Genomic DNA, 55,557 nt, shown 5'->3' on the forward strand with positions numbered 1-55,557 from the left:
AGCCCACCTCGAGCACCCGCATGCCCGGTCGCAGCGGCAGCGCGTCGAGCACCGCCGCGAGTCGCGGGGAGAGATCTGCCATGACGCCTCCTCAGCTCGGTGCATGAGCGCCTTGGCCACTGAGCATGGCGGGGCGGTCGGGACCGCACAAGAGCGAACCCCCGACGATCGGCCGTCGGGGGTTCGCTGCGGCGCCGCTACATCGCGACCGTCGGCTGCTCGTCGACCGCCGTGACCCGCAGCTGGGCGTCGTCGACGTCGACCCGCACGGTGCCGGTCTCGAGCCCGCCGACGATGAGATCGGCGACCCGATCCTCGACCTCGCGCTGGATGAGCCTGCGCAGCGGCCGCGCGCCGTACTCGGGCTCGTAGCCGTGCTCCGCGAGCCACGCGAGCGCCGCATCCGTCACGTCGAGCTTCACGTCCTGCGCCGCGAGCCGGTCGCCCACGCGGTCGAGCAGCAGCGTGACGATCTGCCGCAGCTGCTCGGGCTCGAGCTTCTGGAACAGCACGATCTCGTCGATGCGGTTGATCAGCTCGGGGCGCATCTGCTCGCGCAGCCTGCCCATCACCTTCGCGCGCAGCTCCTCCTGGGAGCCCGCGCCGTCGCCGGCCTGGAAGCCGATGGGGCCCGACTTCGACGCGAGGAACTCGCCGCCGACGTTCGAGGTCATGATCACGACCGTGTTGCGGAAGTCGACCGTGCGGCCCTGGCCGTCGGTGAGGCGGCCGTCCTCGAGCACCTGCAGCAGCAGGTTGAAGACGTCGGGGTGCGCCTTCTCGATCTCGTCCAGCAGCACCACCGAGTAGGGCTGGCGGCGCACCTTCTCGGTGAGCTGACCGGCCTCGTCGTAGCCGACGTAGCCGGGAGGGGCGCCGATCAGGCGTGCGACCGTGTGGCGCTCGCCGAACTCCGACATGTCGAAGCGCACCAGCGCCGACTCCGAGCCGAACAGGCTCGACGCGAGCGTCTTCGCCAGCTCGGTCTTGCCGACGCCGGTCGGGCCGAGGAACAGGAACGAGCCGATCGGGCGGCCGGCGTCGCCGAGCCCCGACCGCGAGCGCCGCACGGCCTTCGCGACTGCCGTGACCGCATCCTCCTGACCGACGACGCGCTCGTGCAGCTCCTCCTCGAGGCGGCCCAGCCGCTGCCGGTCGCCCTCGGTGAGGCGCGACGCGGGGATGCCGGTCGCCCGCGCGACCACCTCGGCGATCTCCTCCTCGCCGACCTCGCCGTCATCGCCGGAGCCCGACTCGATCGACGCGTCGATGGCGGCGATCCGGTCGCGCAGGCGCGTCGCCTCCTCGAACTCCTCGGCCTCGACGGCCTGCCGCTTCTCGTCCAGGAGGTGCTCGCGCTCCTTCGCCAGCGCATCCACATCGACCTTCGCGCCGAGCCGCAGGCGCAGGCGCGCACCGGCCTGGTCGATCAGGTCGATCGCCTTGTCGGGCAGGAAGCGGTCGCTGATGTACCGGTGCGACAGCTCGACGGCGGCGCGGATCGCCTGGGGCGAGTACGAGACGCGGTGGTGCTCCTCGTAGGCGCTCTTCAGCCCCTCGAGGATCAGCACGGCGTCCTCCTCGCTCGGCTCCGACACCAGCACCGGCTGGAAGCGGCGGGTGAGCGCGGCATCCTTCTCGATGCGGCGGAACTCGGCGAGCGTGGTCGCGCCGATCATGTGCAGCTCGCCGCGGGCGAGGCGGGGCTTGAGGATGTTCGCTGCGTCCATGCCGCTGTCGCCGCCACCGCCGGCGCCGAGGATCGAGTGCAGCTCGTCGATGAAGACGATCAGCTCGTCCTTGTGCTCGGTGATCTCGTCCATCGCCTTGGTGATGCGCTCCTCGAAGTCGCCGCGGAAGCGCGTGCCGGCGACCATGGCCGTGAGGTCGAGCGCCACGACGCGCTTGCCGTGCAGCGACTTCGGCACGCCGCCCTCGACGATCGCGCGGGCGAGCCCCTCGACGATGGCGGTCTTGCCGACGCCGGCCTCGCCGATCAGCACCGGGTTGTTCTTGGTGCGGCGGGAGAGGATCTCGATGGTCTGCTCGATCTCGTCGGCGCGGCCGATCACGGGATCGAGCTTGCCGTCGCGGGCGCGCTGCGTGAGGTCGGAGCCGAACTCGTCGAGCGTCGGCGTGGTCGAGTCGGGGTCGACCTTGCTGCTGGGCTTGCCGGCCGCGATCGCGCGCTGCTCGGCAGCCTCGCGCTGCGCCTCGACCTGGGCGCGCTGCAGCGACTCCTGCGTGATGCCCGCCTCGGTGAGCACGCGGTTGACGGCGCTGTCGCCGGCGAGCAGGAAGGCGAAGAACAGGTGCTCGGGGTCGATGTAGCTCGAGCCGTTGGCGCGCGCCAGCTGGTAGGCGTCGCGCAGAGCGCGCTGGGCGGATGCGGTGAGTGACGGCGGTCCTTCGACCTCGCGTTCGCCGTCGGCCGGGAGGTGATCCTCGACCGTCGAGCGGAGCGCCTCGAGGTCGGCGCCGGCGCCGTGGACGGCGCCGACGACCTGCGGCAGCTCGAGCAGCGCGTGCAGCAGGTGCATCGCGTCGACCTCGGCGTGCTTGTGCTCGCGCGCGTACTCCACAGCGGTCGCGATGACCGATCCCATGCGGCGCGAGACGAGGCGCGAGAGATCGATGGAGCGGTGCGCGGGCGCGCGCTGCCCCTGCAGGATCCGGGCGATGAAGTCCTCGTACGATCCATCGCCGACCGGTCCGTAGATGGCTGCCATGTGCATCCCTTCAAGAACTTGAGTGTGCTCGACTCAAGTTAGAACATCGAAGGCGTGCGCGCATTCCCGTTCGCCCAGGGCGAGCGGACGACGAGCGCCCGTGCTCCGCAACGTACTGCGGCAGCGCGGGCGCGTCGACGGGTGGGTTCGCGGCTCAGCCGACCGCCTTCTTGACGAGCTCGCCCACCTGCTTGCGCACCGCATCCGTCACCTCGACGATCGCGAACGACGCCGGCCACATCGGGCCGTCGTCGAGCGACGCGTTGTCCTGGAACCCGAGGGTGCCGTAGCGCGCGTCGAACTTCGAGGCCTGCTGGTAGAAGACGAGCACCTTGCCGTCGCGGGCGTAGGCGGGGAAGCCGTACCACGTCTTCGGGTCGAGGCTCGGGGCGACCTCGGTGACCACCTCGTGGATCATCTGCGCGATCTGCTTGTCGGGCTCGGGCAGGGCGGCGATCGTGTCGACCACGTCCTGCAGATCCTTCTCCTTCTTGTTGCCGCCCTTGCGGCTCGCCTGCTTGCGCAGCTCTGCGGTGCGCTCCTTGAGCGCCTTGCGCTCCTCGGCGGAGAGGGTGCCGTCGTCTTCGGTGGCCATGCGGGGTTCCCTTCGGTCTTCGTCGTCGCGCGCATCGGCGCTGCCCCGATCATGGCGCGATCGGCCGCTCGCGCGCTTCTCCGATCCTGCTCGGGTGGCTCGGCGGCTCGCGCGGCGCGGACGCGCGGACCGGACGCGCGGACCGGACGCGCGGACCGGAGGCGCGGACCGGACGCGCGACGCGGACCCCGTTCACCGAATCCGACCTGGTGCACCAGGTCGGATTCGGTGTAAGGGGTCCGCGTTCTATTGGGGGGCGGATGCTGAGGGTTGCGACAGGCGGGCGCCTCAGGCACGCGGGCGCCTCAGGCACGCGGGCGTGTCAGGCGCGCGGGCGCTCAGGCACGCGGGCGCCTCAGGCGCGCGGGCGCTCAGGCACGCGGGCGCCTCAGGCACGCGGGCGCCTCAAGCACCCCAGGCAGGCGGGCGCCTCAGGCAGGCGGGCGCGTCAGGCGGTCGGCACGGGTGCGCGCCGCTCGTCGGAGGGCGCGCCCGAGGCGGGGTCCGCACCCGAGCCGGCGGACGCATCCGCCACCGCGTCGTCGGAGTCGTCGGCGAACGGCAGCCCCGAGCGCTCGGCGTTGTAGAGCTCGAGGTCGAGGATGCCCTCGCGCTTCGCGACGATCGTCGGCACGAGCGCCTGGCCGGCCACGTTCACGGCGGTGCGGCCCATGTCGAGGATCGGGTCGACGGCCAGGAGCAGGCCGACTCCCTCGAGCGGCAGGCCCAGGGTCGACAGCGTCAGCGTGAGCATGACCGTGGCGCCGGTGGTGCCCGCGGTCGCGGCCGAGCCGACGATCGAGACGAGCGCGATGAGCACGAAGTGCACGATCTGCAGCTCGATGCCGAAGAACTGGGCGACGAAGATGGCGGAGATCGCGGGGTAGATCGCCGCGCAGCCATCCATCTTGGTGGTGGTGCCGAAGGGCACGGCGAACGACGCGTACTCGCGCGGCACGCCGAGGTTGCGCTCGGTGACGCGCTGCGTGAGCGGCAGCGTGCCCATCGAGGAGCGGCTGACGAACCCGAGCTGCACGGCCGGCCAGACGCCCGAGAAGTACTGCCGGATCGAGAGCCCGTGCAGCTTCACCAGCGTCGGGTAGACGACGAACAGCACGAGCGCGAGGCCGATGTAGATCGCGACCACGAACCAGCCGAGGGTGCCGAGCTTCTCCCAGCCGTACTGCACGACCGCGTTGCCGAGCAGGCCGACGGTGCCGATCGGGGCGATGCGGATGATCCACCACAGCGCCTTCTGGATCACCTTGAGCGCCGACTCGGTGAACTCGAGGAACGGCGCGGCGCGCTTGCCGAGCTTGAGCGCGGCGACGCCGAGCGCGATCGCGACGACGATCACCTGCAGCACGTTGAAGCCCACGGTCGACGTGAGGTCGCCCTCGGCCGACGCCCGGGTCGAGACGGTCAGGCCGAGGAAGTTCTGCGGCACGAGGCCGATCAGGAAGTCCCACCAGGTGCCGACGCGGCTGGGCTCGGCGGTCTCGAGCGCGCCCGTGTCGACGCGCGAGCCGGGCTGCAGCGTGACGCCGAGCAGGATGCCGATCGTCACGGCGACGGCAGCGGTGATGGCGAACCACAGCAGCGTCTGGCCGGCGAGCCTGGCGGCGTTCTGCACGCGGCGGAGCTGCGCGATCGAGGCGATGATCGCGGTCAGGATGAGCGGCACCACGGCCGTCTTCAGCAGTGCCACGTAGCTCGAGCCGATCGTGGCGAGCGTCTCGGCGAGCGCGTTGTCGGCGCCGTCGGCGCTCGGGCCGAGCTGTCGGGCGATGAGGCCCAGCACGACGCCGAGCACGAGCGCTGCGGTGATCTGGAAACCGAACGATCCGAGGATCCGGCGGGCGCGCGAGAGCGGCGCCGGCGGGTGGGCTGTGGTCGACGTGGAGGACACGGTGCTCCTTGTGGATGCGTGGGACAGGGAAGGCGGGCGAGTACCGCCCGGGTGCGATTCATTTATATCGGGCATCAGGACTCGTTCTGACCAAACTGTCACGTGGCGTCACACGCGCGCGACCTGCGGATGCGTCGGCGTGGCCTCGGGAAGGCGGCGATGGATGAGAGGGCTCTCACCCATCGCTCCTGGTGGCCTCACGGGCGACGGCGAGAGTGATGGCAACAGGAAGCGGCCGGCAGGCTCGGCCACAGGAAGCAGGAGCACACCATGAACACGAAGTGGATCGCCATCGGCACCGTCGGAGCGCTCGGACTCGGTGCCCTCGCCGCCAGCGCCACCGGCATCGCCAACGCCGTCGAGCTGCGCAACGCCGACGGCAGCACCGTCGCCTCGGAGCAGGTGCGCGGCGACCTGCTGGAGCGCGGCACCGTCACGATCAACGCCACCGACGACCGCGCATCCGTCGTCTCGGCCACGTCGACGGCCACCGCCAACACCCCCGGCAGCTCGATGTCGCCCGACACCTCGATGTCGCCCGACACCTCGATGACCCCCGGCACCTCGATGACGCCCGACAGCCCCGCGACCCCGAGCCCCGCGACCCCGAGCCCTGCGACGCCGAGCCCGGCGACCCCGAGCCCGGCGACCCCGAGCCCGGTCTCCGTGGCATCGGTGCCGTCGGCGGTCAGCCCCATGACGGCCGGCTCGAACGACTGACCCGATCGCCTCGCACGGCAGCAGCGCCCCCGTCCTCCCCGGGGGCGCTGCTGCGTGCCGGGCGGAATGCCGCACTCGCGGCACCGGTTCGAGAGAGCATGCGCAAACGGATCGGGTTCCTCTCCTTCGGCCACTACCGCGACGTGCCCGGCTCGCGCGTGCCGACCCCCGGCGACTCGCTGCGCATGCACGTCGACCTCGCGGTCGCCGCCGAAGAAGCAGGCATGGACGGCGCTTGGGTGCGCGTGCACCACTTCGACCAGTCGCTCGCGACGCCCTACCCGCTGCTTGCGGCGATGGGCGCCCGCACCTCGACGCTCGAGCTCGGCACCGGCGTGATCGACCTGCGCTACGAGCAGCCGCTGGCGATGGCCGAGATCGCGAGCGCCACCGACCTGCTGGCCGGCGAGCGGCTGCAGCTGGGCATCTCGCGCGGCTCGCCCGAGCGAGCCGTCGACGGCCAGGAGAGGTTCGGGCTGCCGCAGCCCGAGGGCGTCAGCTGGTCTGATCTCGCCCGCGACCGCGCCGACCACGTGCGTCGGGCCCTGCGGGGCGAGCCGCAGGCCACCTCGGCGCTGGCCGCCGACCTCGGCAAGGCGCCCGACCTGCCCGTCGAGCCGCACTCCCCCGGCCTCGCCGACCGGCTCTGGTGGGGTGCCGGCAACCACGCCTCCGGGCTTTGGGCGGGTGAGCACGGCTACAACCTGCTCTCGTCGACGCTGCTGACGCAGGACGACGGGCGCCCCTTCCACGTGCAGCAGGCCGACCAGGTGCGCGGCTACCTCGAGGTGCACGCGCGGGCGGGCCACCGCATCCGCCCCCGCACCGCCGTGACGCGCAGCGCGTTCCCGTTCTTCAGCGACGACGACCGGCGCTACTTCGGGCTCGCCGACGAGCGCAACGACGGGCAGGGGCGCATCGAGGGCGACCTGGTGCGAGGCGGCCCCACGTACGCGGGCGAGCCCGAGCACGTCGCGAAGCGGTTGCTCGCCGACGACGCGGTGCAGGCGGCCGACACGGTGCTCTTCGCGCTGCCCAGCCAGCTCGGCTACGACTACAACGCCCACCTGCTCACGTCGCTCGTCGCGGTCGCGCGCGACCTGGGGTGGCAGGAGGGCTGACCGCGCCGCGCGCCACCCAGCGCGCTCGCGCACCGCGACGCTAGGTTCGCAGCTATGACGCGCGCCGATCCGACCCCCGTCGACCGGCGCGCCGGCTGCACCGCCCGAACGGCGGTGCCGATGGCAGCGCTCGTCTGCGCCGCGGCCGCGCTGCTGACCGCCTGCGGGCCCGCGCCCGACCCGAGGCCCGAGCCCACCGCGTCTGCCGCGATCGTCGAGGACAGCGCTCCCGCCGCGGCGCCCGTGCCGCACGAGAGCGAGCTGGCGCCGGGCTTCGACAGCCCGCCCGACACCGCGGCCGTGCCCGACGCGTCGCTGACCGCCGACGAGCTGACCGCGCTGCTGCGCGTGCCGGCGACTGCGGCGCTGCGGCCCGAGACCTGCGCGGCCGACGGCGTCGACATCGAGCTGTGGGGCTACGACGTCGCAGCCGGCAGCCGGTTCTCGACGCTGAGGGTCACGAACACGTCGGCCGAGCCGTGCAGCGTCGCGGGCTTCCCCGGCGTCGGCGCGCGCGGCGAGTGGGGCAGCGGCTTCCTCATCCTGGCCGAGCAGGATCCGATCGACTCGGGCGACGGCTCGCCCGTCACGCTCGCACCGGGTGCCGCGGCCAGCGCGCCGATCCGCTGGACGGGTGCGCTCGCCGGCGCGCACGACGAGCGCATCTCGCTGCTCGTCGTACAGCTGGCGCAGGGGCAGGAGCCGCTGCGCGTCGCGCCGACGATCAGCGCCGAGTCGATGATGGGCGGCGACAGCGGCGAGCCGCACGAGGCCACGATGGACGTGGGGATGCTGACCACCGTGCGCGTCGGATCGTTCAGCGCGGCGTGATCTCGGCAGTGCGCCGCGGACGGGCCACCAGCCGGCGCTCGGCGGGCTGCACGACCGTCGAGCGCGGCTGAGCACGCACGACAGAGCCCAGCACGTCCGACGTGCCGGGCTCTGTCGTGCAGCAAGCAAGTGCGCGTCAGCGCTGGTGCAGCCCCTCGGCGAACTCCTCGACGATCTTCGCGTTGAACGCCGGCAGGTCGTCGGGCGTGCGGCTCGACACCAGCCCGTTGTCGGTCGCGACCTCCTGGTCGACCCAGGTGGCGCCCGCGTTCTCGAGGTCGGTCTTCAGGCTCGGGTAGCTGGTGATCGTGCGGCCCGAGACGGCGCCGGCCTCGATCAGGATCCACGCGCCGTGGCAGATGACGCCGATCGGCTTGCCCTGCTCGACGAAGCCGCGCACGAGCGCGACCGCGTCCTCGTCCATGCGCAGGTGGTCGGCGTTCACGACGCCGCCCGGCAGCACCAGGGCGTCGAAGTCGGATGCCTTCACCTGCTTGGCCACCGCATCCACCGTCTGGGTGTGGCCCTTCTTGCCCTCGACCTGACCGTCCTTCGGGGCGATGAGGGTCGGCAGCGCGCCGGCGCCCTGCACGGCCTCCCAGGGGCTGGTGAGCTCGGAGTCCTCGAAGCCGTCCGTCAGCACGAACGCGACCTTCTTGCCTGTGATGTCAGCCATGTCTCCTCCTTGCGGTTGGGTGTCTGGGGTACAGATCGACCGCACGCGCGGAGTCTGGGCAGACCGTGAACGCGGCTACAGCCCGCCCTCGAGCAGGCGCCGCAACCACTCGCGGCGGGCGCGGTGCGCCTCGATCGACACCGTCGCCTCCTCGACCAGGCAGTCGGATGCGTGGAAGGCCCCCGACCACACGTGCAGCTCCGCCTGGTTGCCCGCCGCCAGCAGGCGGGCGGCGAAGGCCAGCACGTCGTCGCGGAAGAGCTCGGCCGCGCCGACGTCGAGGTAGGTGGGCGGCAGGCCGTGCAGGTCGTCTCGCTCGCCCGGGCGGGCCTGCTCGGCACCTGCGAGCACGGCCGACCATGCCGCCGCGTCGCTGCCGGCGCCCCACGACGGGTCGGCCGCGAACTGGGCGCGCGACGGCGTGCCGGCGCCGCCGACCATCGGGCACGACAGCAGCAGCCCGTCGAGCGGCACGTCGGCGTCACGGGCAGTGAGCGCCACCGCCGCCGCGAGCCCGCCGCCGCCGCTGTGCCCGGCGAGCACGAGCGGCAGCCCGGCCACGGCGCGCACGGCCGTCAGCACCGCATCCGTCATCGCATCGAGCGAGTGCTCGGGCGCGAGCGGGTAGTCGAGCGCGAGCACCTCGATGCCGAGCTCGGCGGCGTGCCGTGCGAGCAGGTCGGCCCCGGAGGAGCGGTCGCCGCCCACCATGCCGCCGCCGTGCAGGAAGAGCACCCGGCCGCGCAGCTCGCCCGCGGGGCGCAGCGCGGTGGCCGGCATGCCGCCGAGCCGCAGCTCGACCGCCTCGAGGCCGAGCTCGGCGGCCGTCTGCCCGATCGGCACGCGTCGGCCCTTCCCCGCGACGCGGTAGCGAGGGATGTCGTCGACACCGGTCAGCGGCGGGAGGGAGCGCGCGAGCTCGACCAGCGCAGGTCGCAGCGGCGGGGCGACGGCCGGCCGCGGCCCGCCGGCGGCGGCCTGGAGCACAGGGTCGGCGGTCACCGCACCGCATCCCGGTGCTCGGCCACCTCGCGGTAGTAGTCGGTCAGCTCGAGCCCCGACGCGGCCGCCTGGTCGACGAGCACCGTCACCTTCGGGTGCAGCTGCAGCGCCGTGCACGGCCACCGCGCCGAGATCGCGCCCTCGACCATCTCGCGCACCGCCACGGCCTTCGCGAAGCCGGTCGCGATGACGACCGCGTGCCGCGACTCGAGGATCGTGCCCAGCCCCTGGGTGAGGCAGTGGCGGGGCACCGCGTCGACGTCGCCGTCGAAGAAGCGGGCGTTGTCGCGCCGCGTCTGGGCGGTGAGCGTCTTCACGCGGGTGCGCGACGCGAGCGACGACGACGGCTCGTTGAAGGCGATGTGCCCGGTCGTGCCGACGCCCAGGATCTGCAGGTCGACGCCCCCGGCCGCGGCGACCTCGCGCTCGTAGGCCGCGCAGGCGGCGTCGAGGTCGGATGCGGTGCCGTCGGGCCCGAGCACGGCCCCGGGCGCGAAGTCCACGCGCGAGACGAGCTCGGCGTCGATCACCGAGCGGTAGGAGCGCGGGTCGTCGGCCGGCAGCCCGACGTACTCGTCGAGCATGAACCCGCGAGCGCCCGCGAACGAGACGGTGCCCGCGGCGACCCGCGCCGCGAGCACGTCGTAGGCGCGCAGCGGGCTCGAGCCGGTGGCGAGGCCCAGCACGGCGTCGGGCCGCCGCTCGAGCAGCGCCTGCACCTCGTCGGCGACGAGCGCGCCGATCCGCTCGGCCTCGGTGATGACGATCTCCATCAGTGCCTGCCCTCCTCGATGGCGGCGACGAACCATCCGGTGATGGTGGTCGGATGCGTGATGGCCGTGCCGACGCAGACGCTCGTCGCGCCGGCGGCGAGTGCCGCTGCCGCGTGCGCCGGGGTGTGGATGCGGCCCTCGGCCATGATCGGCAGCGCGCAGCGCGCCGCGATCTCGGCGATCAGCGCGAGGTCGGGGCCCTCGGTCTTCGGCCGCTCGCCGGTGTAGCCGGCCAGCGTCGTGCCGAGGATGTCGGCGCCGGCGGCCTCTGCGGCGATCGCGTCGTCGAGCGAGCCGCAGTCGGCCATGACGAGCACGTCGTGCTCGGCGCGCAGCGCTGCGATGGTGCCGGCGAGGCTCAGCCCGTCGGGCCGCTCGCGGCGGGTGCCGTCGATCGCCACCACGTCGGCGCCCGCCTCGGCGACCGCGAGCGCGTGCCGCAGCGTGGGCGTGATGAAGACGCCGTCGGCGCCGTCCTTCCAGAGCCCGATCACGGGCACCTCGAGGTCGGCGGCCGCGCGCAGGTCGGCGATGCCCTGCAGCCGGATCCCGGCTGCACCGCCCGCCACCGCTGCGCGGGCGATGCGCGCCATCGTCTCGGCGTCGCGCATGGGCTCGCCCGGGTAGGCCTGGCAGGAGACCACCATGCCGCCCCGCAGCTGCTCGAGGGTCTCGCTGCCCGTCGTCCGCATCCTCATGCCCCCACCATCTCCCACGCCGCTGCGGCCGCGCCGTGCAGCGGTGCGGCTCCGCCGAGGCTGCCGGCGACGACCGGCAGGTCGTGCAGCACCTCGATCAGCTCGGTCCGCAGCGCCGACTCCATCGGCGCCCACCAGACGGCGCCCGCGGCGACCACGCCGCCGCTCAGCACCACGAGCTCCGGGTCGAGCAGGGTCGCCGCGCCCGCGATCGCGCGGCCGACGGCGGCGGCCGAGTCGGCGACGGCGCGGCGCGCGATCGGGTCGTGCGGTGCGCGCCCTGCCACGCCCCGCGCATCCGCTACCGATCGATCGCCGCCGAGCGCGAGGTAGTGCCGGTGCAGGCCCAGGCCGCCGCCGATGGCCTCGAGATGGCCGACGCGGCCGCAGGTGCACCGCAGGCCCGCGGCGCCGACGGGCACGTGCGCGAACGCGCCCGCGACGTGGCGGTGTCCGCGCAGCACGCGGCCGTCGACGATGACGGAGGCGCCGATGCCGGTGCCGACGGCGACCATCAGGGCGCTGCGCGCGCCGGCGGCCGCGCCGCGGCGCAGCTCGCCGAGCGCGTGCGCGTCGACGTCGTTCTGCACCTGCACGGGTGCGTCGCCGACCAGGGGCGCGAGCCGCGAGCGCAGCGAGGCTGCGAGCGGCGTGCCTGCCCAGTCGGCGAGCGTCTCGGTGGCCCACACGATCGCGCCGCGATCGACGTCGACGGTGCCGGCGGTGCCGACGCCGGTCGCCACGACACGGGCGCCGGGCGCCCTCTCGACGACCTGCTGCGCCAGCGCCACGACCGTGCCGATGATCGCATCGGGTCCGTCGGCGCCGGGCGTCGGCGCCTGCGCCATGGCCAGCACGGCGTGCTCGCCGTCGAGCAGTGCGACCGCGGTCTTCGTGCCGCCGATGTCGACGGCGAGCACGGCGTCGCCGAGCGAGCCGTCGCCGTGGCGGCCGTCGCCGAGGCTGCGATCGCCCAGCGAACCGTCGCCGTGCCGGCCGTCGGTCATCACACCGGCTGCGCGGCGAGCCCGAGCTCGCGCACGATGCCGCGGATGCGCTCGGTCGTCTCGCCGTCGAGCGGCTGCACGGGGTGCGCCATGGTGGCGTGGTCGATGATGCCGCGCTCGACCATGGCGGTCTTGAACGCACCCACGCCGGCCGCGTCGCCCGAGCGGCCGAGCGGCTGGAAGACGATCTCGAACAGGCGGTTCAGCTGCTCCTGCTCGTCGCGGGCGGCAGCCCAGTCGCCGCGCCGCACGGCGGCCCAGAGCCGCACGTAGCCGGCAGCATCGACGTTGCCGAGCCCGGGCACGACGCCGTCGGCGCCGGCCAGGCCCATCGCGTCGACCACCATCTCGTGGCCGGTGAGCAGCACGAGCGGGCTGCCGGCGGCGGCGTTCGCGGCGAGCAGGCGGCGGAAGCCCACGTCGTCGCCCGAGGAGTCCTTCACGCCGGCGACGACGCCCTCGGCGCCGAGGCCGACCAGCAGCGCCGCCGACAGCTTCTTGTGCACCCGCACCGGGATGTCGTAGGCCCACAGCGGCACGTCGATCGCTGCCGCGATGGCACGGAAGTGGTCGGCGATCTCGGCCTCAGAGCTGATCGCGTAGATCGGCGCGGTCGTGACGATCGCGTCGGCGCCGGCGGCGGCGAGCCGGCGCGCGGTCTCGATGACGCGGCCCGCCGTCAGCTCGATGGCGCCGGCGATGATCGGCACCCGGCCGGCGTTCGCTCGCACGATCGTCTCGAGGATCGCGACGCGCTGGTCGTCGGTGAAGTAGGCGGTCTCGCCGGTCGAGCCGAGCGCGAAGAGCCCGTCGACGCCGTCGGCGACGAGCCGCTCGACGAGGCGCTCCAGCGAGGCGACGTCGAGCGAACCGTCCTCGAGCAGTGGGGTCGCGACGGGCGGCACCACGCCGGCGAAGGGGCGGGCGGGCAGCGAAGGGGTGGTCATGATGCGGGCTCCTGATGGGGGTTCAGCTGAGGTGCGGGGCGAGCAGCGACGGCGCGGCGCCCAGCAGCGTGCGCGTGTAGTCGTGCTCGGGCTCGTCGAAGACCTGCTGCGCGCTGCCCAGCTCGACGACGCGGCCGTGGCTCATCACCGCGATCTCGTCGGAGAGGTAGCGCACGGTCTGGATGTCGTGCGAGATGAAGACCATGCCGAGGCCGAGCTCGTTCTTGAGGTCGGTGAGCAGGTTGAGGATCTGCGCGCGCACCGACACGTCGAGCGCCGAGGTGGGCTCGTCGGCGATGATCACCTGCGGGTCGAGCGCGAGCGCCCGAGCGATCGCCACGCGCTGCCGCTGGCCGCCCGAGAGCTGGCCGGGCAGGGCGTCGAGCGTCGACGACGGCAGGCCCACGAGCGAGATCAGCTCGCGCACCCGCGCGCGCCGGCTGCGGGCGTCGCCGATGCCGTGCACCTCCATCGGGTCGGAGAGCGCATCGCTGACGGTCATGCGGGCGTTGAGCGCCGTCGCCGGATCCTGGAACACGACCGAGAGGATGCGTCCCAGTCGCCGGCGCACCGGTGCGGTGAACCCGCGCACGGTCTCGCCCGCGATGACGACCTCACCCGAGGTGGGCGTCTCGAGGCCCACGAGCACCTTCGCGGTGGTCGACTTGCCGGAGCCCGACTCGCCGACGATGCCGAGGGTCTGCCCCCGCCGCACGGTGAGCGAGACGCCGTCCATCGCATCCACGTACTGCCGTCGGAAGAGCGAGGAGGAGCGCGCCTTGTAGCGCACGTGCACGTCGCGCAGCTCGATGACCGCGTCGGTGCTGTGGGCGGCGGTCGCGGTTGCCTCGCTCATGCTCGGACCTCCAGGGGCTCGACCGGCGCATCGTCGGGATGCGCCGCGTAGACGTGGTCGGTGTCGCCGATACGTCGCATCACCGGGGTGACGCCGGCGCCGCGCGCCGGGTTCGACGAGCGCGGCGCGAACCGGTCGCCGGCGGGGAAGTCGCGCGGCGACGGCACCGTGCCCGGCACCTGGTGCAGGCGGTCGGAGCCCGACTCGATCGAGAGCACCGCGCCGAGCAGGCCGCGGGTGTACTCGTGCACGGGCTGCGTCAGCAGCGCCCGGTTCGAGCCCTGCTCGACGACCTGGCCGGCGTACATGACGGTGACGCGGTGCGCGAGCTCGGCGACGAGCGCCAGGTCGTGCGAGACGAACACCATCGCGAACCCGAGCTCCTCGCGCAGCCGGTTGAGCAGCTCGATCACCTGCGCCTGCACCGTCACGTCGAGCGCGGTGGTGGGCTCGTCGGCGATGATCAGGCGGGGGTCGCGGGTGAGCGCCATGGCGATCAGCACGCGCTGGCGCTGGCCGCCCGAGAGCTCATGCGGGTACGAGGCGAGCGTCCGCCGCGGGTCGAGGCCGACCAGCTCGAGCAGCTCCTCGGCCGTGCGGGTGCCGCCGCGGCGGGTGAGCTGCCGCATCTGGCTGCGCACCGTCATCGAGGGGTTCAGCGACGACAGCGCGTCCTGGTAGATCATCGCGATGTCGTGGCCGAGCAGCGCCTGGCGCTCCTTCACGGGCATCGTCAGCAGATCCTTGCCGTCGAAGAGGATGCGTCCGGTGATCTCGGCGCGCGGGTCGAGCAGCCCCATGATGGCGAGCGAGGTGATCGACTTGCCGCAGCCCGACTCGCCCACCAGCGCCATCGTCTCGGAGGGCCGCACGGTGAACGAGACGCGGTCGACGACCGCGACGTCGCCGTGGCGCGGGAAGCGGATCGAGAGGTCCTGCACCTCGAGCAGCGGCTCGTCGGGCCGGTCGTGCACGAGCCGGTCGGCGCGCTCGAGCTCGCGCTCACGCAGCTCGGCGAGGCGCTGCTCGAGCGGCACGACGCGGGTGGTGGCGTGCAGCGCGGGCGGCGCGTCGAGCGCGGCGCCGGCAGGTTCGCCGATCTCGAGCGCGGGCTCCGCCTCGCCCTCGGGGCTGACGACGGCGGCGTCGAGCCCTGCGGCAACCTCGGCCGGGCTGGCGCCCTCGGCCAACGGGGCCTGCGCGGCCTCGAGGTCGTGCGTGGCCTCCTCGGTCGCGGCCGCATCCTCGGTGAGCCTGCGCGCCCGGGGCGAGACCATCGCATCCGTCATGCCCTCTGCCAGCAGGTTGAGCGCCAGCACGGTCAGCATGATGAGGAGGCCGGGGAAGAAGGTGGCCCACCAGAAGCCGCCCATCACGAGGTTGCGGCCGGCGGCGATCACGTTGCCCCAGGAGGGCTCGGGGTCGGGCACGCCCGCCTGCAGGAACGACAGCGACGCCTCGAAGACGATGGCGTCGGCGACGAGCACGGTGGTGAAGACCAGCACGGGCGCCATGCAGTTGCGCGCGACGTGTTTGATGATGATGCGGGGCGTCGAGGCGCCCATCACGCGCACCGCGGCGACGTAGTCCTCGCCGTACTGGTCGAGCACGTTGGCGCGCACGATGCGGGTGAGCTGCGGCGTGTAGAGGAAAGCGATCGTGAGCACGAGCACCGGCAGCGACTGGCCGAAGACCGCCACGAACACGGCCGCGAGGGCGATGCCGGGGAACGACATGACGATGTCGAGCACGCGCATGAGCGTCTCGGCGATCGCGCGGGGCGCGGTGGCGGCGATCGTGCCGAGCACGGCGGCGATCGCCAGCGCCACGGCGGTCGCGCCGATGCCGATCACGAGCGAGTAGCGGGCGCCGTGCACGAGGCGGGCGAAGATGTCGCGGCCCTGCCTGTCGGTGCCCATCCAGTGCTCGGGGCTCGGCGGCAGCACGGGCGGGCCGGATGCGTAGGGGCTGCTCACGAAGACCGGCCCCAGTGCCGCGAAGAGGATGACGAGCACGAGGAAGGAGAGCGCGATCTTCGCGCCGAGCGAGAGGCCGCCGAGGCGGAGGCCGGGAGCGGAGAGCCGCTGGGTGAGTGCGCGTCGCATGTCAGACCGTCCTGATGCGGGGGTTGATGAGCACGTACAGGAGGTCGACGACGATGTTGATCACGACGAACGCGAGGGCGACGGCGAGCGTCACGCCCTGCACGAGGTTCGGCTCGTTGTTGGTGACGCCGTTGAGGATGAGCGTGCCCATGCCGGGCAGCGCGAAGATGATCTCGATCACCACGGCGCCGCCGAGCAGGTAGCCCACCCGCAGGCCGAGCACCGTGACGGGCGTGATGAGCGCGTTGCGCAGCACGTTGCGGCCGATCACGACGGCTCGCGGCACACCGGCGCCGAGCGCGGTGCGCACGTAGTCGCGGTCGAGCTCCTCGACCATGGCGGTGCGCACGACGCGCGAGAGCTGGCCGATCACCGGCACCGCGAGCGAGACCGCCGGCAGCGCCATGCGCGCCAGCCAGCCGCCGAAGTCTTCGGTGGGCGAGGGCAGGGCGCCCGAGGCGGGCAGCACCTGCAGCTGCAGGGTGAACAGCTGGATCAGCAGCACGGCGAGCCAGAACGACGGCGTCGAGAGCGACGCGATCGACAGCACGCGGATCGCCTGGTCGGGCCAGCGGTCGCGGTAGAGGGCGGCGATGACGCCGAGCAGGGTGGCGACGACGACGGCGATGATCAGGCCGAGGAACGTGAGCTGCAGCGTGATGGGGAAGGCCCGCAGCACGTCGTCGATGACGGGCAGCTGGCGCGCCGAGTAGGTGCCGAGGTCGCCCTGCAGCATGCCGCCGAGGAAGCCGAGGTAGCGCACCGGCAGCGGGTCGTCGAGGCCGAGGGAGGCGCGGTAGGCCTCGCGCGCCTCGATCGAGGAGCCTTCGCCGAGCGCCGTGATGGCGGGGTCGACGTCGGAGAACGACATGACGAAGAAGACCAGGAACGTGATGCCCAGGATCATGATGGGCAGCTGCAGCAGTCTGCGTCCGATGAGTCGGAGCGTGTTCGACACCGTTGTCCTTCCAGCTCGAGTGGGGTGCCGCGGGTGCGGCCGGAGGGGACTGGGGCGGGGCTGACCCGCCCCAGTCCCGGTGCGGGGCGCCGGCCTACTGGCCGGCGACGCCCACGTCAAGGAACGACAGGCCGGTGGTCGGCACCGGCTCGAAGCCGAGGAGCTGCTGCGAGTCCCAGGCGCTGGGCAGCTGGCGGTGCAGCAGAGGGTAGAGCGGCACCTGCTCGGCGACGAGGTCGATCGCATCGTTCCAGGCCTGCTGCTGCTCGTCGCCCGAGACGCGCACGCCCTGGTCGAGCAGCTCGGTCAGCTGGGCGAACTCGGGCGAGTCGGCCCACGCGTAGCGCGTGTTCGACCACACGTTGTCGCCGTACCACCAGCGCAGGAGCACGTCGGCGTCGTTGCCGAAGACCGAGGGGTCGCCGGGTGCGATCATCACCTGGAAGCCGCCGCTGTCGACCTTCGCGTACTGCGCGGGCGACTGGCCGATGTCGAGCGTCGTCGAGATGCCCACGGCGTCCAGCGACTCCTTGATCAGCGGTGCGAGCTCGCGCACCCAGCCGGTGTCGGTCATGAGCAGCGTGATCTCGAGGTCGCTGACGCCCGCCTCGGCGAGCAGCTCCTCGGCGCGCGCCGGGTCGTACGAGTACACGGTGGATGCCTCGTTGTAGTTCGGGTGCGTCGAGGGCAGGAACGAGGTGGCCGCCTCGGCGTTGCCGAGCAGGCCGGTCTCGATGATGCGGTCCATGTCGAGCGCGTAGTAGAACGCCTGGCGCACGCGCGGGTCGTCGAACGGCGCCTGCTGCGTGTTGAACATCATGAACAGCAGGCCGAACGACTGCACCGCCTCGACGTCGGTGGTGGCCGAGAGGCCCTCGGCGTCGATGTAGGGCACGTCCTCCATCGCCTGGATGGTGCCCGACTGCATCGCGGTGACGCGCGCGGCCGGGTCGGAGAGCAGGTTCCAGTTCATGCCGGCCGCGAGCGCGGGGCGCGGGCCGTTGTAGGCGTCGTTGCGCTCGAAGACCAGCTTGTCGTCGGGCACTGCCGAGACGAGCGAGTAGGGGCCGGTGCCGATCGGCGTGGTGCCGAAGGCCTCGGCGTCGGCCTCGACGACCGCCTTGGGCACGATCTTGACGATGCCGAGGCGCTCGTTGACGAGCGAGAACGGGTAGTCGGTGGTGATCCGCACGGTGTCCTCGTCGACGGCCTCGACGGTGTCGATGAAGTCGATCATGCTCGTGAAGAGCGAGCCCGACGCGGGGTCGAGCACGCGCTCGAAGCTGAACACGACGTCGTCGGTCGTGACCGGCGAGCCGTCGTGGAAGGTCGCACCCTCGCGGATGTCGAGCTCGTAGGTGGTCTCGTCGATCTCTGTCGGGAGGTCGACGGCGAGCGCCGGGTAGGCCTCGCGGGTGACGGGATCGAGGTCGACGAGCCCCTCGAAGATGTGCCAGTTCGCCGAGACCGTCACCGCGCCGGAGGCGAGCATGGGGTCGAAGCTGCCGCCGAGCGAGTACGAGATGCCGGCTTCGATGATGGCGTTGGGGTCGACCGCGGCAGCGCTGCCGGAGTCCTCGGGTGCGGGTGCTGCGCTGCCGCTGCAGGCCGCGAGGGCCAGCGCAGCGACGGTGGCGCCCGCGACGGCCATCGCCACGCGGCGACGGGAGTCGGTTCGGGTCATGTCTGCTCCATCCAAGGTGTGCAAGGGACGCTGTTCCAAAGATCAGACGTCTGACGTACTATAACCACATCGGCGAAGACAGCACAATGACCGAAGCGGTGCACGAGCCACGATCGTCACCGCGTCGAACTGGAGGACCCATGAACCGCAGCGGCAGGCGCGACGCCCGGATGCGCCGGAACACCACGGCGGATCAGATCAAGCAGCTGATCATCTCGCGCGAGCTCCAGCCCGGGGACGCGATGCCGACCGAGACCGAGCTGTGCGAGATCCTCGACGTCTCGCGCTCCTCGGTGCGCGAGGCGATGCGCACGCTCTCGACGCTCGACATCGTCGAGGTGCGCCACGGGCACGGCACCTTCGTCGGCCAGATGTCGCTCGACGCCATGGTCGAGGCGCTCGTCTTCCGCGGCGTGCTCTCCCCCGGCGGCTCGCTGCAGGCGCTGCGCGAGGTGGTCGAGGTGCGGCTCGCGCTCGACCTGGCGCTCACCGACCGCGTCGTGGGCACCGAGCTCGACGAGACCTGCGTCGAGGAGCTCGAGGAGCTCGTCGCCACCATGGTCGCGAAGGCGAAGGCCGGCGAGATGTTCCTCGACGAGGACCGGGCCTTCCACACCCGCCTGTTCGAGTCGACCTCGAACCGGCTCGCGGGCCAGCTGATCGGCGCGTTCTGGGATGTCCACACCGCCGTGCTGCCGCAGCTGCACATCGGGGTCCCCGAGGACATCCGCAGCACCGCGCAGGCGCACGGCGACATGCTCGCCGCCGCCGTCGCCGGCGACGCGGATGCCTACCGCCTCGCGGTGCTCGAGCACTACCAGCCGCTGCAGCGGGTGCTCGCCGAGCGCGGCTGAGGCCGCGGCGCCGCAGCGCCCCTCCGTGACCGACGGGAGGGCGCTGCTGGGTGCGCTCACGCATCCACCCCACCCCGTGATGCTCCTATTGCTGTCAAGCCGCGATGAGCCATTCGCGAGCTCCCGCTCCTCGGCCTCCAGCCGCGCCCGCTGCGCGTGCAGCGCCTTCACCCGGCCGGCGAACGCCGCCTCCGCCCGCAGCGCCGCGATGACCGGCGACTCGACCGGCGGCGCGAGCGGCGGCACCGCCATGCGGCCCGCAACCACCTCGTCGAGCTCCGCCTCCGTCAGCGCCGCCAGACGCGCCGACCAATCGGCATCGAACGCATCCAACTCATCCTGCAACTCCGACGCCGACCGGCCGTGCGGGTCGATCGCGCCATCGCGCACCGCGGCGACGTACTCCTCGCCATCGATGCCCCAACCGTCCATGCAGGCATCACACCACGGGCCACTGACACGCCCGAGAGCCTGTNGCATCACACCACGGGCCACTGACACGCCCGAGAGCCTGTGGAGAACGCCGATCGACGCCTGCGGCCGTTCCGCATCGCGACGACGATCGGGCCGTTCGAGGGCCGGCGCAGCGTCGCCGCGGATCCGCCGCCCATCGTGACCGGCGTCAGCCGCTCAGCCCCGCTGCGCCGCGATCCTGCCGAGCACCCCGTTGATGAATGCGCCGGAGCGGTCGGTCGAGAGCTCGTTGGCGAGGTGCACGGCCTCCGAGACGACGACGCTCACCGGCGCGGTCTCGTGCTCGAGCTCCCACACCCCGACCCGCAGGATCGCAAGATCGGTGCGCGGCATGCGCTCGATGGTCCAGTGCTCGCTCGAGGAGGCGATCAGCTCGTCGATGCCGTCGAGCTCGTCTGCGACGCCGGCGACGATCTCGCGCGCGAACGCGAACCAGGGGTGCTGCGCCCAGCCGAGGCTCGCGGCCGTGTCGCGCAGCACCGTCTCGGGAGCCTCGTCGCGCGCCTGCGCCGAGTAGAGCACCTCGACGGCGTGCTTGCGAGCCTTGCGCCGGGAGGGGTAGGTCTCGGCCGTCTTGTCAGAGGTCGGCACGTCAGTCGGTGACGCGGCCGAGGTAGCTGCCGTCGCGGGTGTCGACCTTGACGCGGGTGCCCTGCTCGACGAACAGCGGCACCTGGATCTCGGCGCCCGTCTCGACGGTCGCGGCCTTGGTGCCAGCGCTCGAGCGGTCGCCCTGCAGGCCCGGCTCGGTGTAGGTGATCTCGAGGATGACCGACGCGGGCAGCTCGACCTGCAGCGCCTCGCCCTCGTGCATCGAGATGGTCGCGGTGCCGTTCTCGAGCAGGTACTTGGCGCCGTCGCCGACGATGCCGGCGGGGATGGGCAGCTGCTCGTAGGTCTCGTTGTCCATGAAGACGAAGTCGGTGCCGTCGTTGTATAGGAACTGGTAGTCGCGGCGGTCGACGGTCGCGAACTCCACCTTGGTGCCGGCGTTGAAGGTCTTGTCGACGAGCTTCTGCGTGCGGGCGTTGCGCAGCTTGGTGCGCACGAACGCGCCGCCCTTGCCGGGCTTCACGTGCTGGAACTCCACCACGCTCCAGAGCTGTCCGTCGAGGTTGAGCACCGCGCCGTTCTTGATGTCGTTCGTGGTTGCCATGCCAGGGTCCTCTTCCGTGGATGCCGTTTGCCGTCGAGCCGCCGCGGGCCGACAGGACAGCCTAACGGGCGCGACACCGTCCCGCTTCACCATGAGTCGGGCGCGGCGAAAGCTCGTCATCTGTTGAACGAGGAGTGAAGGTCAGGTGCACAGTGCGTGGAACTAAGCCATGCGCACCTCGCATGCCTGAACCTGGCAGCACCCTCACGCTGAGGAGACCTCGTGGATACTCGCAAACTTCGAATCGTCAGCCTCATCGCCATTGCGCTGTTCGTCGCCACCGGAACGACCGGCGCCGCTGCAATGCCGCATGCTGAGCGAACGCCAGCCGTGTTCGCTGAGGACCCTGATCCCCGCGATGTGACGAGTCCGACGCCAGGCGTCGACGGGACCGTCTTCTACCCATCTGGCCAACCCGTGCAGGTCAATGTCGTAGGACCAACGGTGACGCGAGGGGCTCAAGGTCAGCGAGAGTCTGAGATTCAGCCGTCCGCGGCCATCTACAACGTGGCTGACCGCCGTCTCCGTTCACGTCAATGGTGCGCTCTGGCTTGATCCGGCCGCGTCTTCTACTGACACCAGCCCGGTGACGTGGCAACTGCGTGCCTCCTCGTCACAGACGAGGTCTGCGCGCGTTACAGAAGCTGCTCGCCTCCATGGGGGTCGTTCGGATCCTGGCCGACGAGCCATAGCGCCTCGACCCCTTCGAACCTTGGAGTCACCAAGGCAATGGAGTAACGCCCCGATCGCGCAGCAGCCCAAGCCCGCACGTCGTCAAACGATTCGCTCGCGAACTCCCACACTGATACGCCGCCCGCCGGCTCAGTCACCCAGACGCGGAACTTCGCAAAGTGGTGCTCGATCACGACGTCTCTGGGATCGACGAGCATTGGCGTGACTCGTGCCGGCTCATCCGATTGCCTCCCGGCCGCCTGGTTGGTTCTTTGGCCTCGCATACGGGCGACGACAGCGAGTCCGGCCAGGCGGTAGCCGTCGAGGCCGAAGCCGGCGATGACGCCGGTCGCCACGCCCGAGACGACGGATGTGTGACGGAAGGCCTCACGCGCGTGGGGGTTGGAGATGTGGACCTCGACCAGCGGCGCGACGCCCTGCAGCTGCGCGCAGGCGTCGCGCAGCGCGTAGGAGTAGTGCGTGAAGGCGGCGGGGTTGAGGATCACCGGGGTGCGCGCGTCGACCGCCTCGTGGATCCAGCCGACCAGCTCGGCCTCGTCGTCGGTCTGGCGCACGTCGGCCTCGATCGGCGCGTCGGCGGCGCCGGCCGCCTCGACGAGCGGCTGGATGTCGGCGATCGTCGCGGTGCCGTAGACGTCGGGCTCGCGGGAGCCGAGCCTGCCCAGGTTGGGGCCGTTGAGGACGAGGATGCGCATGCCGCCAGTCTGGCAGTCGCCCGCCGGCGCAGGCGCATCCTCCCCCTCCCGACTACATCTCGCCCTCGAACAGGCCGACGCTGTTGCCCTCGGGGTCGGTGAACACCGCCCACCAGCTCGTGGGCGTGATCGACTCCTTGGGCACCGTGACCGTGCCGCCGAGCTCCTCGACCTGGCGCAGCGACTCGTCGATGGAGTCGACCTCGACGATCGAGCGCGGCTGCGTGAAGCCCTCGCCGCGCTTCGACAGGGCGCCACCGGAGACGCCGTTGGGCGCCTGCCAGGTCGGGTAGTCGTCGAAGCCCTCGGTGTCGTTGATCTGCCAGCCGAACACGGTCGAGTAGAAGGCCTTCGCCCGGTCGAAGTCGTCGACCGGGATCTCCAGGTGGGTGATGTCTCCGTGCGCCACGTCGCGCCCCTCTCGCTGCCGCCCGCCGTGCGCGGGCGTTCGGCACGATGGTGGCAAGCACCGCCCAAACGCGCAATGGGCGGCGCGATGCGCGAGGGTCAGTCGGCGAGCGACTGGTAGGCCATGAACAGCAGGCTGTCGTCGGGGCCTTCGAGGATCCGCGGCTTCGCCACGTCGTCGAGCACCACGAAGCGCAGCATCGAGCCGCGCGTCTTCTTGTCCTTGCGCATCGTGCCCAGCAGCGTCTTCCAGCGCCCCACCGGGTAGGTGGTCGGCAGCTCGAGCGACTCGAGGATCGCGCGGTGGCGGTCGACGACCGACTCCGGCAGGCGCCCGGCGAGGCGCGACAGCTCGGCGGCGAACGTCATGCCGATCGCGACGGCCGCGCCGTGGCGCCAGCGGTAGCGCTCGGTGTGCTCGATCGCGTGGCCGAGCGTGTGCCCGTAGTTCAGGAACTCGCGCTCGCCGTGCTCGCGGAAGTCGTTCGCGACCACGCGCGCCTTGACCTCGATCGAGCGGGCGATCACCTCGGCGAACTCCGGGGTCGTCGGATCGGTGGTGGCGTCGAGCGAGCCCTCGAGCAGCTCGAGGATGCGCGGGTCGGCGATGAAGCCGGCCTTCACGATCTCGGCGAAGCCGGTGAGCAGCTCGTTGCGCGGCAGCGAGTCGACGAGCTCCAGGTCGGCGACCACGAGCGCCGGGTGGTGGAAAGCACCGACCAGGTTCTTGCCCTGCTCGGTGTTGATGCCCGTCTTGCCGCCCACCGCCGCATCGACGATGCCGAGCACGCTCGTGGGCGCCTGGATGACGCGCACGCCGCGCAGCCAGGTGGCCGCGACGAACCCGGCCAGGTCGGTGACGGCCCCGCCGCCCAGGCCCAGCACCGCATCCGTACGAGTGAACTCCGCCTGTCCCATGATCTGCCAGAGGAACTGCGCGACCTCGATGCGCTTGGCGTCCTCGGCGTCGGGCACCTCGGCGAGCAGCACCTCGATGCCGAGCTGCGACTTCAGGTGGTCGGCGATGCGGCTCATGGCCGGCTGGTGCACGACCAGCAGCCGCTGGGCGTCGCCGAGCGACTCGCGGATGCGGTCGATGAGGATGCCCCGCCCGACGTGCACGTCGTACGGCGCCTCGGTCTCGACGCGGATGGTGGTCATGCGCTCTCCTTCGCGTTCACAGCCCGCGCTCGGCGAGCCAGGCCTCGAGCTGGTCGACCAGCCGGGCCATGGGGGTGCTGGACGAGTCGACGACGGTGTCGGCGAGCTCGCGGTAGATGGGCTCGCGCTCGGCGGCGATGCGGCGCCAGGCCTCGATGCCGTCGGCGACGAGCGGGCGGTCTCCCCCGCCGATGCGGCGCTGCGCGGCGCGCTCGTCGACCGTGACGAGCACGACGGTCGCGTGCGCGAGCAGCGCCCGCGTGCCCTCGTCGAGCACCGCGCCGCCGCCGAGCGCCACCACCGCGCCGGGCGTCAGCGCGCGCTGCACGGCCTCGGCCTCCCAGCGCCGGAACGCGCCCTCGCCGTGCTCGGCGAAGATCTCGGGGATCGGGCCGTGCTCGAGCGCGACGAGCCGGTCGGTGTCGGCGAAGGTGCGGCCGATGCGGCTGGCCAGCTTGCGGCCGAGCGACGACTTGCCGGCCGCCATCGGGCCGATGAAGGCGATCGCCGGCAGCGCGCTCGCCTCGTCGCCGGGCCGCGGGCCGTCGGCTGTCACGAGACGGTGCGCAGGTGCTCGGGGATGGCGGCGGTGTAGGCCTCGAGGTTGCGCCGCGTCTCGGCGACCGAGTCGCCGCCGAACTTCTCGACCATCGCGTCGGCGAGCACCAGCGCCACCATCGCCTCGGCGACGACGCCGGCGGCCGGCACGGCGCAGACGTCGCTGCGCTGGTGGTGCGCCTGCGCGGCCTCCCCGGTCGCGACGTCGATGGTGCGCAGCGCCCTCGGCACCGTGGCGATCGGCTTCATGCCCGCGCGCACCCGCAGGGGGTCGCCGGTCGACATGCCGCCCTCGATGCCGCCGGCGCGGCCGGTCGCGCGGTGCGTGCCGTCGTCGCCGACGAGCAGCTCGTCGTGCGCGACGCTGCCGCGGCGGCGGGTGGTCTCGAAGCCGTCGCCGACCTCGACGCCCTTGATCGCCTGGATGCTCATGAGCGCCTGGGCGAGGCGGCCGTCGAGCCTGCGGTCCCAGTGCACGTACGAGCCGAGCCCCGAGGGCAGCCCGTAGGCGAGCACCTCGACGATGCCGCCGAGCGTGTCGCCGGCGCGGCGGGCGTCCTCGACCTCGGCGAGCATGGCGGCGCTGGTGGCCGGGTCGTTGCAGCGCAGCTCGTCGGCGTCGAGGCGGTCGACGTCGTCGGGCACGGGCAGCGCGGCGTCCTCGGGCACCCGCACAGGGCCGATCGAGAGCGTGTGGCTGACGAGCCGCACGCCGAGCTCGCCGAGGAAGGCGCGAGCGACGGCGCCGAGGGCGACGCGGGCGGCGGTCTCGCGGGCGCTCGCGCGCTCGAGCACGGGGCGCGCCTCGTCGAAGCCGTGCTTCTGCATGCCGACCAGGTCGGCGTGCCCGGGCCGGGGGCGCGTGAGCTTCGCGGCGCGAGCACCGGTGAGCTCCGCCTCGAGCGGCGCGGCGCCCATGACGTCCATCCACTTCGGCCACTCGGTGTTGCCGATGCGCAGCGCGATCGGGCCGCCCTGCGTGAGCCCGTGGCGCACGCCGCCCGAGATCGAGAGGGCGTCCTGCTCGAACTTCATGCGGGCGCCGCGGCCGGCTCCCAGCTTGCGCCGCTGCAGGTCGGCCTGGATCTGCTCGGCCGTGATGGGCACGCCGGCGGGCAGCCCTTCGAGGAGGGCGAGCAGTTCGGGGCCGTGGGATTCCCCGGCGGTGAGCCAGCGCAGCATGCTCATGATTCTTCCAGACTTCCTGATGCGGCCAGCGCCCCGCGCATCGCGGCGACGACCTCGGCCTCCTGCGGCAGGGTCGCGGCGGGGTCGCCGAGCACGAAGATGCGCACCTGCAGCACGGCCTGGCCGAGCAGCATCTCGCGCCCGTCGACGAGCCGGTCGCGGGGCACCGTGGCCGCGTAGCGCGACCCGGCGGGCCCCGCGTAGTCGGCGTCGAGCAGCCGGGTGGGCGGATGCGTGAAGGCCGGCACGACGGTGGCGGCGGCAGGGAGGGTGGAGACCGCCGCGTCCACGGCGGGCAGCGCCTCGTCGAGCCCCTGCAGCGTCACCGACAGCCCCAGCTGCTCCCCCAAGGCCACGAGACGCTCGCCGCGGGAGCGGTCGCGGAGCGCGACCGCGACGTGCTCCGCGCCCAGCTGCGCGAAGGCGACGAGCGACGACAGCGCGGTGGCGCCGGCGCCCACGATCGCGACGTCCGTGACCGACGTGAGCCCCGCATCCGCGAACGCCCGGATGATGCCGCCCACGTCGGTGTTCCAGCCGCGCACGCGCTCCCCCAGCAGCAGCGTGTTGGCTGCCCCGGTCAGCTCGGCGTGCCGGTCGACCTCGTCGGCGCGAGCGGCCGCCGCCTCCTTGAGCGGCGCCGTGACCGACAGCCCCAGCCAAGAGGCGTCGAGGCCGTCGACGAAGTCCGCGAGCCCGTCGCGCTCGATCCTGCGGCGCCCGTAGTCCCAGTCGAGCCCGAGGGTGCGCGCCGCCGCGCCGTGGAGCGCCGGCGAGAGCGAGTGCTCGATCGGCGAGCCGAGCACGGCGAGGCGCCTGGTGCCGGTCGGCGAGGCGCCCGCCATCTCAGCCGCCCCAGCCCGGGTTGTCGCGCAGGAACTGCTGGAACCGCTGCACCGCCGCGTTGTGCTCGGCGAGCGTGTTCGAGAAGACCGTCTCGCCGGTGTTCGGGTCGACCGTCACGAAGTAGAGCCAGTCGCCCTCGGTGGGGGCGAGCGCCGCCTGGATCGCGACGTCGCCCGGCGCGCCGATCGGTCCGACGGGCAGCCCCGTGTGCACGTAGGTGTTGTACGGATTCTCGGCGTCCTCGCGCTCCTCGCGCGTCGTCGTGACCACGTGGAAGTTGCCGGTGCCGTAGGCGACCGTCGCGTCGGACTGCAGGCGCATGCCGATGTCGAGGCGGTTCTGGAACACCCGTGCGACGCGGCCGAAGTCGTCGGGCAGCCGCGCCTCGCGCTGCACGAGCGACGCGAAGGTCAGCACGCGCTGCCGGTCGGCCTCCGCCACGCCCGCCTGGTCGAGCGCCTGCCGCTGCCGGTCGATCATCGCCTGCAGCACGGTCGGCGCATCGATGCCGTCGTCGAACGTGTAGGTGGCGGGGAACAGCCAGCCCTCGATGGTGAGCGCGTCGGCCGGCAGGTCGAACTGCGTCAGGTCGCCCGCCGCCTGCAGGAAGTCGGCCTGCGGGATGCCGAGGTCGCGCTCGAGCCGCTCGTACACCTGCGGCAGCGTGTAGCCCTCGGGCACGGTGACGCGCAGCTCGACCTTGTTGGCGGGATCCTGCATCGCGTCCAGCGCGCCCTGCGCCGACATCTGCTGCTGCACGCGGTACGCGCCCGGGTGGAACTGGATCGTCGGGTCCTCGACCAGGATGTCGACGAACGCCTCGGTGCTGGCGATGACATCCTGCTCCCGCAGCGTCGCGGCCACGTCGGAGCCGTTCTGGCCCGACTGCACCTGCACGACCACCTCGCCGGTGCCGGGACCTGCGTAGTCCTCCGGGCCGCTGAAGCGGTCGAGCACCCGCGGCAGCGCCCAGGCGACCGCGATGCCGATGGCGATCACCACCGCCAGGGCGATGCTCCAGCCGATCAGCCGACGGCGGCCCCGGGCCTTGCGCTCTCGCGCGCGTCGTCCAGCCATGTCAGTCCTCCTCGGTGGCGGTCGCGCCGCCGTCGACGAGCAGCTCGCCGGGAGCCCGGCCCGCCGCTCGCTCGCTGTCCAGCGCGTGCTGCAGGATCACCACGGCCGCGGCCTGGTCGATGCTCTGCCGCTGCTGCTTGCTGTTCTTGCCCGCCGCGCGCATGCCGGCGGAGGCGCTCACGGTCGACAGGCGCTCGTCGACGAGGCGCACGGGCATCGCCAGCGCGAGCTGCGCCGCCATGTCGCGCGCGTCCTGCGTGCTCGGGGTGTCGCCGCCCGAGAGCGAGATCGGCAGCCCGACGACCGCCTCGACGGCCCCCAGCTCTGCCGCGATCTCGCGCAGCCTCGCAACCGGGTCGACGCTCGCGCGCTGGATCGTCTCCACCGGCGTCGCCAGCAGCCCGTCACGGTCGCTGCGGGCCACGCCCACGCGGGCGCGGCCGACGTCGACGCCGATCCTGACTCCCGGGCGCATCCCGGTCGACCCGCTCAGCGGCCGATCCCCGCGCGCACGGCGGCGATCGCCGCGGGCATGGCGCTCGCGTCCTGACCGCCGCCCTGCGCCATGTCGGGCTTGCCGCCGCCGCCGCCGCCCAGCACGCCGGCCGCAGCCTTCGCGAGCGGCCCGGCGGCGATGCCGGCCTTGCGGGCCGCGTCGTTGGTGGCGACGACGATCGCGGGCTTGCCGTCGACGCTGCCGCCGATGGCCACCACGGCGGCGTCGACGCCGAGGCGCTCGCGCACCTGGGCGGCGAGCGACCGCAGGTCGTCCTGCGATCCGACCGCGCCGAGGTCGACGGCCGCGAGCCGCGTGCCGCCCACGCGCTCCGCGGCATCGGCGATCGGCTGCACGCGACCGGCGAGCTGCTTCGACTCGAACTCGGCGATGCGCTTCTCGGCGGCCTTCAGCGACGAGACGAGCTCCTCGATGCGGCCGGGCAGCGCCTCGCGCGGCGTCTTCAGCATGCCTGTGAGCTCGCTCACCAGCGTGCGCTCCGCGACCAGCTGCTGGAACGCATCCGCCCCCACCGCCGCCTCGACGCGTCGGGCGGTCGAGCCGACGCTCGACTCGCTGGTGATCGAGATGAGGCCGATCTGGCTCGAGGCGCCGACGTGCGTGCCGCCGCAGAGCTCGCGCGACCAGGGGCCGCCGATGTCGACCATGCGCACCGTCGAGCCGTACTTCTCGCCGAACAGCGACATCGCGCCGAGCGCCTTCGCCTCGTCGATCGGCATGACGCGCGTCTCGACCGGCAGGTCGTCGCGGATCGCGCTGTTCGCGATGCCCTCGAGCTCCTGGCGCATGTCGGGCGAGAGCGGGCTCGACCACGAGAAGTCGAGGCGCATGTAGCCGGCCTTGTTGTAGGAGCCCGCCTGCACGGCGTCGGGGCCGAGCAGCTGGCGCAGCGCCGCGTGCACGAGGTGCGTCGCGGTGTGGGCCTTGTTGGCGCCGCGGCGGTAGAGCGGGTCGACGACCGCGTGCGCGACGTCGCCGACGGCGATCGAGCCGGCGGTCACCCGCACGGTGTGGCTGATGAGCCCCTGCACGGGGCGCTGCACGTCGAGCACGTCGGCCTCGAAGCCCTGGCCGACGAGGCGGCCCTGGTCGCTGTCCTGGCCGCCCGACTCCGCGTAGAGCGGCGTGGCGGTGAGGATGACCTCGACCTCCTGGTCGACGCCGGCCGAGGCGACCTGCGCGCCGTCGGCGATGATGCCGATCACCTCGCCGTCGGCCTCGAGCTCGTCGTAGCCGAGGAACGCCGTCTCGCCCTTGCCGCGCAGCTCGGAGTAGACCGAGAGGTCGGCGAGCTGCCGGCGGCGCGACTTCGCGTCGGCCTTCGCCCGCGTGCGCTGCTCGCTCATGAGCGTCTCGAACGTCGAGCGGTCGACCTCGAGGCCCGCCTCCTCGGCGATCTCCATCGTCAGGTCGATCGGGAACCCGTACGTGTCGTGCAGCAGGAACGCCGTCTTGCCGGGCACGACGTGGCCGGAGTCACGGCGCACGCCGTCCATCGCGAGGTCGAGCACGGTCGAGCCCGACTCGAGCGTCTTGAGGAAGGTCTCCTCCTCGGCGATCGCCATGCGCTCGATGCGGCCGAACGACTCCTGCAGCTCGGGGTAGGCGGTCGACATGGCGTCGAAGCTCGCCCGGAACAGCGTCGGGAAGGTCGCCTCGTGCACGCCCAGCAGGCGCATCGCCCGCACCGAGCGGCGCATCAGGCGACGCAGGATGTAGCCGCGGCCCTCGTTGCCGGGGGTGACGCCATCGCCCATCAGCATGAGCGACGAGCGCACGTGGTCCGAGACCACGCGCATCCGCACGTCGTCCTCGTGGTCGGCGCCGTAGCGCCGGCCGGAGAGCTCGCTCGCCAGGTCGAGCACGGGGCGCACCTGGTCGATCTCGTACATGTTCTCGACGCCCTGCTTGAGGAACGCGATGCGCTCGAGGCCCATGCCGGTGTCGATGTTCTTGCTCGGCAGCTCGCGCACGATCGTGAACTCGGTCTTCGAGCGCACGTCGGCGATCTCGTCCTGCATGAAGACGAGGTTCCAGATCTCGACGTACCGGTCGCTGCCCGTGGCGGGGCCGCCCTCGGGGCCGTACTCGGGCCCGAGGTCGTAGAAGATCTCGGAGTCGGGGCCGGCGGGGCCGGGCTGCCCGGTCATCCAGTAGTTGTCCTCGAGGCCGAGCCGCTGGATCTGCTTCGGGTCGATGTCGGTGGTCTCGAGCCAGAGGCGCTCGGCCTCGTCGTCGGTGAGGTAGACCGTCGCCCACAGGCGCTTCGGGTCGAAGCCGTAGTTGCCGTCGTCGACCGAGCCGGTCAGCAGCTCCCACGCGTAGCCGATGGCCTCGCGCTTGAAGTAGTCGCCGAACGACCAGTTGCCCGCCATCTGGAAGAAGGTGCCGTGGCGCGGGGTGCGGCCCACCTCTTCGATGTCATTGGTGCGGATGCACTTCTGCACGTCTGCGGCGCGGGGCCACGGAGCGGGCACCCGGCCGGAGAGGTACGGGATGAACGGCACCATGCCGGCGATCGTGAACATGATCGCGGGGTCGTCGCTCACCAGCGACGCCGAGGGCACGATCTCGTGATCGCGCCGCTCGAAGTACTTCAGGAAGCGGGCGTGGATCTCTGCGGTCTGCATGAAGTCAGGTCTTTCCAGCCCCGTCGGGGCCTGACGAGCCCGGGCGCATCGCGCCCGGGCTCGGATCGGGTGTCGTCACTCGCCTCGCAGCTCGCGGTCGCGTGCCTGGTAGCCGTCCTTGACGGCATCCGTGAACTCGCGACCACGTGCGTCGACGTTGTCGAAGAACGCCTTGCCCTTCTCGGTCTCCTCGAGCCTGCGGGCGGCGAAGATGCCGATCGCGACACCGACGGCCAGGAACAGGAGCTTCTTCACAGCGGATCCCCTTCGTTGCTCGCTTCGCCCCGCACCGGATCGGCGCGGGGGCTCGGACAGTCTAACGACGAGAGGGGCCGCCTTCCGGCGACCCCTCTCAGCGACTCGCTCGGATCAGCGGGCTGCGTAGTACTCGACGACGAGCTGGACCTCGGCGGTGACGGGCACCTCGGCGCGCTTCGGGCGGCGCACGAGGCGAGCCTGGAGGCGGTCGAGCTGCACGTCGAGGTACGGCGGGACGGGGGGCAGGACGCCGGCGTGGCCGCCTGCGGCCGCGACCTGGAACGGCTCCATGCCCTCGCTGCGCTCGTGCACGTGGATGAGCTGGCCCGGCTTCACGCGGAAGGACGGGCGGTCGACGCGCTGGCCGTCGACCATGATGTGGCGGTGCACGACCATCTGGCGGGCCTGCGAGGTGGTGCGGGCGAAGCCGGCGCGCAGCACGAGCGCGTCGAGACGCATCTCGAGCAGCTCGACCAGGTTCTCACCGGTCAGGCCGGCCTGGCGGCGGGCCTCGTTGAACGTCGTGCGCATCTGCGCCTCGCGGATGCCGTACTGGGCCCGCAGACGCTGCTTCTCGCGGAGGCGGACGGCGTAGTCGCTGTCAGCCTTGCGCTTGGTGCGGCCGTGCTGGCCGGGGCCGTAGGGGCGCTTCTCGAGGTAGCGAGCGGCCTTCGGGGTGAGGGCGATGCCGAGGGCGCGCGAGAGGCGCGTCTTCGATCGGGTACGGGACTTCGTGGACATGACTTCCTTCGCTGAGTCGCTGCCGCGTGAGCGGCTGTCCCGGCCGAATGCCGGGACCTAAGGAGGGGTGCGGGTCCGAGATGTGCAGACGAGCTGCGAGTGGACCAGGGATCAGGCTACCAGATGCCGTGCTCCAGGGCTCAGCCCTCTCCGGCCAGGATGCGGCGGATGCGCTCGAGCCGGGCGGCGACGTCGCGCTCGTAGCCGTGCTGCCCGGGCTCGTAGTAGCGGCGCCCGACGAGCGGGTCGGGCAGGTACTGCTGCGTGGCGACGCCGTGGGGCGCGTCGTGGGCGTAGCGGTAGCCCTTGCCGTGGCCGAGGCGCTTGGCGCCCGGGTAGTGGCCGTCGCGCAGGTGCATCGGCACGCGGCCGAAGTCGCCGCGGCGCACGTCGGCGATCGCGCTGTCGATGCCCGAGTAGGAGCGGTTCGACTTGGGGGCGGTCGCCAGGTAGACCACCGCTTCGGCGAGCGGGATGCGCCCCTCGGGCATGCCGATCATCTGCACCGCCGTCGCGGCGGCGGTCGCGATGACGAGCCCCTGCGGGTCGGCCATGCCGATGTCCTCTGCCGCGAGCACGATGATGCGGCGGGCGATGAAGCGCGGGTCCTCCCCCGCCTCGATCATGCGCGCCAGGTAGTGCAGCGCGGCGTCGGGGTCGGAGCCCCGCACCGACTTGATGAAGGCCGAGATGACGTCGTAGTGCTCGTCGCCCTGGCGGTCGTAGCGCAGCAGTGCCCGGTCGACCGCGCTCGCCAGGGCCTCCGCGGTCACGCGCGCCGGCGCATCCGCCCCGTCCGCTTCGTCGTCGGCGTCGGACTCGGCCGCCGCGTCGACGGCGCGCGCCTCGAGCGCGTGGGCGCCGGCCGCCTCGAGCGCGGTCAGGGCACGACGGGCGTCGCCGGAGGAGAGCCGGATCAGCTGCGCCCGTGCGTCGTCGTCGAGCACGATGCGGCCGTCGAAGCCGCGCGGGTCGGCGATCGCGCGCTCGACCAGCTCGGCGATGTCGTCGTCGTCGAGCGGCTCGAGCGTCAGCAGCAGCGAGCGCGAGAGCAGCGGGCTGATGACGCTGAACGAGGGGTTCTCGGTGGTGGCGGCGATGAGCGTCACCCAGCCCTGCTCGACGCCCGGCAGCAGCGCGTCCTGCTGCGCCTTGCTGAAGCGGTGGATCTCGTCGAGGAAGAGCACGGTCGAGCGCTGGTAGAGGTCTCGGTCGCTGAGCGCCGACTCCATCACCTGCCGCACGTCCTTCACGCCCGCGGTGACCGCGCTCAGCTCGACGAAGCGGCGGTCGGAGGAGTGCGCGATCGACTGCGCGAGGGTCGTCTTGCCGGTGCCGGGCGGGCCCCAGAGGATGACGCTCTGGCCGGAGGCCGACTCGCTCGAGCCCGCCAGGCGCCGCAGCGGCGAGCCGGGGCCCAGCAGGTGGCGCTGCCCGACGACCTCGTCGAGGCTGGTGGGCCGCATGCGCACGGCGAGCGGCGCTGTCGTCCCGATGGCCATGCCTCCATGCTAGGCGGCACCGCCGACACGGCCCCGCCCGACGGTGCGGGCGAACGGGGGCGGATGCGTTGTGCCGGTAGCCTGAACGCCGGTCGCGCGGGTGCGCGGCAGGCAGAGGAGAGCCCGTGGTCAGCAAGCAGGAGCAGGAGCGTCGCGTCCGCGACTACCGCGCACGGCAGACGGTGCACGCGCGACGGCGGCAGCGGCAGCGCCGCGACTCGCTGCTCGGCGGTGCGCTCGCACTCGTGGTGCTGCTCGGCGGTGCCGCGCTGATCGCGACCGTGCAGCCGCCCGCCGACCCGGCCTCGACCGCCGCGCCCACGGCGCCCGTCGAGACCCCGGCCGCGGAGTCGCTCGTGCCCGACCCCTCGCTCGCCGAGGGACGCACCTGGACGGGCGCGCTGACGGTCAACGGCGTCGAGCTCGGCGTCGAGCTCGACGGCGCGGCAGCACCGCAGGCGGTGTCGGCGGTGCTGGCCGACACCCAGAGCGACTACTACGACGGCAAGACCTGCCACCGCCTCACCACCAGCCCCGGCTTCAGCGTGCTGCAGTGCGGCTCGGTCGACGGCCAGGGCAGCGGCGACCCGAGCTACGCCTACGGGCCGATCGAGAACGCCCCGGCCGACGACCTCTACGTCGAGGGCACCATCGCCATGGCGCGCCAGAGCAACAACGCCGAGTCGAACGGCCACCAGTTCTTCATCGTCTACGGCGACACCACCATCCCCTCCGACAACGCTGGCGGCTACTCGGTGATCGGCCGCGTCACCTCGGGCCTCGACCAGTTGCAGACCGACGTCATCGCGCTCGGCACCCAGGGCGGCGCGCCCGACGGCCCGCCCGCAGCGCCGGTCGCGATCGACGACTTCGTGCTGCAGTAGCCGCGCTGCCCGACTCCAAGGGTTAGGCTCGACCTGCCCGTTCCCTCGTACGAGAGACTTCGTCATGCCCGATTCCATCCAGCCCACCGACCCCGCTGCTGCGGGCGAGACCGCCGCCACGGAGGAGCGCGCCGCCGAGGCCGCCGCCACGCAGCCCGACACGCCGGCGCAGCCCGCTGAGCAGGGGGCCGACGCCGATGTCGCGACCACCGAGGTCGCGGCCGAGGAGCCGGCGCTCGACGAAGATGCTCCGGCGGCCGAGGCCTCTGCAGCCGAGATGACGGCAGCCGCCGACGCGGCAGCCGGGATCCCGGCCGAGCAGGCCGTGGCCGAGCTTCCCGCCGACGAGGTGCCGCTCGAGGCGCCCGCCGAGGAGGTCGCTCCCGCCGAGGTCGCTCCCGACGAGGAGGCTCCCGCCGAGGCTGCACTGAGCGCAGCGGCGCCCGCGGATGCCGCAGAGGCGCCCGCCGAGGAGGCCGAGGCTCCCGCGGAGCCCAGCGGCCCCGAGCAGGGCGAGCCCGAGATCGAGCGCGGCCTGGGTCGCGTCGACGCCGCCGGCATCGTCGCCGTGAAGGAGGGCGACGCCTGGCGCGTCGTCGGCCAGTTCCCCGACGTGAGCGCCGAGGAGGCCCTCGCCTACTTCGAGCGCAAGTACGCCGACCTCGAGGGCCAGGTGCGCCTGCTCGAGCAGCGCGTGCGCGGCGGCGCGAACGCCCGCGACGTGGCGAAGGCCGCATCGCACCTGCACCAGTCGGTCGAGTCGGCCAGCGCCGTCGGCGACATCCCCTCGCTGCTGACCCGTCTCGACGCGCTCCGCGGGGAGCTCGGCCAGCTCGAGGCGCAGCAGCAGGCCGCCACCAAGGCCGAGACCGAGGCCGCGGTCGCCGAGCGCACCGCCGTCGTCGAGTCGATCGAGAAGCTCGCCGCCACCGACCTCGAGAACGTGCAGTGGAAGCAGATGATGCAGCAGGTCGATCTGCTGTTCGCCGACTGGCAGCGACTGCAGAAGGACGGCCCGCGCATCTCGAAGCACCAGGCCGACACGCTCTGGAAGCGCTTCCGCGACGCGCGCGCGACGCTCGAGACCGCTCGCCGCCGCTTCTTCGCCGACCTCGACGCCTCGCACAAGGATGTCCGCGCCCGCAAGCAGGCCCTCGTCGAGCAGGCGCAGGCGCTGGCGCCGAAGGGCTCCGACGGCATCCCCGCCTACCGCAGCCTGCTCGACCAGTGGAAGGCCGCGGGCCGCGCAGGGCGCAAGATCGACGACGCGCTCTGGGCCCAGTTCAAGGAGGCCGGCGACGTGCTCTTCGCCGCGAAGGCCGAGCAGGTCTCGGTCGACAACGAGGAGTACACGGCCAATCTCGCCGCCAAGCGCGAGCTGCTCGAGGAGGCCGCGCCGATCCTCGAGATCACCGACCGCGCCAAGGCTCGCGAGACGCTCCTCGGCATCCAGCGCCGCTGGGATGAGATCGGCCGCGTGCCCCGCGAGGCGCTGCGCGAGGTCGAGGACCGCATGCGCAAGATCGAGACGCACGTGCGCGAGCTCGACGAGCAGCACTGGAAGGCATCCAACCCCGAGCGCAAGGCGCGCTCCGAGGGCCTCGCCGGCCAGCTCGAGGACGCCATCGAGAAGCTCGAGGGCGAGATCGCCGAGACCGGCGACGCGAAGCGCAAGGCCGAGCTCGAGGCAGAGCTGCAGACCAAGCGCACCTGGCTCGAGGTCGTCGCCGCCGCAGGCTGAGCGCAGCAGCACCGATCACGCGGTCGTCGCCCTCGGGCGGCGGCCGCGCGGTCGTTCAACCGGTGGTGATCCGGTAGACGTCGTACACGCCGTCGATGCGACGCGCGGCGTTCAGCACGTTGTCGAGGTGCGTGACGTCGCCCATCTCGAAGGCGAACCGGCTGATCGCGAGGCGGTCGTTGCCGGTGTGCACGCTCGCCGAGAGGATGTTCACGTGGTGCTCGGTGAGCACCCGCGTGATGTCGCTGAGCAGCCCGGAGCGGTCGAGCGCCTCGACCTGGATGTTCACCAGGAACAGCCCCTTCGACGTCGCCGCCCATTCGACCTCGATCATGCGCTCGGGCTCGGCGAGCAGCCCCGAGACGTTCGGGCAGCTGCGCTGGTGCACGCTGACGCCCTGACCGCGAGTGACGAAGCCGACGATGTCGTCGTCGGGCACGGGGGTGCAGCACTTCGACAGCTTCACCAGGATGTCGTCGGCGCCGCGCACGAGCACGCCGGACGCGCTGGAGGCCGGTCGCGGGGCGCGCGACGAGGGCAGCACCGGTACCGGCTGGTCGTCCTCGTCGGTCGACTCCTCCGCCCGGATCGCCGCGACGACCTTCTCGAGCACCGACTGGGTCGAGACGTGGCCCTCCCCCACGGCCGCGTACAGCGCCGTGACGTCGTCGTACTTGAGCTGCGCGGCCACCTGCGAGAACGCATCCCGCCCCATCAGCTTCTGCAGCGGCAGGTCGTGCCGGCGCATCGCCTTCGCGATCGCCTCCTTGCCCACCTCGACGGCCTCGTCGCGGCGCTCGCGCTGGAACCACTGGCGGATCTTGCTGCGCGCGCGCGGCGAGGTGACGAAGCCCTGCCAATCCTGGCTGGGCCCCGCGTCGGGGTTCTTCGACGTGAGCACCTCGACGATGTCGCCGGTCTGCAGCTTCGTGTCGAGCGGCACGAGCCGGCCGTTCACCTTGGCGCCCATCGTGCGATGGCCGACCTCGGTGTGCACCGCGTACGCGAAGTCGACCGGGGTGCCGCCGGCGGGCAGGCCGATGACCTTGCCCTTCGGCGTGAAGACGTAGAGCTCCTTCGCGCCGATCTCGAAGCGCAGCGAGTCGAGGAACTCACCGGGGTCGGTGGTCTCCTCCTGCCAGTCGTTGATGTGCTGCAGCCACGCCATGTCGGTGGTCGACATCGACCCGCCGCCCTGCTTGTACTTCCAGTGCGCCGCGACGCCGTACTCGGCCCGCCGGTGCATCTCCTCGGTGCGGATCTGGATCTCGACGTGGTGGCCGCGCGGGCCGATGACCGTCGTGTGCAGCGACTGGTAGAGGTTGAACTTCGGCGTCGCGATGTAGTCCTTCAGGCGGCCCGGCATCGGCTGCCAGCGCGCGTGGATGGCACCCAGCACCGCGTAGCAGTCGCGCACCGACGGCACGATCACCCGCACGCCGACGAGGTCGTAGATGTCGGCGAAGTCGTGGCCGCGCACCCGCATCTTGTTGTAGATCGAGTAGTACTGCTTCGGCCGGCCGGCGATGCGACCGCGGATGCGCTGGGCCTTCATGTCTTCGCTGAGGCCCGCGACGACGTCTTCGAGGTAGCGCTCGCGCTCGGGCGCCCGCGCCTCGACGAGGTTCTTGATCTCGAGGTAGACCTTGGGCTGCAGCACCGCGAACGAGAGGTCCTCGAGCTCGACCTTGATGGTCTGGATGCCGAGGCGGTGTGCGAGGGGCGCGTAGATCTCGATGGTCTCCCGTGCCTTGCGCTGCGCCGACTCGTCGGAGACGAAGCCCCAGGTGCGCGCGTTGTGGAGCCGGTCGGCGAGCTTGATCACCAGCACGCGGATGTCCTTCGACATCGCCACGACCATCTTGCGCACCGTCTCGGCCTGCGCCGACTCGCCGTACTTCAGCTTGTCGAGCTTGGTGACGCCGTCGACGAGCATCGCGATCTCGTCGCCGAAGTCGGCACGGCACTGCTCGAGCGTGTACGAGGTGTCCTCGACGGTGTCGTGCAGCAGCGCGGCGGCGACCGTGATGGCGCCGATGCCGAGATCGGCGAGGATCTGGGCGACGGCCACGGGGTGCGTGATGTAGGGCTCGCCCGACTTGCGGTACTGTCCGCGGTGCGCCTCCTCGGCGACGATGTAGGCGCGCTGGATCAGCCCGCTGTCGCCCTTGGGATGCTGCGACTTGACCGTGCGGATCAGCTCGTCGACCGCGCCGGCGCGATGCGAGCGCGAGAACAGGAAGGGCAGGAGCGTGCGGAAGCCGCCAGGCGACTGCTGGATGTCGCTCATGCCGCTCCCTCCTGCCTCAGACGACCGCGCCGCGCTCGCTCGACGTCGGGCGGACCTTCTCCTCGGCGATGGAGTCGTTCTGCCGGAGCTGGGCGTACACGGGTGCCGCGACGAAGATCGACGACCAGGTGCCCACGATCGTGCCGATGAACAGCGCGAGCGAGATGTCGCGCAGCGTGCCGGCGCCGAGCAGGAAGGCGCCGATGAACAGCACCGCCGCGATCGGCAGGGTCGCCACGATCGACGTGTTGATCGAGCGCACCAGGGTCTGGTTGACCGCGAGGTTGATGTTGTCGAGCAGGCCGCCGCTCGAGCCGGGCGCCGTGTTCTCGCGCACCTTGTCGAAGACGACCACGGTGTCGTAGAGCGAGTAGCCGAGGATCGTCAGGAAGCCGATCACGGCGGCGGGGGTCACCTCGAAGCCGATGATGCCGTAGACGCCCGCGGTCACCAGCAGGTCGAACGCGAGCGACGACAGCGCGGCGACCGCCATCTTCCAGGTGCGGAAGTACACGGCCAGCACGATCGAGACGAGCACGAGGAACACGACCAGCGCCTGGAGCGCCTGCCGCGAGATGTCGGCTCCCCAGGACGGGCCGATGAACGAGAACGCGACGTCGCCGCCCTCGACGCCATAGGTATCGGCGAGGTTCGCGCGGATCTCGGCGACCTGCTCCTCGGTGACCTCGTCGGTCTGCACGCGCACGGTGTCGGCGCCGAGCGTGACGACGCGCGCCTCGGCCTCGGGCACGACGTCGAGCACGGCCTCCTCGGCCCCATCGATCGTCGCCGCGCTGAGCCCGGTGACCCGGAACTCGCTGCCGCCGGTGAACTCGATGCCGAACACGAAGCCGCCGCGGGCGACGGTGCCGAGCGCCAGCACGATGAGGATGCCGACCGCGACCAGCATCCAGAGCTTGCGCTTGGCGACGACGGGGAGCGAGCGCTCGCCGGTGTAGAGCTCGTTGCCGATGGTGGTGAGCGAAGCCATCAGTCCTCCTTGCCGGTCGATGCGCCGACGGATGCCTTGCGCTCAGCGATGGTCTGGCGTCGCTGCGCCTCGCGCGACGACGTCGCGCCCTTGCCTGCGGCCACCGGCTCGCGGAACTTCGCCCGGCCGCGGTAGACGGCACCCAGCTCCTGGGGGTTCAGCCCGGAGAGCGGGTGGCCCTGCGAGAAGAACCGCGTGCGCGACAGCACCCGCAGCAGCGGGTGGGTGAACAGCGCCACCACGACGATGTCGATGAAGGTCGTGATGCCGAGCGTGTACGCGAAGCCGCGCACGTTGCCCACCGAGAGCAGGAACAGGATCACGGCGGCGAGGAAGCTCACCGCATCCGACACCAGGATGGTGCGGAACGCGCGCTTCCAGCCCGTCTCGAGAGCGTTCGTGAGGTGCTTGCCCTCGCGCAGCTCGTCTCGGATGCGCTCGAAGTAGACGATGAACGAGTCGGCGGTGATGCCGATCGCGATCACCAGGCCCGCGATGCCGGCGAGCGAGAGACGGTAGCCCTCGGTGCTCGAGAGGAAGGTGACCACGAGATAGGTCAGCACGGCGGCGACGCCGAGCGAGAGCACCACCACGAGGCCGAGCGCCCGGTACTGGAACACCGAGTAGGCCACCACGAGGATCAGTCCGATGAGACCAGCGAGCAGGCCCGCGCGCAGCTGGCTGTCGCCGAGCGTCGCCGAGATCGTCTCGTTCGACTGCACCTGGAAGCCGATCGGCAGCGCGCCGAAGCGCAGCTGGTCGGCGAGCCCCTGTGCCGCCTCCTGGGTGAAGCCGCCGGTGATCTGCGCGTTGCCGTCGGTGATGATGGCGTTCGACGTGATGGGCATCAGCACCGTCGAGTCGAGCACGACCGCGAACTGGTTCGTCGGCTCGGGCAGCCCGGTGATGCCGCGGGTCGTCGCCTCGAAGTCCTCGGGGCCCTGGCCGTCGAGCTCGAGGCTGACGGCCCAGCCGCCGGTGGCCTGGCCCTGGCTGTTCGTCGCGGCCGACACCTGCGCGTCGGCGATGTCGGCGCCCTCGACGACGACCGGGCCGAGCAGGAAGCGGGCCGACTGGTCGGTCGAGCAGGTGATGAACGGCTCGTCGACGGGCGCGACGGTCGTGGTGTCGATCGAGGAGCACTGGAACGCGTCGAACTCGGCCTGCAAGGCCGGCGTGATCCACGCCTGGTCCCAGGCGTTCGCGGGGGTCGTGGCGGGCTCGCTCTCGAGCGCCGGATCGACCGGCAGCGCCTCGGCACCGGGCACGTTCGCCGCGGCCGACTGCAGCACCGGGCGGAACTCCATCTTGGCGCTGGCCTGGATGCGCTGCATGGTCGCCGCGTCGGGCTCGCCCGGGATCGCGACGACGACGTTTCGGCCGCCCTGCGTGGTGATCTCGGCCTCGGAGACACCGGAGGCGTCGACGCGCTGGCGGATGATCGCCACCGCCTGATCGAGCTGCTCCTGCGAGACCGAGGCGCCCTCAGCGACCACCGGCTCGAGCACGATCTGCGTGCCGCCCTCGAGGTCGAGCGCGAGCTGCGGCAGCCACGAGCCGCCGCCCCACTGCACGGCCGAGAAGTTCACGCCGATGAGCCCGGCGATGAGCACTCCCAGCCAGACGAGGGCGCGAGCCCCCTTCGAACGACCCTTCGCCACGGGTCAGGCGCGGTCGCGCGGCTCGTCGCCCGCGTCGTCGATCGTGCCGTCGTCGACGGCATCCGCGTCGGCGGCGGCGTGGTCGTCGACGACGCGCGCGAGGGTCTGGCGGTGCACGCGCACGATCGTGCCGGGGGCGATCTCGATCAGCGCCTCGTTGCGCTCCTCGTCGATCGCCGTCAGCTCGCCGAAGAGGCCGAAGTTCGTCATCACCTCGGCGCCGGGCACCATCTGCGTCTGGAGCTCCGCAGCCTGCGCCTTGCGCTTCTTGTTGCTGCGGAACATGAAGAAGATCATCGCCGCGAGGACGAGCAGCATGATGATCGTCAGCGGGTCGAGTGCGAACCCTTGCTGGGCGGTGGCGGTCGTCTGCAGGAACAGCATCGTCTGAAGGGGCCTCTCAGGGGTGGTTCGTCCGGCGCATCTGCGCACTGGACCAAGAACCGATCATACCCCGTCGAGCGTGGCGTCCTCCGTGGCCGCACCCGCGTGGCGCATGCCGGTGGGCGTGGCGATCCTGCCGCGCGGCGTGCGGCCGATCAGCCCCTCGCGCACCAGGAAGGGCTCGACGACCGACTCGATCGTGTCGGCCTCCTCACCGACGGCCGCGGCGAGCGTCGACAGGCCGACGGGCCCGCCGCGGAACCGGTGCGCGATGGCGTGCAGCACGGCGCGGTCGATGCGGTCGAGCCCGGCCTCGTCGACGTCGTACAGCTCGAGCGCCGCGCGCACGCCCTCGAGGTCGCTCGACCCCTCGTGGACGAGCAGCCAGTCGCGCACCCGCCGCAGCAGCCGGTTCGCGATGCGCGGGGTGCCGCGGGAGCGGGTCGAGAGCTCCGCCAGCGCCGCCGCTGCGATGTCGAGGCCCATGAGGCGCGACGACCGCAGCAGCACCCGCTCGAGGTCGGCGGGGTCGTAGAACTCGAGGTGCGCGGTGAAGCCGAAGCGGTCGCGCAGCGGCGCCGGCAGCATGCCAGAGCGCGTCGTGGCGCCCACCAGCGTGAAGGGGGCGAGCTCGAGCGGGATCGACGCGGCACCGGCGCCCTTGCCGACCATGATGTCGATGCGGAAGTCCTCCATCGCGAGGTACAGCATCTCCTCGGCGGAGCGCGCCATCCGGTGGATCTCGTCGACGAAGAGCACCTCCCCCGGCACCAGCGCCGACAGCACCGCCGCGAGGTCGCCCGCGTGCTGGATCGCCGGACCCGACGAGTAGCGGATGGGGCGGCCGGTCTCGGCGCCGATGATCGTCGCGAGCGTGGTCTTCCCGAGCCCGGGCGGGCCGGCGAGCAGGATGTGGTCGGGCGCGCGGTCCTGCAGCTTCGCCGCCTGCAGCAGCACCTCGAGCTGCCCGCGCACCTTCGGCTGGCCGACGAACTCGGCGAGGCTCGTGGGGCGCAGGGCGCCCTCGAAGGCGATCTCGTCCGGCGTCGCGGCCGGGTCGGTCAGCGGATCGTTCACGGCCGTGCCGCCGGTCCGAGGATCGCCAGCGCCGCGCGCAGCAGGGTGCCGGTCGCGCCCGCGGCGTCGGGTGCGGCGACGGCCGCCCGCTCGATCGCGTCGGCCGCGGTGCGCTCCGGCCACCCGAGCCCCGTGAGGGCCGTGAGCACGTCGGCACGCGCATCCGCCCCCGGTCGTGCCGCCGCGGCGGCGCGCGGCGCGGCGAGCTTGCCGGTGAGCTGCAGGATGATGAGCTTCGCGGTCTTCGGCCCGATGCCGCTGACGGTCTTGAACGGCTTCTCGTCCTCGTCGGCCACGGCGCGCGCCAGGTCGTCGGGCGTGAGGTGCGCGAGCACGCCGAGCGCCGACTTCGGGCCGACCCCCGAGACGCCGAGGAGCAGCTCGAACGCGTCGAGCTCGGCCTCGGACTCGAAGCCGAAGAGCGCCAGCTCGTCCTCGCGGACGATGAGGTGGGTGTGCAGCGACACCTCGGAACCCTCGCGGGCGGCGAGCGAGCACTGCGGCGTCACCGCGACGGCCAGGCCGACGCCGCCGACGCCCACGACCAGCCGCTGGCCACGGGCAGCGAGGACGGTACCGACGAGCCGTGAGATCACCACGTCAGCCTAGGCGGCACCCGCACGATACGGTGGTCACCGACACCCCTGCGCTGCGAAACGGAGCCCCATGAACGTCACCACCGTGCTGACCTTCCTCTTCTCGATGGTCCTTCTCGTCGGTGGCCTGCTGCTCATGGCCTACTCGTTCGAGGTGCCGGGCTGGGAGGGCCTGATCTTCACGGCCGGCGCCACCGCCGAATTCCTCGCCGTCGCTGTCCCCGCGCTGCTCTGGGGCCGCGAGAACCGCCGCTCGCAGCAGTAGCCGCTCCGGTCGCGCTGCTAGCGCCGCGCTCGCCCTGACCGCGCCGCCGACTCGGCTGCCGCCCACGCGCGCTGAGCCGGGGTCGTGACCGACCCGCCGGCACTGGGCGCCATGCGGGTGCGCCATCCCTCGGCGATCGCGATGGCGAGCGCGTCCGCGGCGTCCGCCGGCTTCGGCGCCGCATCGAGCCGCAGAAGCCGCCGCACCATCTCGCCGACCTGTCGCTTGTCGGCGGCGCCGTAGCCGGTGACCGCCGCCTTCACCTCGGTGGGCGTCAGCAGCGAGACGGGGATCTCGCGCTCGGCCGCGGCGCGCAGCACGATGCCCGAGATCTGCGCGACCCCCATGACGCTGCGCAGGTTGGCCTGCGCGAACACCCGCTCGAGGGCGATCGCGTCGGGCCGGTGCAGGTCGATGGCCGCCTCGACGCCGCGCGCGATGCGCAGCAGACGCAGCTCGATCGGGTCCTCCGCCGCAGACCGCACGACCTCGACGTGCACGAGCGTCGGCGTGCGCCGCTCGACGTCGACGACGCCGACGCCGCAGCGCGTCAGCCCCGGGTCGACGCCGAGCACGCGCACCGACGCCACGGGCGCTACTCGTCCTCGTCGAGCTGCGCCTGCACGTCGTCGGGGATGTCGTAGTTGGCGTAGATGTTCTGCACGTCGTCGAGGTCGTCGAGCGCGTCGATGAGGCTCAGCACCTTGCGCGCGGTCGGCAGGTCGACCTCGACCTTGAGGTTCGGCACGAACTCCGCCTCGGCCGAGTCGTAGTCGATGCCGGCCTCCTGCAGCGCCGTGCGCACGGCGACGAGGTCGCCGGCCTCCGAGATGACCTCGAAGCCGCCGCCCTGGTCGATGACCTCTTCAGCGCCCGCGTCGAGCACGGCCTCGAGGATCGCGTCCTCGTCGACGCCGTGCTCCTTCGTGATCGAGACGACGCCCTTGCGGTTGAAGTTGTAGGCGACCGAGCCGGGGTCGGCCATCGTGCCGCCGTTGCGGGTCATGGCAACGCGCACCTCAGCAGCCGCGCGGTTCTTGTTGTCGGTGAGGCACTCGACCATCAGTGCGACGCCGCCGCCCGCGTAGCCCTCGTACATGATCGTGATGTACTCGATCGACTCGCCGGTGAGGCCGGCGCCGCGCTTGATGGCGCGATCGATGTTGTCGTTGGGGACGCTCGTCTTCTTCGCCTTCTGCACGGCGTCGACGAGGGTCGGGTTGCCCGAGAGGTCAGCGCCGCCGATCTTGGCGGCGACCTCGATGTTCTTGATGAGCTTCGCGAACGACTTCGCACGACGGGCGTCGATGACGGCCTTCTTGTGCTTGGTCGTCGCCCACTTGGAATGTCCGGACATGATGCTTCCTGGTCGCTGGGCGGGGGACGCCTCATCTTACGCTCGCCGTCGCGCCGTTCCTGGCAGGCGGATGCGTCATGATCGCAAGGCGCGCGGCTTCCGTCCGCGTCTCATGCGTCGTGCGCGCGCACCCCCGCGCTGCGCAGCTCCAGCGCGGCGAGGGCGCGCAGCGATGCCTCGTCGCCGGCGCGGAGCGCCGCCACCGGGTCGGGCACCGTCGTCAGCAGCGTCGGCATCGGCTGGCCCACGAGCGCCCGCAGGGCGAGCAGGTCGCGCCCCTCGCGCGTCTGCGAGAGCGCCCGGCTGCGTCGGGCGCGAGTGATGAAGCGCAGCCGCGGCAGCAGCCACACGAGCAGCACGAGCAGAGTGGGGAGCACCCAGAGCGCGGTGCCCACCGTGGCGGCGAGGGTGTCGACGGCGCCGGTCAGCGCGACGCCCGCGGCCGAGAGCTGGTCGGCCGAGCCCGCCGCGCCGCGGAACGGCTCGGCGATGCCGGCGCCGACGAGCGGCACCTCCGCCAGCGACTCGCCCGCGTCGGTCAGCGTCGTCGAGAAGCCGCTGCCGGCATCCGAGATCTGGCGCCCGAAGCCGCCGAGCGAGGCGATCGCGTCGCGCACGAGCTGCGCGATCCAGACGGCGACGGCGATGGTGCCGACCGCGGCGAGATCGCTGACGACCTGCCAGGCGGCGACGACGGGACGGCTGGAGTAGAGCTGCACGGTGCTGATTCAAGCAGGCTGCTGCGCCGCGACCCTCGCCCTCGGCTTCTGCCCGACCAGGATGCCGGCGCCGATGACGATCGCTGCGCCGACGATCTCCCAGACGCCGAGCCGCTCCCCCAGCACGAGCACGCCCAGCAGCACCGCGACCACCGGGATCAGGTAGGTGACCGTCGCCGCGACCGTCGGCCCGACGGCGCGCACGACCTCGAACTGCAGGATGTAGGCGACACCGGTGCCGACGACGCCGAGGCCCGCGACCGCGAGCAGCGCGAGCGGCAGCTGCGACGCGTCGTGGCTGCCGACCGGCGACCAGCCCTCGACGGCGCTCCACACCAGCAGCGCGACGACGACCATCGGCATGCCGGTGATCATCAGCGCCGTCGGATGCGCGAGGCCCGGCACTTCGCGCTGCGCGAGGAGCCGCCGGTTCAGGGTCCAGCCGATGCCGTACGACACGCCGCCGGCGACGGCGAGGAGGAAGCCGACCAGGTCGGGCCCCGCCCCGGCGGCCCACGGCTGCGCGATCACCACGACGCCGACGAGACCGAGCAGCACCGCCGCCAGCTTGCGCGGCGTGAGCCGATCGCTCGGCAGCAGGAGCAGCGCGAACAGCACCGTGGCCACGGGCGTGATCGCGTTGCCGAGACCGGCGAGGCTCGACGAGATGCGGGTCTCGGCGAGCACGAAGGCGGTGAACGGCAGCGCCGTCAGGAAGAAGGAGCAGACGGAAAGCAGCCCCCAGGTGCCGGCGTCGCCCGGCAGCCGGGTGCGCGTGGCCATCGAGAGCAGCAGCAGCGTGACAGCCGCCACGACGATGCGCAGGGTCGCGATCTGCATCGGGTGCAGCGCCTCGAGCCCGAGCTTCATGAGCAGGAACGACGAGCCCCAGATCAGCGCGAGGCCGATCCAGAGCACCTGCCAGGGCGCACGGCTGAGTACGGTCACCGGAGCATCAGATCACGAGCCGGTGACACGCGCGACGCGGTCGAGGAACCGCTGGTGGAAGCGCAGCTCGCCCTCGACCTCGGGGTGGAAGGCGGTCGCCAGCAGCGGGCCCTGCTCGACGGCCACGATGCGTCCCTTGACCGAGGCGAGCACGTCGACCCCGGCGCCGGCCCGCTCGACCACGGGCGCGCGGATGAACGTCGCGTGCACCGGCCGCTCCCCCAGCGCCGGCACGTCGAGCTCGGCCTCGAAGGAGTCGACCTGGCTGCCGAAGGCGTTGCGCCGCACGTCGACGTCGAGCCCGCCGAACGGCAGCTGGGTGGGCAGGCCGTCGAGGATGCGGTCGGCCAGCAGGATCATGCCGGCGCACGTGCCGTAGACGGGCATGCCGGCCGCGATCCGCTCGATGATCGGCTCCCGCACCGCGAACAGGCGCGACAGCTTGTCGATCACGCTCGACTCCCCGCCGGGCAGCACGAGCCCGTCGACCTCGGCCAGCTGCGCGGGGGTGCGCACCAGCGCGACGCGCGCGCCGAGCGACTCGAGCACGGCGGCGTGCTCGCGCACGTCACCCTGGAGCGCGAGCACGCCGACGCGGGCCGCGCCCGCGCTCACCAGCCGCGCTCGGCGAGCCGGTGCGGTGCCGCCAGGTCGGCCACGTTGATGCCGACCATCGCCTCGCCCAGGCCCCGCGACGCATCCGCGATCGCCTTGGCGTCGTCGAACGCGGCGGTCGCCTTCACGATCGCGGCGGCGCGCTTCTCGGGCTCGCCCGACTTGAAGATGCCCGAGCCGACGAAGACGCCGTCGGCGCCCAGCTGCATCATCAGGGCCGCGTCCGCGGGCGTCGCGACGCCGCCGGCGGTGAAGAGCACGACGGGCAGGGCGCCCAGCTCGGCGACCTCGGCGACCAGCTCGTACGGTGCCTGCAGCTCCTTCGCGGCGACGTACAGCTCGTCCTTCGAGAGCGTCTGCAGGCGGCGGATCTCGCCCTTGATCGTGCGGATGTGCTTGGTCGCCTCCGAGACGTCACCGGTGCCGGCCTCGCCCTTCGAGCGGATCATCGCGGCACCCTCGGTGATGCGGCGGAGCGCCTCGCCCAGGTTCGTGGCGCCGCAGACGAACGGCACCGTGAACGGCCACTTGTCGATGTGGTTGACGTAGTCGGCGGGGCTGAGCACCTCGGACTCGTCGATGTAGTCGACCTCGAGCGCCTCGAGCACCTGCGCCTCGACGAAGTGGCCGATGCGGGCCTTCGCCATCACGGGGATGGAGACCTCCGCCTTGATGGCGTCGATCAGGTCGGGGTCCGACATCCGGGCCACGCCGCCCTGGGCGCGGATGTCGGCCGGCACGCGCTCGAGCGCCATGACGGCGACGGCGCCGGCGTCCTCGGCGATGCGGGCCTGGTCGGGGGTGACGACGTCCATGATGACGCCGCCCTTCAGCATCTCGGCGAGGCCGCGCTTCACGCGTGCGGAGCCGGTGCTGGACGTGGTGTTCGTGTCGGTCACAACCGATCATGCTACGCGCGTGCGGAGCCCCCGGCGCGCACGGGCGGCGGTCACGCCGGCCAGGCCGCCTGGATGTCGCGGCGCATGTCCTCGAGCAGGATCGGCAGCGCCTTCGTCTTCGCGATGATCGGGAAGAAGTTCGAGTCGAGCGACCAGCGCGGCACGATGTGCTGGTGCAGGTGGTCGGCGATGCCGGCGCCGGCGATGCGGCCCTGGTTCATGCCGATGTTGAAGCCCTGGCAGCGCGTCACCTGCGACAGCACGCGCATGGCGGTCTGCGTGAGCACCGCCATCTCGGCGACCTCGTCGGTGGTCGCCTGGTCGTACATGCCGACGTGGCGGTACGGGCAGACCATCAGGTGGCCGGTGTTGTAGGGGTAGAGGTTCAGCAGCACGAAGCAGGTCTCGCCGCGGTGCACGATGAGGCCCTGGTCGTCCTGCAGCTCGGGCGCGCGGCAGAACGGGCAGGCGTTCTCCTCGGGCATCTGGCCCTGCTGGATGTAGACCATCCGGTACGGCGTCCAGAGCCGTTGGAACGCATCCGGCACCCCCGGCATCTCGCTCGACATCTGCGTCGGCGCACCCCACGCGTGCTCGCCGACGAGCGGCGGCTCCTGCGGCTCGGCCGGGTCGAAGACCGGCAGCGAGTCGCGGCTGACCGCTGCCCGCTCCGCCGGCTCGTCGAGGTTGCGGGGGTGCTCGTCGGTCACACGTGCGCCTTGGTCTCGATCGCCTCGACGATGCGGCGGATCGCCTCGTCGACGGGCACCCCATTGTCTTGCGTGCCGTCGCGGAAGCGGAACGAGACGCTGCCCGCATCGCGGTCCTGGCCGCCGGCGATGAGCTGGAACGGCACCTTCATGAGCGTGTGCGTGCGGATCTTCTTCTGCATGCGCTCGTCGCTGCGGTCGACCTCGACGCGCACGCCCTTCGCGCGCAGCTTGTCGGCGATCTCGTCGAGGTAGCCGGCGAAGTCCTCGGCCACCGGCACACCGACGACCTGCACCGGCGCGAGCCACACGGGGAACGCGCCCGCGTAGTGCTCGAGCAGGATGGCGAAGAAGCGCTCGATCGAGCCGAACAGCGCGCGGTGGATCATGATCGGGCGCTGCTTCGAGCCGTCCGGCGCGGTGAACTCCAGCTCGAAGCGCTCCGGCAGGTTGAAGTCGAGCTGCACGGTCGACAGCTGCCACGAGCGGCCGATCGCGTCGGTCACCTTCAGGTCGATCTTCGGGCCGTAGAAGGCGGCCTCGCCCGGCTGCTCCACGACTTCCAGCCCAGATGCCTTCGCGACGCGACGCAGCGCATCCGTCGCCGTCTCCCAGACGGCCTCGTCGCCGATCCACTTCGACTTCTCGTCGTCGCGCATCGACAGCTCGAGGCGGAAGTCGGTGAGGCCGAAGTCGCTCAGCAGCGACAGCACGAACTCGAGGACCTTGGTGGTCTCCTCCTCGAGCTGCTCGGGAGTGACGAACAGGTGCGCGTCGTCCTGCGTGAAGCCGCGCACGCGCGTGAGGCCGTGCAGCGCGCCCGAGAGCTCGTTGCGGTAGACCGTGCCGTTCTCGGCCAGCCGCAGCGGCAGGTCGCGGTAGGAGCGCGAGCGATCCTTGTAGACGAGGATGTGCATCGGGCAGTTCATCGGCTTCAGGTAGTAGTCGACGCCCTGCTTGGTGACGTTGCCCTCGTCGTCGCGCTCCTCGTCCATGTGGATGGGCGGCCACATGCCCTCGCCGTAGGTGACGAGGTGGTTCGAGGTGACGAAGAGATCCTTCTTCGTGATGTGCGGCGTGTAGACGTAGCTGTAGCCCTGCGCGATGTGGCGCTTGCGGGCGTGCTGCTCCATCTCGCCGCGGGCGATCGCGCCGCGCGGGTGCCACACCGACAGGCCCGAGCCGATCTCCTCGGGGAACGAGAAGAGGTCGAGCTCGCGGCCGAGCTTGCGGTGGTCGCGCTTCGCGGCCTCCTCGAGGCGCTGCTGGTAGGCGCGCAGCTCGTCCTTCGACGGCCAGGCGGTGCCGTAGATGCGCTGCAGCTGCGGCTGGTCGGTCTTGCCGCGCCAGTAGGCGCCGGCGACGCGGGTGAGGGCGAAGCCGTTGCCGATGAGGCGGGTCGAGGGCAGGTGCGGGCCGCGGCAGAGGTCCTTCCAGGCCACCTCGCCGGTCTTCGGGTCGACGTTGTCGTAGATCGTCAGCTCGCCGGCGCCGACCTCGACGGATGCGCCCTCGCCGGCCTTCGATGCCGAGCCCTTGAGCCCGATGAGCTCGAGCTTGTAGGGCTCGTCGGCGAGCTCCGCGCGTGCCTCGTCGTCGGTGACGACCCGGCGCACGAAGCGCTGGCCGGCCTTGACGATGCGCTCCATCTCCTTCTGCAGCGACTTCAGGTCGTCGCTCGAGAAGCCCGCGCCCAGGTCGAAGTCGTAGTAGAAGCCGTCCTGGATGGGCGGGCCGATGCCGAGCCTCGCCTCCGGGTTGCTGCGCTGCACGGCCTGCGCCATCACGTGCGCCGCCGAGTGGCGCAGGATGTCGAGGCCGTCGGGGCTGTCGATCGTGACCGGCTCGACCGTCTGCGTCGCTGTCACCTCGCGGGCGAGATCCTGCAGCTCGCCGTCGACGCGCATGGCGACGATGGCACGGTCGGAGAAGAGGTCGAATCCAGTGGTCACGAGTCCATCGTAGATCGCGGGATGCCCTGGCTCGCGCGGTGCGCGCTCGGTACGCTCGCGACATGGCCCGGTCGTCGTCGATCGCCGGCATCGCGCTCGCGATGCTGCTGCTCTCGGCGTGCGCCTCGGGCTCGGGCGGCGTGCTCCCGACGGGCACGGCGCCGGAGCCGGTCGTCTCGACCGCCAGCCCGTCCGTTCCTGCGACGCCTGCGGCGAGCGAGCCCGATCCGTCGTCGGCGCCCGCGCCCGAGTCCGAGCCCGAGCCGCAGGCCGCCGGCACGGCGATCTCCACCGCGACCAGCGAGTTCGGCGAGATCCTGTGGGGCCCGGGCGAGCAGGTGGTCTACATCTGGGAGCGCGACGTCTCGCCCGAGTCGCAGTGCTATGACGACTGCGCGGCGGCATGGCCTCCCGTGCTCACCGATGGGGAGCCGACCGCCACCGGCGGCGTCGATCCGGCGCTGCTCGGCACGACCGTGCGCGCCGACGGGGCGCTGCAGGTCACGTACGGCGGGCATCCGCTGTACTTCTACGCGAACGAGGGCCCTGGCGAGGTGCGGTGCCACGATGTGGCGACGCACGGCGGGCTGTGGTGGGTCGTCACGCCGGGCGGGGAGCGTGCGCCGTGATCCGCCGTGCCGCGACAGCAGCCGGCATCGCACTGGCTGTGCTGCTGCTCTCGGCGTGCGCATCGCCCGGCACGGCCGATCCGGCCGGCACGGTGCTCCCCATCGGCACGCCGCCCGCGGAGCCGATCGTCGCGGCACGCGCGCTCGGCGACGCGCCGGACGGTGTGCATGCCGAGGCCACCTGCGGCCAGCTGGAGCTCGACCAGGGCGAGGAGCTGCCCGCGGCCGCGATCGCGTGCGTCGACGCGGCCCTGGCCGCGGGCGAGGCGGCCGCACTGGCCTGGTCGTCGCCGACCGTCGAAGGCGATCCGATCGTGCGCTTCGCCGTCGTCGAGGCGGGCGCGTCGACGATCGCCGTGCACGCGACGACCGGATTCGATCGCTACGGCACTCCCGGCTGGACGCGCGACCACTGCGTCGCGATCGGCACGCAGGGCTGCGCCTAGAGACGAAGAAACCCCCGGAGGTCCGGGGGTCCTGTGGTGGGCGATACTGGGATCGAATCGGTATTTGCGCTACTGGGCAGACTGGTCGCGGAGCGCGTGAAGCACCCGGTTTTGCCGCGTTCTACTGCGGTTCCTGCCGTCGTGCGGTAGTGTCACTGTTGTACCCAAGTGGACAGCAGTAGACACGAGATATTGCACGGTATTGCACGAACGGAGACACGGTGAGCACGCAGCAGCTCGAGCGCAGCACCTACCTGGCAGGCCTGCTCGACGCCCTCCGGCAGCGGATCGCCAACGGCAATCGCAGCGCCGTCGTGCTCGGCGCGCGCGTCACGATCCTGACCGTGGCCCGCTCCGGCGTCCGCGTCCGGTTCCCTGACGGCCACATCGAGCGCGCCCACCCCGAGGACGTGCGTTGAGCGTCCGCAAGCGCAAGCAGCGCGAGTCGTGGGGAGCCGTCCGCAAGCTCCCCAGCGGCCGCTACCAGGCGTCCTACACCGGCCCTGACGGCAACCGCTACGCGGCCCCCTCGACGTTCGACGGCATGACCGACGCGCGCGGCTGGCTCGCCCGCAAGCAGATCGAAGTGCTCGACGGCGAATGGCAGGCGCACACCGCCGCCGAGCCGTCGCGCTCCCGGCCCTCGACGACGACGCTCGGCGCATACGGCCGCGAGTGGGTCGAGACACGCACCAACCGCAACGGCGAACCGCTGCGCGACCGCACCCGCGTCGAGTACCTGCGCCTGCTCGCCACCGCCCTCGAGCCTCTGGCCGACCTCCGCATGAGCGCGCTGACGCCCGACATGATCCGGGCCTGGTACTCCGGCATGGTGAAGTCGGGCCGCAAGACGCTGGCAGCCCGCGCTTACGGGCTCCTCAAGTCAATCCTCTCCACCGCCGTAACGGACGGGCGCATCAAGTCCAACCCCTGCATGATCCGAGGCGCGCAGAACGCGACGACGGGCCGCAAGGTGGAACCGCCGACCGCGACCGAGTTGGCGAAGATCACCGCTGCGATGCCCGAGCGGCTGCAGGCCGCGGTGCTACTCGCCGCGTGGGTCGGCGCACGGTACGGGGAGCTGACCGAGCTGCGCCGCAAGGACGTGACCATGATCGACGACGCGGCCGGCGCTGTCGTGCTCGTGAGCATCGCGCGCGCGGTCACCCATGTCACCGGCGAGGGATACATAGTGGGTATGCCCAAGTCCGCCGCTGGCGTGCGCGTCGTGCCCGTACCGCCCAACATCGCCCCGGCGCTCACGCGGCATCTTGAGCAGCACGTCGCACACTCTCCCGACGCTCTGTTGTTCCCCGCCGCTGACGGCGTGAGCCATCTGCCGCAGTCGTCGCTTGTGAAGCACTACTACCCCGCACGCCAGGCCGCTGGACGCCCTGATATGCCGTGGCACGCACTCCGGCACTTCGGAGCAACGCGGGCCGCTCAAGCGGGCGCGACGCTCAAGGAGTTGCAGGCGCGTCTCGGGCACTCCACCGTCTCAGCGGCGATGCGCTATCAGCACACCGCGGGACGAGACTTCGACCTCGCCAGACGTATGGCGTTGCTCGACACCTGAGCCCTCAACCGAGGACGCCCCCGCGAGTGCAACGAAACACTCACGAGGGCTAGGCCGGACTAACGAAAGGATCACGGCCATGAACAATCGTAACGAGCAGGTCGCAATGGAGTGCCAGCGCATCGCAGCGGGAGTCCGCTCTTGCTTGGGCGGCTGGTACTTCACCAACGCCGGCGCTCTCCGCGACATCCTCGAGGTGTCTCCGGGTCGCGCGCGCGCTCTCTACATGGGCCGCGCCGACTACAACCTGCGAGAGCTGGCCCTAGTGTCGGCGTTCTTCGGAGTGAAGCCGGTGGAGTGGATCGCTCCCCCGAGCGGTCGCGACTATCCGCGCGCCGAGTCGTGCCACTCTGCCAACCGCGCCGAGGTGCACGCGCGCGCATGGGATCGCGTGATGACAGCGAGAGAGACGACAGCCGCCTAGCGACTGTGCGACCGGCCGCGCGAGTCACCGCAGCGGATTCGCGCGGCCTGGTTGACAGATGCTCACTTCGGCGAGACGATGGGGCGCCTCCCACTCTTGTGCCCTCAGCCTGAGCTGACTGGCCAGAAGTTGACAGATGCTCACGTCTCGTGCGACCATGGACTCGTGGCGTTGAGCTGCGCCCCGACCGCGTCGGACATCGCGTTCACCGCGGAGGGCAGAACCGCCAACTGGCGGTTTGGAGCGCAACCGAGGAAGTCATCGACGCGCATGAGGGGCACGAGACGGCCAGACGCGAATCGACGTCACCCGCGCCAACCTGCGAGACAGTCGCTCCCATGAGTTGACAGATTCTCACCTCTTGTGCGATCATGGAACCATGCTCACGAGCCGCGCCCTGGCTCGGACGCTCGGGACATTCGCCCCCACGAGTTGACAAGCGCCGATCAGTTGAGTTATTCTCGCTTTACGCGCTAGAACTATGCCCCGCCCCTGCTGCAGGACGGGGCATCGCTGATTCTGCGGGCCACCCGCGGACAGCAGTTGACAAGCGCCGCCACGGCGTGCAAAGATGAGATGCGCTCAATAACCATGCCCTGAGCCAGACAGTACCCCCGAGCTAGACGCCGGGGGTTTTTCTACGCCCTGAGCCGGCCATGCGCCGCGCCATGACGCGCCCCTAGACCACTCGCCCCCGCGGCGAGTCAAGGCCCGAACGCTTCCCGCGTCCGGGCTTTTTTTGTGCCCGCTTCCGGGCAGGCACGACCCGCGCTAAGCGGCCAACCGCACGACGACGCACGCCCCGAAGTGGAACCGGGACACGTCGCCGCGCACCAACAGCCACCAGTGAGGTGGCGCTCTTGTACGCCCGTCCAACGGGCTCCATCACGGACACAAGTTTGCGCCCCTCACGGCGGAGCTGTGTCCGTTTCCGAAAGGGGAACGCGATGAACACCACTGCCGAAACCTGGCCGACGATCCGAAGCGCAGCCGTGCAGTACGGGATGAGCGAAAAGACGATCCGGCGACGCATCACAGACGGGACGCTCGACGCTCGACGATTCGGGCCGCGCCTCATCCGCATCAACCCGGCAAGCCTCGAGCGCTGGGGCAGCGCGCTGCAGTACGTCGGCGGTGAGGCATGACTCATCACGAAATGGGGAACGGCCCCAAGCCGTCAAACTCTGGGGCCGCTCACAAGATCACGCCCGACCAGTCTACCGCCCGTCGAAACGAGCACGCGACTCGCCTACGGGAAGTCGACGACACCCTCGAGGCCGTTTGGTCGGGGCTCGTGACGGGCACTCTCCGCCTAGATCAGCTCCGCCACATGTCGCCCCACGCGGCAGCGATCTACCTGGCCGGCTTTGACGCCGGTATCGCGGCACAGGCGGAGCGCGTCAAGCAAGCCGAACACGACAGCGATCGTTTTTTCATCCGGGCGATGCACCCCGCAGAGCGGGCCGCGGAGATTGAGCGACGACTCGACTCCGCGCTGGATCAGATGCCAGACGCCATCGCACCCCACTCCCCCGACTACTTCGAGCGGGCGCTCTCCGGCGTCCTGAACGGCGGCACAGCATGACCACGACCGTCTACGATCCGACCGCCCTCTACGGCGACGAAACAGCCGGCAACTATGAGGTCGAAGTAGCGCAAGAGCTGTACCGCATGAACGTGCGCGCAGACGCCCGCAAACGGCACCAGGAAGCCAACCGCGAGGCCGTCGCACTCCCACAGCCCCGCACACTCACCGCATTCCTCAGCGAGCCAGACAGCGACCCGGAATGGATCATCGACGGGCTACTCGCCACGGGCGGAAACGTCGTGCTCGCGGCCCCCTATAAGGCCGGCAAGTCGACGATGCGAGACAACCTCGTCGCGGCGCTCGCGGACGGCAGCATGTTCCTCGGCCAGCACCAAGCGCGGCAGCGGCGCGTGACGATCATCGACAACGAGCTCGACGAGCGCACCATGCGGCGATGGATGCGACAGCACAGCATCACCAACGCGGACTCGGTGAC

At 71.8% G+C, this 55,557-nt stretch carries 56 protein-coding genes and 1 pseudogene (2 of these 57 cut by a window edge); 15 read left to right on the top strand and 42 right to left on the bottom strand.

Features of this window, described 5'->3' with window-relative positions:
• The 4 genes from Q9250_RS06635 to Q9250_RS06650 all read right to left on the bottom strand — a co-directional run.
• Positions 1-82 carry the 5' end (the start) of an SAM-dependent methyltransferase gene (locus tag Q9250_RS06635; RefSeq protein ID WP_306233801.1) on the bottom strand. The gene continues 335 nt to the left of window position 1, outside the view, so the window shows 82 of its 417 coding nt (coding positions 1-82); the start codon lies at positions 80-82; its stop codon lies off the left edge, out of view.
• A gap of 115 nt (positions 83-197) precedes the next feature.
• On the bottom strand, positions 198-2,729 hold the full coding sequence (locus Q9250_RS06640) for an ATP-dependent Clp protease ATP-binding subunit (protein WP_306233802.1): 2,532 nt from the start codon (positions 2,727-2,729) through the stop codon (positions 198-200).
• A 154-nt stretch (positions 2,730-2,883) separates the two neighbouring features.
• On the bottom strand, positions 2,884-3,324 hold the full coding sequence (locus Q9250_RS06645) for an iron chaperone (protein ID WP_306233803.1): 441 nt from the start codon (positions 3,322-3,324) through the stop codon (positions 2,884-2,886).
• A 448-nt stretch (positions 3,325-3,772) separates the two neighbouring features.
• Positions 3,773-5,233, bottom strand: coding sequence for a dicarboxylate/amino acid:cation symporter (locus tag Q9250_RS06650; protein WP_422665084.1), 1,461 nt, complete (start codon positions 5,231-5,233; stop codon positions 3,773-3,775).
• Between the two features lie 270 nt (positions 5,234-5,503).
• On the opposite strand from Q9250_RS06650, the gene Q9250_RS06655 reads away from it, so the two are divergent.
• The 3 genes from Q9250_RS06655 (at position 5,504) to Q9250_RS06665 (ending at position 7,905) form a co-directional block, all read left to right on the top strand.
• Positions 5,504-5,953: a hypothetical protein gene (locus tag Q9250_RS06655; protein ID WP_306233805.1), complete on the top strand. Its 450-nt coding sequence runs from the start codon at positions 5,504-5,506 to the stop codon at positions 5,951-5,953.
• 98 nt (positions 5,954-6,051) lie between these two features.
• A complete protein-coding gene (locus Q9250_RS06660) occupies positions 6,052-7,074 on the top strand; it encodes an LLM class flavin-dependent oxidoreductase (RefSeq protein WP_306233806.1) in 1,023 nt (340 codons plus the stop codon).
• A gap of 54 nt (positions 7,075-7,128) precedes the next feature.
• Positions 7,129-7,905 carry a DUF4232 domain-containing protein gene (locus Q9250_RS06665; RefSeq protein ID WP_306233807.1) on the top strand — a complete coding sequence of 259 codons (777 nt, stop codon included), beginning with the start codon at positions 7,129-7,131 and terminating at the stop codon, positions 7,903-7,905.
• 136 nt (positions 7,906-8,041) lie between these two features.
• On the opposite strand, the gene Q9250_RS06670 is transcribed toward Q9250_RS06665, so the two are convergent.
• From Q9250_RS06670 to Q9250_RS06715, 10 genes are all read right to left on the bottom strand, one after another.
• Positions 8,042-8,581: a type 1 glutamine amidotransferase domain-containing protein gene (locus Q9250_RS06670; protein WP_306233808.1), complete on the bottom strand. Its 540-nt coding sequence runs from the start codon at positions 8,579-8,581 to the stop codon at positions 8,042-8,044.
• A 75-nt stretch (positions 8,582-8,656) separates the two neighbouring features.
• Positions 8,657-9,583 carry an alpha/beta hydrolase gene (locus Q9250_RS06675; RefSeq protein ID WP_306233810.1) on the bottom strand — a complete coding sequence of 309 codons (927 nt, stop codon included), beginning with the start codon at positions 9,581-9,583 and terminating at the stop codon, positions 8,657-8,659.
• Positions 9,580-10,356: a glucosamine-6-phosphate deaminase gene (gene nagB, locus Q9250_RS06680; RefSeq protein ID WP_306233811.1), complete on the bottom strand. Its 777-nt coding sequence runs from the start codon at positions 10,354-10,356 to the stop codon at positions 9,580-9,582. The genes Q9250_RS06675 and nagB overlap by 4 nt, the downstream gene beginning before the upstream one ends.
• On the bottom strand, positions 10,356-11,048 hold the full coding sequence (locus Q9250_RS06685; RefSeq protein WP_422665100.1) for an N-acetylmannosamine-6-phosphate 2-epimerase: 693 nt from the start codon (positions 11,046-11,048) through the stop codon (positions 10,356-10,358). Before Q9250_RS06685 ends, nagB begins: the two co-directional genes overlap by 1 nt.
• 2 nt (positions 11,049-11,050) lie before the next feature.
• Positions 11,051-12,061, bottom strand: coding sequence for an ROK family protein (locus tag Q9250_RS06690; protein WP_306233814.1), 1,011 nt, complete (start codon positions 12,059-12,061; stop codon positions 11,051-11,053).
• Complete coding sequence (locus Q9250_RS06695; protein WP_306233815.1) at positions 12,061-13,008, bottom strand: dihydrodipicolinate synthase family protein; 948 nt, start codon at positions 13,006-13,008, stop codon at positions 12,061-12,063. The genes Q9250_RS06690 and Q9250_RS06695 overlap by 1 nt, the downstream gene beginning before the upstream one ends.
• A gap of 22 nt (positions 13,009-13,030) precedes the next feature.
• On the bottom strand, positions 13,031-13,864 hold the full coding sequence (locus Q9250_RS06700; protein WP_306233816.1) for an ABC transporter ATP-binding protein: 834 nt from the start codon (positions 13,862-13,864) through the stop codon (positions 13,031-13,033).
• Positions 13,861-15,969 carry a dipeptide/oligopeptide/nickel ABC transporter permease/ATP-binding protein gene (locus Q9250_RS06705; RefSeq protein WP_306233817.1) on the bottom strand — a complete coding sequence of 703 codons (2,109 nt, stop codon included), beginning with the start codon at positions 15,967-15,969 and terminating at the stop codon, positions 13,861-13,863. The genes Q9250_RS06700 and Q9250_RS06705 overlap by 4 nt, the downstream gene beginning before the upstream one ends.
• A gap of 1 nt (position 15,970) precedes the next feature.
• Positions 15,971-16,927 (bottom strand): ABC transporter permease, encoded by a 957-nt coding sequence (locus Q9250_RS06710; RefSeq protein WP_306233818.1) that lies wholly within the window; start codon positions 16,925-16,927, stop codon positions 15,971-15,973.
• A 94-nt stretch (positions 16,928-17,021) separates the two neighbouring features.
• On the bottom strand, positions 17,022-18,611 hold the full coding sequence (locus tag Q9250_RS06715) for an ABC transporter substrate-binding protein (RefSeq protein ID WP_306233819.1): 1,590 nt from the start codon (positions 18,609-18,611) through the stop codon (positions 17,022-17,024).
• Between the two features lie 140 nt (positions 18,612-18,751).
• Between Q9250_RS06715 and Q9250_RS06720 the strand changes: the two genes are divergently transcribed.
• On the top strand, positions 18,752-19,465 hold the full coding sequence (locus tag Q9250_RS06720) for a FadR/GntR family transcriptional regulator (RefSeq protein WP_306233820.1): 714 nt from the start codon (positions 18,752-18,754) through the stop codon (positions 19,463-19,465).
• A 630-nt stretch (positions 19,466-20,095) separates the two neighbouring features.
• On the opposite strand, the gene nusB is transcribed toward Q9250_RS06720, so the two are convergent.
• From nusB to Q9250_RS06790, 14 genes and pseudogenes are all read right to left on the bottom strand, one after another.
• The gene (nusB, locus tag Q9250_RS06725) at positions 20,096-20,530 is read right to left on the bottom strand and encodes a transcription antitermination factor NusB (protein ID WP_306233821.1); all 435 of its coding nucleotides are present in this window, start codon (positions 20,528-20,530) and stop codon (positions 20,096-20,098) included.
• Between the two features lies 1 nt (position 20,531).
• Positions 20,532-21,095 carry an elongation factor P gene (gene efp, locus Q9250_RS06730; RefSeq protein ID WP_306233823.1) on the bottom strand — a complete coding sequence of 188 codons (564 nt, stop codon included), beginning with the start codon at positions 21,093-21,095 and terminating at the stop codon, positions 20,532-20,534.
• Positions 21,096-22,048: 953 nt separating this feature from the next.
• Positions 22,049-22,483: pseudogene (gene aroQ, locus Q9250_RS06735) on the bottom strand (type II 3-dehydroquinate dehydratase); the annotation flags it as partial.
• 52 nt (positions 22,484-22,535) lie between these two features.
• Positions 22,536-22,892 carry a VOC family protein gene (locus Q9250_RS06740; RefSeq protein ID WP_306233824.1) on the bottom strand — a complete coding sequence of 119 codons (357 nt, stop codon included), beginning with the start codon at positions 22,890-22,892 and terminating at the stop codon, positions 22,536-22,538.
• 98 nt (positions 22,893-22,990) lie between these two features.
• Positions 22,991-24,052 (bottom strand): 3-dehydroquinate synthase, encoded by a 1,062-nt coding sequence (aroB, locus tag Q9250_RS06745; protein WP_306233825.1) that lies wholly within the window; start codon positions 24,050-24,052, stop codon positions 22,991-22,993.
• Between the two features lie 16 nt (positions 24,053-24,068).
• Positions 24,069-24,608 (bottom strand): shikimate kinase, encoded by a 540-nt coding sequence (locus Q9250_RS06750; protein WP_306233827.1) that lies wholly within the window; start codon positions 24,606-24,608, stop codon positions 24,069-24,071.
• Entirely contained in the window at positions 24,605-25,792 is a 1,188-nt protein-coding gene (gene aroC, locus Q9250_RS06755; RefSeq protein ID WP_306233828.1) for a chorismate synthase, read from the bottom strand. The genes Q9250_RS06750 and aroC overlap by 4 nt, the downstream gene beginning before the upstream one ends.
• 2 nt (positions 25,793-25,794) lie before the next feature.
• Positions 25,795-26,643 (bottom strand): shikimate dehydrogenase, encoded by an 849-nt coding sequence (locus tag Q9250_RS06760; RefSeq protein ID WP_306233829.1) that lies wholly within the window; start codon positions 26,641-26,643, stop codon positions 25,795-25,797.
• Between the two features lies 1 nt (position 26,644).
• Positions 26,645-27,721: an endolytic transglycosylase MltG gene (gene mltG, locus Q9250_RS06765; protein WP_306233831.1), complete on the bottom strand. Its 1,077-nt coding sequence runs from the start codon at positions 27,719-27,721 to the stop codon at positions 26,645-26,647.
• A 1-nt stretch (position 27,722) separates the two neighbouring features.
• A complete protein-coding gene (gene ruvX / locus Q9250_RS06770) occupies positions 27,723-28,196 on the bottom strand; it encodes a Holliday junction resolvase RuvX (RefSeq protein WP_306233832.1) in 474 nt (157 codons plus the stop codon).
• Between the two features lie 14 nt (positions 28,197-28,210).
• Positions 28,211-30,868 carry an alanine--tRNA ligase gene (gene alaS, locus Q9250_RS06775; RefSeq protein WP_306233834.1) on the bottom strand — a complete coding sequence of 886 codons (2,658 nt, stop codon included), beginning with the start codon at positions 30,866-30,868 and terminating at the stop codon, positions 28,211-28,213.
• Between the two features lie 75 nt (positions 30,869-30,943).
• Positions 30,944-31,123 carry a hypothetical protein gene (locus Q9250_RS06780; RefSeq protein WP_306233835.1) on the bottom strand — a complete coding sequence of 60 codons (180 nt, stop codon included), beginning with the start codon at positions 31,121-31,123 and terminating at the stop codon, positions 30,944-30,946.
• Between the two features lie 114 nt (positions 31,124-31,237).
• The gene (gene rpsD / locus Q9250_RS06785) at positions 31,238-31,867 is read right to left on the bottom strand and encodes a 30S ribosomal protein S4 (RefSeq protein WP_306233836.1); all 630 of its coding nucleotides are present in this window, start codon (positions 31,865-31,867) and stop codon (positions 31,238-31,240) included.
• A gap of 140 nt (positions 31,868-32,007) precedes the next feature.
• Entirely contained in the window at positions 32,008-33,369 is a 1,362-nt protein-coding gene (locus Q9250_RS06790) for a replication-associated recombination protein A (RefSeq protein WP_306233837.1), read from the bottom strand.
• Between the two features lie 125 nt (positions 33,370-33,494).
• Between Q9250_RS06790 and Q9250_RS06795 the strand changes: the two genes are divergently transcribed.
• Entirely contained in the window at positions 33,495-34,253 is a 759-nt protein-coding gene (locus Q9250_RS06795) for a peptidylprolyl isomerase (RefSeq protein WP_306233838.1), read from the top strand.
• Positions 34,254-34,317: 64 nt separating this feature from the next.
• Positions 34,318-35,994, top strand: a complete 1,677-nt coding sequence (locus Q9250_RS06800) for a DUF349 domain-containing protein (protein WP_306233839.1) — start codon at positions 34,318-34,320, stop codon at positions 35,992-35,994.
• Between the two features lie 55 nt (positions 35,995-36,049).
• On the opposite strand, the gene Q9250_RS06805 is transcribed toward Q9250_RS06800, so the two are convergent.
• From Q9250_RS06805 to ruvA, 6 genes are all read right to left on the bottom strand, one after another.
• Complete coding sequence (locus tag Q9250_RS06805; protein WP_306233840.1) at positions 36,050-38,284, bottom strand: RelA/SpoT family protein; 2,235 nt, start codon at positions 38,282-38,284, stop codon at positions 36,050-36,052.
• A gap of 16 nt (positions 38,285-38,300) precedes the next feature.
• On the bottom strand, positions 38,301-39,275 hold the full coding sequence (gene secF, locus Q9250_RS06810; RefSeq protein ID WP_306233841.1) for a protein translocase subunit SecF: 975 nt from the start codon (positions 39,273-39,275) through the stop codon (positions 38,301-38,303).
• The gene (gene secD, locus Q9250_RS06815; RefSeq protein WP_306233842.1) at positions 39,275-40,936 is read right to left on the bottom strand and encodes a protein translocase subunit SecD; all 1,662 of its coding nucleotides are present in this window, start codon (positions 40,934-40,936) and stop codon (positions 39,275-39,277) included. Before secD ends, secF begins: the two co-directional genes overlap by 1 nt.
• Positions 40,937-40,939: 3 nt before the next feature.
• The gene (locus Q9250_RS06820; protein WP_306233843.1) at positions 40,940-41,320 is read right to left on the bottom strand and encodes a preprotein translocase subunit YajC; all 381 of its coding nucleotides are present in this window, start codon (positions 41,318-41,320) and stop codon (positions 40,940-40,942) included.
• A gap of 63 nt (positions 41,321-41,383) precedes the next feature.
• A complete protein-coding gene (ruvB, locus tag Q9250_RS06825; RefSeq protein WP_306233844.1) occupies positions 41,384-42,397 on the bottom strand; it encodes a Holliday junction branch migration DNA helicase RuvB in 1,014 nt (337 codons plus the stop codon).
• Positions 42,394-42,993, bottom strand: coding sequence for a Holliday junction branch migration protein RuvA (gene ruvA, locus Q9250_RS06830; protein ID WP_306233845.1), 600 nt, complete (start codon positions 42,991-42,993; stop codon positions 42,394-42,396). The genes ruvB and ruvA overlap by 4 nt, the downstream gene beginning before the upstream one ends.
• A 70-nt stretch (positions 42,994-43,063) precedes the next feature.
• Here ruvA and Q9250_RS06835 point away from each other — a divergent pair, with 70 nt between their 5' ends.
• Entirely contained in the window at positions 43,064-43,258 is a 195-nt protein-coding gene (locus tag Q9250_RS06835; protein WP_306233846.1) for a hypothetical protein, read from the top strand.
• 17 nt (positions 43,259-43,275) lie between these two features.
• On the opposite strand, the gene ruvC is transcribed toward Q9250_RS06835, so the two are convergent.
• From ruvC to thrS, 8 genes are all read right to left on the bottom strand, one after another.
• Positions 43,276-43,848 carry a crossover junction endodeoxyribonuclease RuvC gene (ruvC, locus tag Q9250_RS06840; RefSeq protein WP_306233848.1) on the bottom strand — a complete coding sequence of 191 codons (573 nt, stop codon included), beginning with the start codon at positions 43,846-43,848 and terminating at the stop codon, positions 43,276-43,278.
• A gap of 5 nt (positions 43,849-43,853) precedes the next feature.
• Positions 43,854-44,615 carry a YebC/PmpR family DNA-binding transcriptional regulator gene (locus tag Q9250_RS06845; RefSeq protein ID WP_306233849.1) on the bottom strand — a complete coding sequence of 254 codons (762 nt, stop codon included), beginning with the start codon at positions 44,613-44,615 and terminating at the stop codon, positions 43,854-43,856.
• 110 nt (positions 44,616-44,725) lie between these two features.
• Positions 44,726-45,334, bottom strand: a complete 609-nt coding sequence (locus Q9250_RS06850; RefSeq protein WP_306233851.1) for a hypothetical protein — start codon at positions 45,332-45,334, stop codon at positions 44,726-44,728.
• 9 nt (positions 45,335-45,343) lie between these two features.
• Entirely contained in the window at positions 45,344-46,282 is a 939-nt protein-coding gene (locus Q9250_RS06855; protein WP_306233852.1) for a DMT family transporter, read from the bottom strand.
• A 12-nt stretch (positions 46,283-46,294) separates the two neighbouring features.
• Positions 46,295-46,900, bottom strand: coding sequence for a pyridoxal 5'-phosphate synthase glutaminase subunit PdxT (gene pdxT / locus Q9250_RS06860; protein ID WP_306233939.1), 606 nt, complete (start codon positions 46,898-46,900; stop codon positions 46,295-46,297).
• Complete coding sequence (pdxS, locus tag Q9250_RS06865) at positions 46,894-47,796, bottom strand: pyridoxal 5'-phosphate synthase lyase subunit PdxS (protein ID WP_306233853.1); 903 nt, start codon at positions 47,794-47,796, stop codon at positions 46,894-46,896. Before pdxS ends, pdxT begins: the two co-directional genes overlap by 7 nt.
• 50 nt (positions 47,797-47,846) lie before the next feature.
• The gene (locus tag Q9250_RS06870) at positions 47,847-48,365 is read right to left on the bottom strand and encodes an HIT family protein (protein ID WP_306233940.1); all 519 of its coding nucleotides are present in this window, start codon (positions 48,363-48,365) and stop codon (positions 47,847-47,849) included.
• Positions 48,366-48,502: 137 nt separating this feature from the next.
• Complete coding sequence (gene thrS / locus Q9250_RS06875; protein ID WP_306233942.1) at positions 48,503-50,413, bottom strand: threonine--tRNA ligase; 1,911 nt, start codon at positions 50,411-50,413, stop codon at positions 48,503-48,505.
• Positions 50,414-50,520: 107 nt separating this feature from the next.
• Here thrS and Q9250_RS06880 point away from each other — a divergent pair, with 107 nt between their 5' ends.
• The 8 genes from Q9250_RS06880 to Q9250_RS06915 form a co-directional block, all read left to right on the top strand.
• On the top strand, positions 50,521-51,087 hold the full coding sequence (locus Q9250_RS06880; protein WP_306233854.1) for a COG4315 family predicted lipoprotein: 567 nt from the start codon (positions 50,521-50,523) through the stop codon (positions 51,085-51,087).
• Complete coding sequence (locus Q9250_RS06885; protein ID WP_306233855.1) at positions 51,084-51,533, top strand: hypothetical protein; 450 nt, start codon at positions 51,084-51,086, stop codon at positions 51,531-51,533. Before Q9250_RS06880 ends, Q9250_RS06885 begins: the two co-directional genes overlap by 4 nt.
• Before the next feature lie 221 nt (positions 51,534-51,754).
• Positions 51,755-51,952, top strand: coding sequence for a hypothetical protein (locus Q9250_RS06890; RefSeq protein WP_306233856.1), 198 nt, complete (start codon positions 51,755-51,757; stop codon positions 51,950-51,952).
• Positions 51,949-53,109 carry a tyrosine-type recombinase/integrase gene (locus Q9250_RS06895; RefSeq protein ID WP_306233857.1) on the top strand — a complete coding sequence of 387 codons (1,161 nt, stop codon included), beginning with the start codon at positions 51,949-51,951 and terminating at the stop codon, positions 53,107-53,109. The genes Q9250_RS06890 and Q9250_RS06895 overlap by 4 nt, the downstream gene beginning before the upstream one ends.
• A gap of 79 nt (positions 53,110-53,188) precedes the next feature.
• The gene (locus Q9250_RS06900; RefSeq protein WP_306233858.1) at positions 53,189-53,533 is read left to right on the top strand and encodes a hypothetical protein; all 345 of its coding nucleotides are present in this window, start codon (positions 53,189-53,191) and stop codon (positions 53,531-53,533) included.
• 947 nt (positions 53,534-54,480) lie between these two features.
• Positions 54,481-54,678: a helix-turn-helix transcriptional regulator gene (locus Q9250_RS06905; RefSeq protein ID WP_306233860.1), complete on the top strand. Its 198-nt coding sequence runs from the start codon at positions 54,481-54,483 to the stop codon at positions 54,676-54,678.
• 185 nt (positions 54,679-54,863) lie between these two features.
• Positions 54,864-55,118: a hypothetical protein gene (locus Q9250_RS06910; RefSeq protein WP_306233861.1), complete on the top strand. Its 255-nt coding sequence runs from the start codon at positions 54,864-54,866 to the stop codon at positions 55,116-55,118.
• Positions 55,115-55,557, top strand: partial view of an AAA family ATPase gene (locus Q9250_RS06915; protein WP_306233862.1) — the 5' portion only. 859 nt of this gene lie beyond the right edge of the window; 443 of the gene's 1,302 nt are visible here — the first part of the coding sequence; its start codon is at positions 55,115-55,117; the stop codon falls past the right edge of the window. The genes Q9250_RS06910 and Q9250_RS06915 overlap by 4 nt, the downstream gene beginning before the upstream one ends.

Origin of the sequence: Agrococcus beijingensis, from assembly GCF_030758955.1 — a bacterium.
Classification (GTDB): Bacteria; Actinomycetota; Actinomycetes; order Actinomycetales; family Microbacteriaceae; genus Agrococcus; species Agrococcus beijingensis.

What these genes read in the sequence shown, in the direction of transcription:
- Q9250_RS06640 (WP_306233802.1), bottom strand. Translation starts at nt 2,729, where the DNA reads ATGGCAGCCATCTACGGACCGGTCGGCGATGGATCGTACGAGGACTTC.
- Q9250_RS06645 (WP_306233803.1), bottom strand. Translation starts at nt 3,324, where the DNA reads ATGGCCACCGAAGACGACGGCACCCTCTCCGCCGAGGAGCGCAAGGCG.
- Q9250_RS06655 (WP_306233805.1), top strand. Translation starts at nt 5,504, where the DNA reads ATGAACACGAAGTGGATCGCCATCGGCACCGTCGGAGCGCTCGGACTC.
- Q9250_RS06660 (WP_306233806.1), top strand. Translation starts at nt 6,052, where the DNA reads ATGCGCAAACGGATCGGGTTCCTCTCCTTCGGCCACTACCGCGACGTG.
- Q9250_RS06665 (WP_306233807.1), top strand. Translation starts at nt 7,129, where the DNA reads ATGACGCGCGCCGATCCGACCCCCGTCGACCGGCGCGCCGGCTGCACC.
- Q9250_RS06670 (WP_306233808.1), bottom strand. Translation starts at nt 8,581, where the DNA reads ATGGCTGACATCACAGGCAAGAAGGTCGCGTTCGTGCTGACGGACGGC.
- nagB (WP_306233811.1), bottom strand. Translation starts at nt 10,356, where the DNA reads ATGGAGATCGTCATCACCGAGGCCGAGCGGATCGGCGCGCTCGTCGCC.
- Q9250_RS06685 (WP_422665100.1), bottom strand. Translation starts at nt 11,048, where the DNA reads ATGCGGACGACGGGCAGCGAGACCCTCGAGCAGCTGCGGGGCGGCATG.
- Q9250_RS06690 (WP_306233814.1), bottom strand. Translation starts at nt 12,061, where the DNA reads ATGACCGACGGCCGGCACGGCGACGGTTCGCTGGGCGATCGCAGCCTC.
- Q9250_RS06695 (WP_306233815.1), bottom strand. Translation starts at nt 13,008, where the DNA reads ATGACCACCCCTTCGCTGCCCGCCCGCCCCTTCGCCGGCGTGGTGCCG.
- Q9250_RS06700 (WP_306233816.1), bottom strand. Translation starts at nt 13,864, where the DNA reads ATGAGCGAGGCAACCGCGACCGCCGCCCACAGCACCGACGCGGTCATC.
- Q9250_RS06705 (WP_306233817.1), bottom strand. Translation starts at nt 15,969, where the DNA reads ATGCGACGCGCACTCACCCAGCGGCTCTCCGCTCCCGGCCTCCGCCTC.
- Q9250_RS06715 (WP_306233819.1), bottom strand. Translation starts at nt 18,611, where the DNA reads ATGACCCGAACCGACTCCCGTCGCCGCGTGGCGATGGCCGTCGCGGGC.
- Q9250_RS06720 (WP_306233820.1), top strand. Translation starts at nt 18,752, where the DNA reads ATGAACCGCAGCGGCAGGCGCGACGCCCGGATGCGCCGGAACACCACG.
- efp (WP_306233823.1), bottom strand. Translation starts at nt 21,095, where the DNA reads ATGGCAACCACGAACGACATCAAGAACGGCGCGGTGCTCAACCTCGAC.
- aroB (WP_306233825.1), bottom strand. Translation starts at nt 24,052, where the DNA reads ATGACCACCATCCGCGTCGAGACCGAGGCGCCGTACGACGTGCACGTC.
- aroC (WP_306233828.1), bottom strand. Translation starts at nt 25,792, where the DNA reads ATGCTGCGCTGGCTCACCGCCGGGGAATCCCACGGCCCCGAACTGCTC.
- Q9250_RS06760 (WP_306233829.1), bottom strand. Translation starts at nt 26,643, where the DNA reads ATGGCGGGCGCCTCGCCGACCGGCACCAGGCGCCTCGCCGTGCTCGGC.
- mltG (WP_306233831.1), bottom strand. Translation starts at nt 27,721, where the DNA reads ATGGCTGGACGACGCGCGCGAGAGCGCAAGGCCCGGGGCCGCCGTCGG.
- ruvX (WP_306233832.1), bottom strand. Translation starts at nt 28,196, where the DNA reads ATGCGCCCGGGAGTCAGGATCGGCGTCGACGTCGGCCGCGCCCGCGTG.
- alaS (WP_306233834.1), bottom strand. Translation starts at nt 30,868, where the DNA reads ATGCAGACCGCAGAGATCCACGCCCGCTTCCTGAAGTACTTCGAGCGG.
- rpsD (WP_306233836.1), bottom strand. Translation starts at nt 31,867, where the DNA reads ATGTCCACGAAGTCCCGTACCCGATCGAAGACGCGCCTCTCGCGCGCC.
- Q9250_RS06790 (WP_306233837.1), bottom strand. Translation starts at nt 33,369, where the DNA reads ATGGCCATCGGGACGACAGCGCCGCTCGCCGTGCGCATGCGGCCCACC.
- Q9250_RS06800 (WP_306233839.1), top strand. Translation starts at nt 34,318, where the DNA reads ATGCCCGATTCCATCCAGCCCACCGACCCCGCTGCTGCGGGCGAGACC.
- Q9250_RS06805 (WP_306233840.1), bottom strand. Translation starts at nt 38,284, where the DNA reads ATGAGCGACATCCAGCAGTCGCCTGGCGGCTTCCGCACGCTCCTGCCC.
- secF (WP_306233841.1), bottom strand. Translation starts at nt 39,275, where the DNA reads ATGGCTTCGCTCACCACCATCGGCAACGAGCTCTACACCGGCGAGCGC.
- Q9250_RS06820 (WP_306233843.1), bottom strand. Translation starts at nt 41,320, where the DNA reads ATGCTGTTCCTGCAGACGACCGCCACCGCCCAGCAAGGGTTCGCACTC.
- Q9250_RS06835 (WP_306233846.1), top strand. Translation starts at nt 43,064, where the DNA reads ATGAACGTCACCACCGTGCTGACCTTCCTCTTCTCGATGGTCCTTCTC.
- Q9250_RS06845 (WP_306233849.1), bottom strand. Translation starts at nt 44,615, where the DNA reads ATGTCCGGACATTCCAAGTGGGCGACGACCAAGCACAAGAAGGCCGTC.
- Q9250_RS06870 (WP_306233940.1), bottom strand. Translation starts at nt 48,365, where the DNA reads ATGTCGAGCGAGATGCCGGGGGTGCCGGATGCGTTCCAACGGCTCTGG.
- thrS (WP_306233942.1), bottom strand. Translation starts at nt 50,413, where the DNA reads ATGCGCGTCGACGGCGAGCTGCAGGATCTCGCCCGCGAGGTGACAGCG.
- Q9250_RS06880 (WP_306233854.1), top strand. Translation starts at nt 50,521, where the DNA reads ATGGCCCGGTCGTCGTCGATCGCCGGCATCGCGCTCGCGATGCTGCTG.
- Q9250_RS06900 (WP_306233858.1), top strand. Translation starts at nt 53,189, where the DNA reads ATGAACAATCGTAACGAGCAGGTCGCAATGGAGTGCCAGCGCATCGCA.
- Q9250_RS06905 (WP_306233860.1), top strand. Translation starts at nt 54,481, where the DNA reads ATGAACACCACTGCCGAAACCTGGCCGACGATCCGAAGCGCAGCCGTG.
- Q9250_RS06910 (WP_306233861.1), top strand. Translation starts at nt 54,864, where the DNA reads ATGTCGCCCCACGCGGCAGCGATCTACCTGGCCGGCTTTGACGCCGGT.